The following is a 45,959-nucleotide window of genomic DNA, read 5'->3' as shown; positions in this document are numbered from 1 at the left end:
TCAGCGGAGGATTTTTGCTGCTCACGGACTTGAGTCCGCTGCGCGCAAAAATTCTCCGCTTTCTTGTCGGCATCAAAAAAATCTTATTTTTTCCAACCATTACGACATCAGCCCCGCCTCGCAAGCTCGGCGGTCCAAGGTGGCTTCGGGTGCCGCCGTTGGCGGGTTGCGCCTGGCGCGCACAGCCGTATGGCGGCTCAGTCGTCCGTCAGCACGGTAAACCCCGCAGCGGCAAGCGCAGCCATGCTGATCCGGCCGGGGCGGATCAGGCGCAAGGCACGGCCTTGGTCAGGCCCCAAGGGCGCCACCACGGTGGAAGGCAGCGTGCCTTCCGGGGACGGGCCGCCGCGCAGCAGCCGCCCCGCACGGCCATGGAGGGCCAGTCCGCCCAGGGCGGCCAGCAGGCGGGGGTCCAGGTCTTTGGCGCGTTGCGCGGGCTTGCCGCCACTGAGGTTGGCGCTGGTGGCTGTGAGCGCTCCACCGGCCTCCAGAGCCAGGGTGGCCGCCAATGTGTGCGGGGTCACCCGCACGGCCACCTGTCCGTCGGGGTTAACCAGGGACGCGGGCAGGCCGGGACGGGCGGGCAGCAGCACGGTAAGAGGGCCGGGCCAGAATTGCTCAAGCCCTATGGGCATGGCCGTGAGCAGGGCCACGCGGTCCACCTGGGTGGTGTCGGCGGCCAGCAGGGGCAAGGGTTTGTGGACGGGGCGTCCTTTGATCTGGTAGAGCATGTCCACGGCCGCGGCCTGATCGGCCATGCAGCCCAAAGCGAAAAACGTTTCTGTGGGATATATGAGAATGCCGCCGTTGCGCAGGCAGAGGGCCGACGCCGTTACGTCGGAATCTACATAACCGTGTTGGGAAGCCATGTCGGGAAAGCCTTTACGCTGTGTCTTTGTGGGCAGGGTCAAGACAAATTTCTGGAAGGACGCCGCTGCCCATTATACGGCGCGTATTGCCCGTTGGCGACGTCTGGACTGCACTGAGGTGCGCGACGGTTCCGGCGACCTGCCGCCGGAGCAGCGAAATGCTCAGGAGGGGCGCCGTCTGCTGGAGGCCCTAGAACCCCAGGACCTCCCGCTGGTGCTGGACGAGCGGGGGGAACGGCTGACCTCGCCCCAATGGGCGGAACTGTTGCGTCGTATGGATACAGAAGCGCGGGGACGCCCCTGTTTTCTGGTGGGCGGAGCTTGGGGGCTGGACCCCACGGTACGCGATCGAGCCTGCCGCATACTCCGCCTGTCGGATCTGACCCTGCCCCATGAACTGGCCAGGGTGGTTTTGCTGGAGCAACTCTACCGCGCCGAGTGCATCTTACGCAAGGTGCCGTATCACCATTAATTTGACGTGGGTTGTTTTTCGCAGTTCGGCGCGTCGGGACCTTTTCCCTTGTGGAAATTTTTTGCCTTCCCTTTGCCGCAGGGCGGGGCATATTTCGGCCATACCTTCCTGCCGGGGCGTGGGCCCGTATGGTTGCCGGGTCCAGGCCTTTTGCCGGGCGTGGGCCCAGACCTTTGTTACAGGGGGGCTTTCTCCGCTTTTTTGCTCAGTGCCACACGGGCGGCAAAACGGCGCATGGTCAGATGGCACAGGGCCACGGCCAGGGCGTCGGAGGTGTCCAGAGCCCAGGGGCTGTCGGCTTCTTTGACGTTGAGCAGCCGCCGGACCATAAAGGCCACCTGTTCTTTTTCGGCCCGGCCCGTGCCCACCAGGGATTTTTTGACCAATGTGGGTTCGTAGTCGCGGATGGGCAGCCCGTGTGCCGCGCAGGCCGCCACGGCCACGCCTCTGGCCTGGCCCAGCTTCAGGGCGCTGGCCGCGTTTTTGGCCGTAAAAACCTGCTCAATGGCGGCCTCCTGAGGGCGCAGACGGGCAAGAATGCCGTCCAGATCCCGGTAAATTTTAGCCAGCCGGTCGCAAAATTCGCTGCCCACCGCCGCAGTGCGCACCACGCCGCAATCCACCAGTCGCAGAACGCCGGAAACTTCGCTGACCACGCCCCAGCCCGTGCGCTGAGAGCCGGGGTCTATGCCGATGACCGTTACTGGGCCGCTGAGCGTTACGGGCTGCACGCGCGCCTCAGAGCAAAAAGGAGGTGATGACGTAGTCTGCCGCCAGAATGAGTACGCAGGAAATGACTACCGCCGAGGTGGTGGCGTTGCCTACGGCTTCCGGCCCCATGCTGTCGCGCCGCCGGTTGGCATAGTAGCCCTGGCGGCAGCAGATGGTGGCCACCAGCAGGCCGAAGACCACAGACTTGACAAAACCGCCGCTGACGTCTGTAGCCGTGACGGAAAAGGCCATGCGGTAGAAGTAGGTGCCCTCGTTGATGCCCAGCATGAGCACGCCCGTGAGGTAGCCGCCCAAAATGCCGATGACGTCAAATATGGCTGTGAGCAGCGGGAAGGAGATAAGCGAGGCCAGCAGCCGCGGGCTGACCAGATACCCCATGGAATTGATGTCCATGACGTCCAGGGCGTCGATCTGGTCCGTGATGCGCATGACGCCGATTTCCGCCGCCATGGAGGAGCCTGCCCGCCCGGTGAGCATGATGGCCGTGAGCACGGGCCCCAGTTCACGGATGAGGGTCAGAGATACGGCGGAGCCCAGCATGGCCACAGAGCCGAACTGCACCAGGGTGTAGTAGCCCTGTAGCCCCAGCACCATGCCGCAGAAAATGCCGATGAGCAAAATGAGAAACAGAGATTTTGAGCCGATAACGTAGATCTGCTGCAGGGTGCGCGGCAGAATTTTGCTGCCGGAAAAGATCTGGGCAATACCTTCCAGCAGAAACAGAGCCGTGCCGCCAAGAGCCTGCAGACCGTGCAGGCTGGCGCGGCCCAGGGCGCGCAAGGGGGCGGTGGGGGAAAGTGCCGTCATGGTTTACCTCGATCAGCGGCCGGATTTGCGGCTTTTGCCCGCAACGGCCTTTTTGGACTTGAGCAGCGGCGCGCCCAGGTGCATGCGCTGGAGTTCTTCCCGCAGGTTGGCGGCGTCCAGGTCCGTGCCGCGCAGGTTGATCAGCACCAGCCGCAGTTTGCCGCGCGTTTGCAGGCCTGTACGCAGGCCCCGGCCTTCCAAACGCGAGCGCAGTTTGTCCGCATCGCCCGCATTATTGAAGGCTGCCGCCTGGAACACAAAATCGTAAAGAGGCTGCGCCGTCTGCGGGCGGGACTGGCCCTGGGCGGCAGGTGCGCTTTTGGCCGGGACAGCGCCTGTAACGGCGGGGGCCGCCGTGTCCGTCTGCGCGGGGGCCTCCTGGCCGGGCTTGATGCCCCAGGCCGCCAGACCGCCGCCGCTGGGCCTGGCAAAAGGGTAGGCGTTTTTGGCGGGGGGCTGTGGGGCTGCGGGGCCTTTGCTTTTGCCGGCATCCGCCTTGGGGGGCGTCGTCGGGCCGCTGGGGGCCGCCGGCCGAGCAGCAGCCGTATCTTGTTTCGGGCCTGCAGCGGTCGCCTGCTCCGGATCTGGGGCGGCGTCCGGCGTCGCCTTGGAGGCCGTATCCGTTTGGGCCGCATCCCTTAAAGGAGTGTCCGCCAAGGGGCGTGCCGGCGTCTTTTCCGCCGCCGGCGCGGCCGGCGCGCCGCCCAGGCCGGTAAGCTGCTCCACGCGCTGTTCGGGGTTTTGTCCGCGCCCCACCATATAGCCCATAAAGAAGGACCAGCCCACGGCCACCACCAGCACGGCGGCCAGCAGGCCCGCCACGGGCAGGGACAGGCGCAGGGCGAAGCGACGCTCCTTTTCCGGCGCGCCGCCCGCGGAGCGGACCCTGGGTTTACGTACTGGACCGGCCATGCGACTCCTGTAATCAAAGGTTGTGCTGTGGCCCCCCGGTGTGGGGGCCGTTGGCAATCTCGGCGTAATAAGCCCGCCGGGCGATTTTTTTGGCGTGCGGCAGAGGCCGTGCCCTGCGGGCAAGGCTGTGTCGCTTCCGGCATTGGCCGTTCTATGTCGCGACAGCGGCAGACCGCGCGCCCAAGGGGCGTGCCCGTATGGGGGCTACATGCTTTCCGGCGCGCTTACGCCCAACACGTCCAGGCCGTTGCGCAGCACCTGGGCCACGGCGCGCAGCAGGGCCAGGCGGGCCAGGCTGCGGGGGGCATCGTCGGGCAGCAGCACCTGGTGTCTGGCGTAGTAGCTGTGCAGCAGACCGGCCAGTTCCGTAAGGTAGTGGCTCACATGGTGCACGCCCAAGTTGCGGGCCGCCGCCGTGAGCATGTCTTCAAACCCGGCGGCTTTGCGCAGCAGGGCCAGATCTTCGGGCGTGTCCAGCGGGGTCAGGTCCGCAGCCGTCACGGCGTCGGGCAGGCGCACGCCCCGTTCCGCAGCGCGGCGCAGCACGGCGCTGATGCGGGCATGGGCGTACTGCACATAGTACACGGGGTTGTCCAGGCTGCGTTGTTTGACCAGCTCCAGGTCGAAATCCAGAGGGCTGTCGCTCTTGCGCGAAAGGAACATGAAGCGCGCCGCGTCCACGCCTACTTCCTTGAGCACGTCCGCCAGAGTTTCAAAGGTGCCCGCGCGCGTGGACATGCTCACGGGCTTGCCGTCGCGCAGCAGGTTGACCAGCTGGATGAGCACCACGTCAAAATCTTCCTGCGGCCGTCCCATGGCGGTGACGGCGGCGCGCATGCGCGGCACGTAGCCGTGGTGGTCCGCGCCCCAGACGTCAATGCACCACTGATAGCCGCGGGCATACTTGTCGTGATGGTAGGCGATGTCCGAGGCGAAGTAGGTGAGGCTGCCGTCGGACTTGCGCAGCACCCGGTCCTTGTCGTCCCCCAGCTTCTGGGTGGCGAACCAGAAGGCCCCGTCCTTTTCGTAGGTATAGCCCGCCTTGGTTAGGGCGTCAAAAGCCGCGGCCACGGCCCCGCCTTCCACCAGAGTCTTTTCAGAGAACCAGCGCTGGTGCTCCACCCGGAACTCCCGCAAATCGGCCTTGATGCCGTTGAGGATGTCCGTCATGGCTTTTTCATAGCACACGTCCTGACCCTGTGCGTCAGGCAGGTCCACCAGGCCGGGGTCGGCGGCGAGCATCTCACGGGCGATGTCGATGATGTAGTCGCCCTTGTAATACTCTTCCGGCCAGGTGACGGGGCGGCCCGCCAGCTCCTGTGCCCGCAGCCAGACCGAAAGGCCCAGCAGGCGCATCTGGCGGCCAGCGTCGTTGATATAATATTCCGTATCCACATGGTAGCCCGCCCTGCGCAGGAGCCGGGCCAGGCTGTCGCCCACGGCGGCCCCGCGCCCGTGCCCCACGTGCAGCGGCCCCGTGGGATTGGCCGAAACGTACTCCAGCAGCACCTTGCGCCCGCCGCCCGCCGCGCTTTCGCCGTAGGCCGCGCCTTCGGCCTCCACGGCGCGCACCACTCCGTGCCAGTATGCCGGGCTGAAAGTCACGTTGCAGAAACCCGGTCCGGCGGCTTCGGCGGCGGCCACGTCCGGGCAGCGCGCCAGCAGTTTTTCGGCCAGATTCCGGGCCAGATCGCGCGGATTGGCCTTGGCCTCCTTGGCCAGGAGCAAGGCCAGGTTGGTGGAAAGGTCGCCGTGTCTGGCCTCGCGCGGGGGCTCAATGACGGTTTTGGTGGGCCAGGGCAGGCCTTCTTCTTCAACAATGGCCTTGAGGGCCGTGCGCAGGGTTTCTGTGGCGCGCATAAAAATGGGTGTCCTTGTGCTGTGTTTTGACAATGCGGGGCAGGGCCGCCGCGTAATGGGTCAGTTTTCCAGGGCGGCGGCGCTTTCGCCGTCGCTGACCAGGTCGATCTGCAACTGGGCTGGCTCGGCCAGGCCGCTCAGGCAGGGGGCCACCATCTTGCCCAGCAGGGCCTTGGGGCCCAGCTCCAGCCAGCGGCGCGCGCCGTCGGCGTACTGATGACGCACGACGTCGATCCAGAGCACAGGAGAGGTCATCTGCTGCAGCAGGGTTTCCCGCGCGCTTTCGCCGTCCCGCACGGCCTTGCCCGTGACGTTGCTGTACACCGGGAAGCGGGGCTTGCGCCACACGGCCTTGCGCAGCTGTATGGCCAGCTCTTTATTGGCCTCGGCCAGCAGGGGACTGTGAAAGGCCCCGCTGACCTTGAGCTCCAGGCCGCGCCCCTTGTGTTCTTTGGCCTTGCTGCAGGCCAGGGTCACGGCGGCTTTGGCCCCGCTGACCACAAACTGCGCGGGGGTATTGTAGTTGGCGATGCGCAGAGGGCCCGCGGTTTCGGCCAGGCTTTCTTCCACCAGGGCTTCCACCTGCGGCTGTTCCAGCTTGAGGATGGCGGCCATGCCGCCCAGCCCCTGAGGATCGGCCTCGGCCATGAGGCGGCCGCGCAGGGCGGTGATTTCCAGCACGCTTTGGGGGCTGAGCACATCGGCGGCGGCCAGGGCGCTGTATTCGCCCAGGCTGTGCCCCGCGGCCCCGCAGGGGTGCACGCGACCGGCCACGGCGCGCCAGAGGTTCAGCCCCACCACGGTGAGGGCGGGCTGCAGGGCGCGCGTGTCGCTCATGGCGGCTTCGTCGCCTTCCCAGTATATCTCGCGCAGGGGCAGCCCGCTGCAGCGTTCGGCCTGTTTCCAAAGGTCCATGGCCTCGGCGTCGGCGTCGGCCAAGTCGCGTCCCATACCGGGCAGTTGCGCCCCTTGGCCGGGAAAAAGCAGAATGGGCTGGTTCATGCAAAATCCTCCCTGTGTGCGCGGCTGGCGCGCAAGCCCTTTTTTTTACGTTATCGGCGCAGGGCTTGCAAGTCCCGTCCGCCAAGGATATGGGTAAAGACCGGCTGCAGCGCCGGAGCATACAATAAGGACATGCAATCATGCAGCAGGAATCGGTGGACAGGGCAGCCCTGGCCCGTCTGGCGGAGGACGCGGGCGTGGAACTGCCCAAGGCGGCGGTGGAGCCCCTGGCGGTCTATCTGGAATTGCTGACCCGCTGGAATAGGGTTATGAATCTGGTGGGGCCGCACGCCTGGAGGGATATTTTTACCCGTCTGGTGGTGGACAGCCTGCACCTGGGGCCGTTTTTGCGGCGGCTGCCGCTGCCCGCGGCCCCGCTGACCTGGGATCTGGGCGCGGGCGCGGGCCTGCCGGGCTTGCCCCTGCGGCTGGTCTGGCCTGACGGGGGGTATTATATGGTGGAAGTGCGCGAAAAGCGCGCCATATTTCTTTCCAACGCCCTGGCGCGGCTGGATATGTCCGCCACACACGTTTTTCGCGGTACGGTGGAACACTTTTTTCAGGGCCAGTGCTGCCCGGCAGACTGCATTGTCAGCCGGGCCTTTATGCCCTGGCGGGAATTGCTGGACCTGGTGCGCGACCGGCTGCGGCCGCACGGCGTGCTGGTCTGCCTGGCGCTGGAGCCCGTGCCCGACCGGCTGCCCGCGCCCTGGCGCTGCGTGGACCGGCAGTCTTACGCGGCAGCGGGCGACGGTCGCTGGTTCTGGGCGCTCAGCCCGGACAAGCCCGCCTGACCGGCACGGGAACCTGCGATATGGATTCTGCGGCGCAATCGGCACAGCCCCCCGTACCCCCGACGCCTTGCGGCGAACCCCTCGCCGCACGTCCGGATGTCCAACGCCCTGAAGTGGCGGCGGTGCCGCCGCCCACGGCTTCGTTGCCGCGCTTCTGGCTCCGGGGCCTGTTCTGGGGGCTGGTGACCTTGGCTCTGGCCTTTGGGCTGCGCATGCTGGAATGGCCCTGCTGGCAGAACCCCGAATACCGACTGGGTGAAGAGTGGCTGCTGGCCACGCACGACGCCTACCACTGGGTGGCCGGGGCCGAGGGCTTCGGCAGGGCCGTAGGCCACCCCATGGCCGTCATGCTCAAGGCCCTGGCCGACCTGCTGCACACCTATCCGGCGGCCGTGGGCTTCTGGTTCCCTCCGGTGCTGTCCAGTCTGGTGGCGGTTATCGTCTTTGCCTGGGTCTGGGCCCTGGGCAGTCTGGAAGCGGGCGTGGCGGCCGGCGTGCTCACCACCCTTGCGCCGGGCTTTCTGGCCCGCACCATGCTGGGCTACTATGATACAGATCTGGTGACCCTCTTTTTCCCCTTGCTTATGACCCTGGCCCCGGCCAGCTGGGCCATGCGCTATATGCTGCTGCCGCGCATGGTACTGCGCCGCCTGGCTCTGGGGGCCGGCCAGCTGAGCCTGCGGCGGCTGTTCCGGCGCCAGGGGCCTGTGCCGCCCTTGGCCGCCGCCCTCACGCGCGAGGAGCACTTGGGCAACCCCTTGCGCTGGCAGTGGGTGGTTTTGCTGGGCTGCTCCGGCGTGGTTTCGTGGTGGACGCAGGAGTGGCATTCGGTTTTTCCCTACCTGATCCGCTACAACGTGGGCCTGCTGGCCTTCATGAGCCTGGTCATGGCCCCGCGCGGGCGGCGCGCTCTGCTGCTGCTGGGTAGCTTGGCTTACGCCTTGCCTACTTTGGCCGGTCCCGCGGGGCTGGTCTTCAGTCTGCTGCTGCTCACCGCCGGCACGCGGCCGGGCTACCGGCTGCGGCGGCTGTTCTGCCGTCCTTGGGTGCTGGTTCTGCTCTGGTTGGGCGTGATTGGCCTGGCGCTGCAGGGGGACATCCTTACAACCATCGCCAATCAGGCCAACGCCTACCTCAAACACGCGGGCGACGCAAAGAGCACGGGCGAGGGCGCGATGCTGGTCTACCCCTCGGTGGCGCAGTCCATCATCGAGGTGCAGGATCTGAGCCTGAGCGGTCTGCTGCCCTACTTTCACCCTTGGATGGAGGCTGCCGTAGTCGGCCTGCTGGGCTTTGTTCTGGTGGTGGCCCGGCGGCCGGGAGCACTGTTCTTACTGCCCTTGGCGGCCCTGGCCCTGCTGAGCACCAAGCTGGGCGGACGCATGGTTATGTTTGGCGCGCCCGTGGTGGCTGTGGGGCTGACCCTGCCTCTGTTCTGGCTGTGGCAGCGTCTGCTGCGGGCCGGACTGCGCGGCAGCGTGGCCGGTCTTCTGACCTCCGGCGTAGTGCTGGCCCTGCTGGTGGCGCCTTTTGTGGACATGATTCCCGCTATGTCGCAAGGGCCCATGATCAATCGACGGCACGCCGACGCCCTGACCCGCGTCCGCACCATGACGCCGGAAGATTCCATGCTCTGGCTCTGGTGGGACTGGGGCTACGCGGCCCACCACTTTGCCCGGCGGCCCACCATTGCCGACGGCGCGGAGCACGCCGGGCCTTCCCTCTATCTGCCCGCGGCGGTCTTTGCCACGGACAACCCGCGCTTTGCCCGGCAGCTTATCCGCTACACGGCGCAGCACGGCAATGAGCCCGGCAAGGTTTTTGAGGATATGGACGGCCAGGAGGCGCAGGCCCTTATGGACACGCTGCGTTCGCCGGAAACGCCCCTCATTGCGGCTCAGGGTCGGGTCTTTCTGGTGGTCAGCTTTGAGATGCTGCGTCTGGGCTTCTGGATCAGCAATTTTGGCAGCTGGAATTTTGTCACCCGCAGCGGCGAGGGCGGGGCGCTTTCCATCGTGCCCCAGGCTCTGGCTTACAAGCTCGACAGCGGCGAAGTGCGCCTGGAGGGTAGCACCAGCGCCATCTACCCCGCTTCCATCAGTGTGTTTGAGGAAACGGGCGTAAGCCGCCGGGACTATGTGCAGGAGTGGTTCGCCGCGCACCCCAAAGCCACGCGGGAAGAACAGGACGCCTTCCTTGCCGGCCGCCGCAACATCAACTTTCTGTTTAATCGCGTCACCGGCGAAAAATTGGCCATGGACGCGCGCCTCTACAATTCCCTCATGGTCCAGTTGCTTCTGGGCGACGCCCACAATCCGCGCTTTTCTCCCTACTTCAAGCTGGTCTACGACAACGTCTTTGCCCGCATTTACGAAGTGCTGTAGCGTGCGGTAAGAGGTGCGTCCTGCCTTTGGGCAAGTATGCCGTCCGCGCGCACCGAAGAAAATTCCGGAAGCTGCAAAAAAAAGTTACCTCTGGCAACCTGTTTCCGAGCAGATTACCTTTGAAGATATGTCTTTTCAGAGTTTAAAACACGCTCGTTCCGGCGCGTAATCGTGCAAATAAATAGCGGTGCTGTCTTCATCCATAGCTAGCGCTGTTGTCTTGGCCCGTAACTTCTTCGTCGTAACGGGCCAAGCTCTTGCGCCGCAACGGCTGAAGCTACGCTTGCGCCGTCACAGTGATCCAGGGCATTGCAACGCCCTAGGCGCTGGGCCAGCGCACGGGGCGGATGTCCGGTTCCGGCTCGGGAGAGGCGGGCGCGCCCGGGGCCGGAGTGGCCGCGGAAGGCGAGCCCTGGGGCAGGGGGGCATTGAGCACTTCGCTGGTGCGGGCAAAGAGGTTGGTGAGGATGGCGTTGGAAACGACCATGCCCTTGCGGGTCAGGCGCAGGTAGCCGTCGCGCAGGCGGATGAGGCCGTTTTCGTGCAGGGCCCGGACAAGTTTCTGGTGGTCGCGGGTGAAGTCGCGGCCCGTGAGGTCGCGGTAGTCCTTGGTGCGCAGGCCGCGGGCCGTGCGCAGGCGGAGCATGAGCAGCTCCAGCACGCGGGTTTGCGGGCTGAGGATTTCGGCTTCCGCGTCCAGGCTGCCCTGGCGCACGCGGGTGTTCCAGGCGTTTTGCCCCGCGGGGTTGGTCCAGCGGCGGTTCTGGATGGTGGAGGTGGCTGAGGGGCCCATGCCCAGGTAGTCGGCCCCTTCCCAATAGCCCAGATTGTGGCGGCACTGGAAGCCCATGCGGGCGAAATTGGAAATTTCATAGTGCAGGTAGCCGTGCTGTTCCAGCAGGGCCGCGCCTTCCATGAACATGATGTTCTGGTCCCGTTCGGGGGGCAGGTTCAGGCGGCCTTCTTCCACGTCAGCTTCCAGGGCTGTGCCCGGCTCCAGGGTCAGGCCGTAGGCCGAAATATGGTCCGGCGTCATACGGAAGACGTCTTTAAGTGTCTGCAGCCATTGGCGCACGCTCTGGCCCGGCAGCCCCCACATGAGGTCCACGTTGATATTGGTGCAGCCCGCTTCGCGCGCCAGAAACACGGCGTGCAGGCTGTCGGCGGCCTTGTGCGCCCGGCCCAGCATGCGCAGTTGGGCTTCGTCCATGCTCTGCAGGCCGATGGACAGGCGATTGACCCCGGCATCCAGAAACTGGGCCGCCACGTGTCCGCCGCGCAGGGATTCGGGGTTGGCTTCCAGGGTTACTTCGGCCTTGGGGGCCAGTTTGAAATATTTGGACAGACGGTCGAGTACGATGCCGATAATGCGCGGCGGCAGCAGGCTGGGGGTGCCCCCGCCGAAAAAAACGGTTTCTACCGGGCTGCCGCCCAGGCGGTCCCCCCAGAGGGCCAGCTCCATAAGCAGGGTGTCCACATAGTCCCGCACGGCCGGGGAGGCGGTGGCGGCCACGCCGCGCCCCAGAGGGTTGGAGTGAAAGGCGCAGTAACGGCAGCGGGTACGGCAAAAGGGCACATGGATATAGACGAGCATGGCAAGTTCCTGATCATGGGGCGGCAAAAGGCCTTTGCTGAAAATATGCAAGAAGCGTGCTCAGACAAGGGCCTTGTGGCCTGCCCAAAGGTCCGGCGGCGTCGCCCTTGGCAAAAAGGCCGACGCACAGTATATTCGCAGTCCGGCACAGGGCGCAAGCGGGCGTCGGGCCGCGCCGCACGCGAGGCGGCGTCAAAGAGTTGCCAAGGAGAGAACCTCATGGAGATACGTTTTCAGAATCTGGGGCCCGAGCAGTGGAAGGCGGAAGTCCTGCTGGCGCCCGTGTGCGAGGGGGAAGCCGTGCTGGAGCAGTGCCCCCAGATCGACCGGGCCGCGCCCTGGCTGGTCATTGCCCCGGCCCTGCGGGATGTTAAGGGCAAAAAGGGCGAACTGGCCCTGCTGCACGGCCACAAGGATCTGCCCGTGCCCCGCGCGTTGGCCGTGGGCCTGGGCCCGCGCGAAAAACTGGATCTTGGCGGCGTGCGCAAGGCCCTGGCGGCCGCTGTGCAGTTTTGTCGGCGGCAGGGCTATGCCTCGCTGCTGCTGCCGGAATCGGCCCTGGCCGGGCTGCCTGGCGGCCGGGAGCGCCTGGTGGAAGAATGCGTGTGCGCGGCCCAACTGGCCCTGTACCGCTTTACGGCTCTGAAAAAGCCCGACGCGGAAGAACCCGCCGATCCCCAATGGCTGGCCCTGGGCTTTGACGGCGAGGAAGTGCCGGACGGCTTTCAGGCGGCGGCCCGCCGGGGTGAGAATGCGGCTGCGGCCGTGCGTCTGGCCAGGGATTTGGCCACTACGCCTTCCAATCTGCTCTACCCCCAGGCCCTGGCTGAAAAGGCTCAGGAACTGTCGCGGGACGCGGGCTTTGTCTGCAGCGTGCTGGACGAGGAGGCCCTGGAGCGCGAAGGCATGGGCTGCCTGCTGGCCGTGGGCCAGGGGTCGCGCCGTCCGCCGCGTCTGGTGGTGGTGGAGCACGCGCCCAAGGGGCACGAGCAGGACAAGCCCCTTATTCTGGTGGGCAAAGGCATCACTTTTGATTCCGGCGGCATCAGCCTTAAACCTGCCGCTCACATGTACCAGATGAAGAGCGACATGACCGGTGCGGCCACAGTGCTGGCCACGGTCACGGCCCTGGCGCGGGAAGGCGCGCCCCGTCGCGTGATCGGCCTGCTGACCTGCGCGGAGAATATGCCCGACGGCGGAGCCGTGCGCCCCGGCGACGTGGTGCGCGCCGCCAATGGCGATACAGTGGAAATCCAGAACACCGACGCCGAAGGCCGTCTGGCCCTCTGCGACGCTCTGGCCTACGCCCAGAAAACCTGGACCCCGGCGGCCGTGGTGGATATTGCCACCCTCACCGGGGCCTGCGCCGTGGCCCTGGGCACGGGCCTGGCCGGGCTGTTCTGCGACGACGCGGATCTTGCCGAGCGCATCCGCGCGGCGGGCGGGGCGTGTGGCGAAGACTTCTGGCCCCTGCCCCTCTGGCAGCCTTATGCCGAGCAGCTGAAAAGCCAGGTGGCGGACATCTGCCACATCGGCCCGCGCGAGGGCGGGGCTATCAACGCTGCGCTGTTCCTGCGGCATTTTGTGCAGGAGGGCGTACGCTGGGCGCACCTGGACATTGCCGGCGTGGACTGGGCCGCCAAAACTACGCCCCTCTGCCCCGAAGGCCCCACGGCCTTTGGCGCGCGCACCTTGCTGGAACTGGCCAGGGGGGGCGTGCAATGAAGGTCTATCTTATCGGGGCCGGCCCCGGCGACGCGGGCCTGCTGACCCTCAAAGGGCGCGACGCCCTGGCCGGGGCCGACGTGGTGGTCTACGACGCCCTGGCCAACGAGGCTCTGCTGGACCACGTCCGGCCAGACGCGGAAAAAATTTATGTGGGCAAGGTGGCGGGCAACCACGCCCTGCCCCAGGATCAGATCAACGCCCTGCTGGTGGCCAAGGCCCGCGAGGGCAAGGTGGTGGCCCGGCTCAAGGGCGGTGACCCCTATATTTTCGGGCGCGGCGGCGAAGAGGCCGAAGAGCTTGTGGCCGCAGGCGTGCCGTTTGAGGAAGTGCCCGGCATCAGCAGCACGGTGGCGGCTCCGGCCTACGCGGGCATTCCCCTGACGCACCGTGACTTCGCTTCCTCTGTAACCATCATCACAGGGCACGAAAATCCGGACAAGCCCGGATCGGTGCACAACTGGGCCGCCTTGGCGGCCAGCGCCGCCACGCTGGTTTTTGTCATGGGCATGAAGAATCTGCCGGATATTGTGCGCAACCTGCTGGCGGCGGGCATGGACCCAGCCACCCCGGCGGCCTTGGTCTACCGCGGCACCACGCCCGCCCAGCGCAGCCTTGCGGCGCCGCTGGCCGAGCTTCCCCAGGCGGCTGCTGCGGCGGCCTTCACCAACCCTTCGGTCATTGTGGTGGGCAAGGTGGCGGGCCTGCGCGGCACGCTCAACTGGTTTGAAAACCGCCCCCTGTTCGGCCGCCGCATTGTGGTGACCCGTGCGCGGGAACAGGCCAGCGGTCTGGCCCAAAGCCTCACAAGCCTGGGGGCCGAGGTCATCCAGTGCCCCACCATAGAAATCCGCCCGCTGGAGGACTACGCCGCCCTGGACGCAGCGCTGGCCAACCTTGCGGAATATCACTGGATTATCTTCACTTCGGTGAATGGGGTGCGTCACTTCTGGCAACGCTTGGCAGTGGTCGGCAAAGACAGCCGCGCCCTGGGCGGCTGCCGGGTGGCGGCCATTGGCCCGGCTACGGCCGAGGCTCTGCGCGGCCGGGGCATTGCACCGGATTTTGTGCCGCAACGCTATGTGGCCGAAGGCGTGCTGGAGGGGCTGTTGGCCCGCGAAGGCGGCGCAGTGGCGGGCAAGCGCTTTTTGCTGCCCCGTGCGGCCAAGGCCCGCGAGGTGCTGCCCGAAGAGCTGCGTAAGGCCGGGGCCGTGGTGGACGTGCTGCCCGCCTATGTGACCGTGCCCGCCGACCATAACCGGGAGGCCGTGCTGCGTTGCCTGGAAGAAGGCCATCTGGACTGCGTTACCTTTGGTTCTTCCTCCACGGTGGAAAATTTCCTGGCGCTCATTCCGGCGGCCACGCTTAAGGCCCATCCTGAAGTGCAGCTGGCGGCCATCGGCCCGGTCACGGCCCGGACCCTGGCCGCGCACGGTCTCGCCTGCCGCATCCAGCCGGAAGAGTATACCATTCCGGCTCTGGTGGCGGCCCTGCAAACCCATTTTGCGCGGTCCGCCCGCGCCTGAGGACAGCATGCCCCTGAATATCGCTATCCTGGCCTCCGGCAGCGGCACTAACGCCCAGGCCATGTTCGACAAGGCCGCCGCCGGGGTTCTGGACGTGAACATCCGGCGCGTCGTCTGCAACCGGCCCGGCGCAAAAGTCATTGAGCGCGCGGCCAGGGTCGGCGTGCCCTGCCTGACCCTGGACCACACCAGCTTCCCCGACCGCGAGAGCTTTGATCGCAGCATGGCGGCGACCCTGCAGGACGACGGCGTAGATCTGGTGGTGCTGGCGGGCTATATGCGTCTGCTCACCCCTTACTTTCTGGAAGCCTTTGCCGGGCGGGTGCTCAATATTCACCCCGCCCTGCTGCCCAGCTTTCCCGGCGTGCACGGCGGAGCCGACGCCGTGGCTTACGGCGTCAAACTCTCCGGCTGCACGGTCCATTTTGTGGAAGAAAAGGTGGACAGCGGCCCGGTGCTCATCCAGGCCGCCGTGCCCGTGGAGGCCGGTGAAGACGTCGCAACGCTCATGCAGCGCATCCATGTCATGGAGCACCGCATTTACCCCCAAGCCGTGCAATGGCTGGCCCAAGGCCGGGTGCGCGTGCAGGACCGGCGGGTCTTTATCGCCCCCGCTGCCGTCCCCCGCGCCCCCCGTGACGGCGATTGGCTGGTTTGGCCGCCCCTGGAAACGGGCTTCTAGAGCATTTAACACTTGAAATGCTCGCTTACGGCAGGCAAAAGCCTGCCTTCTCGCATTTTGTGGCAAGGATTTTCAAGAAAATCCTTGCAGAGCAGTTAGCTCATTTCATTCGCTAACTGCTCTAAGGGGGAACGCGCCCGGCGGCCATGCCTCTGGACCCCTGGCCCTGGACCTATGCACGCGCGGGTCGCCCACAGCACACCAATTCCACCGGGCCGTGAACCGCAGAACAGCGGCGCGTCCTTTTGAGTAAAAGTACAGTTGCTCAAGAGGACGCGCCGCTTTGCGCTTGGTCTGCTTTCGGTCAGGGGGCGCCCGGCGGAATCTGGCACGGGAGAAAAGTTTTTTGAAGGATGGGGATGTGGGGAAGGGAACTTTTGTTCACAACAGTTCCCCTCCCCACAAAAAAATTCGCGGTCCTGCTGCCTCAGGGCATTGCAATTTTGAAATGCCCTGGCGGTTGCGTAAGCAGCCGCTCGCTGTGGAGGCGCAAGCGCAATTTAGTTGCGCGATGGAGCGCCGGAGCGAGCGTGCCGTAACATTTGAAAATGCATACTCTCAAAGGTTATCTGATCTAGAGCAGTTTTTGCTGGCGCAGAACTTCGAGGAGGCGGTGTTTGGCGTTGTCGCCCATGGGGCAGAGGGGCAGGCGCAGTTCGGCTTCCATCCGTCCCATCAGGGCCAGAGCGGTTTTAGCCGGGATGGGGTTGCTTTCCAGGAACATGGCCTCGTGCAAGGGGAAGAGTTCGTGGTGCAGGCGGGCCGCACCGGCCAGGTCGCCCTGGTTGAAGGCGTTGCACATGGCGGCCATGCGGTCGGGCGCCACGTTGGAAGTGACGGAGATGACGCCCTTGCCGCCCAGGGCCATAAGGGGCAGGGCGGTGAAGTCGTCGCCGGAGAGCACGCAGAAGCCTTCGGGGCAGCTTTCAAGGATGCGGCTGGCCTGGGACATGTCGCCGGTGGCTTCCTTGACGCCCACGATGTTGGAAAAGTCGTGGGCCAGACGGGCCAGGGTGGGGGGCAGCAGATTGCAGCCGGTGCGTCCGGGCACGTTGTAGGGCACCAGAGGCAGATCCACGGCTTTGGCAATGGCCTTGTAGTGCTGGTAAAGGCCTTCCTGGGTGGGTTTGTTATAGTAGGGGGTGATAAGCAGCGCCCCGTCGGCCCCGGCTTTTTTGGCGAAGCGGGCCAGGCGGATGGCTTCGGTGGTGTTGTTGGAGCCAGCCCCGGCCAGCACGGGCACGCGGCCCTTGGCCTGATCAATGCAGATTTCGATGACCCGTTCGTGTTCCTCATGGCTGAGGGTGGCGGATTCGCCGGTAGTGCCGCAGGGCACCAAGCCATGGATGCCCGCATTAATCTGGTGTTCTATGAAGGCCCGGTAGGTGGCTTCGTCCAGGCTGTTGTTGCGGAATGGGGTGACCAGAGCGGTCAAGGCACCGGAAAATAACATGGCTGACTCCTGTCCGCGCTCGCGCCATAGCGGCGTCGCCGACTGTCGACCAACGCGGGGCCGACAGTCGGCGGCAAGGCCGGAACCGTGAGCTTTTTGGCGCAATAGGCGTTATTGGTTGATGAATTCCTTCAATTCCTTCCCGGCGCGGAAGAACGGCAGGCGTTTGGAGGCCACCGTCACGCTTTCGCCCGTTTTGGGATTGCGGCCTGCGTAGCCTTGGTACTCCTTGATTTTAAAGCTGCCGAAGCCGCGGATTTCGATCCTTTCTCCGGCCAGCAGGGATTTTTTCATGGTGTTGAAAAAGGTGTTGACCACCAGCGACGCATCATCGGAAGGGAGGTTGGTTTCATCGGCCAAGGCTTTGATCAGTTCGCTTTTGTTCATCGTGCCTCCGTGGCTTTGCCGGTTAGCCCGCCAGGGCGACAAGGCCGGGCATTTACTGGTAATTTCTTCCTACCGTTTTTATGCCGCAAGGTAAACCTTCTGCGAAAAATTTTTCGCCGGTTTTACTAAAAGAAACGACTGCGCCGCCGGAGTTACGGCGTGTCGTGAATAGTGCGGCAATCGCGGCATTGCGGTGCGCCGAGCGCGGGGCGGGGCGGGTCAGTCTTGAAGCGTGGCGGCCGGCAAAGGCTGCAGCACCTGCCGGGGGGCGAGCCAGTCCAGCATGCTCAGGCGCAGGCGTTGCAGGCGGGCGGCCAGGGCCTGGATATCCTGGGCTGCGGGGCAGCCCGGGGCCATGCGCATAAGGGGCTGTTGGCGGCAGACGGCCTCTGGCACGTTTTTGTCCGCACGTACATGGCCAAGGAGCACGGGCTCCAGGTGCAGAAAGTGGCGGCAGGCGCCGTGCAGCTTGGAAAAGGCGTTTTTGGCTTCAGTGGCGGAAGTTGCCTGATTGACGATGACGAGAAAGTCGCGCACGCCGTAGTGGAGGTTGAGCACCTTGATCAGGGCGTAGCTGTCGGTGAGAGAGGTTGGTTCCGGCGTGATGACGACCAGACGTACGGCGGCCAGGGCCGCAAAGGTCTGCACGGTCTGGGAGATGCCCGCGCCTTGGTCCATGAGCACATAGTCGTAGTTGTGCAGCACGGGTTCCAGGCGGGAAAAGAGCAGGTCGCGGGCGTCGGGCTGCAGGTCGGTGAGTTCCGGCACGCCTGAGGCGGCGGGCAGCACGTCGAAACCCTGGGGCGCGACGGGGCAGAGCACATCGGCGATTTTGCTTTCGCCCAGCAGCGCGGTCTGCAGGTTGCCTTCAGGGGTAATGCCCAGCAGCACATCCAGGTTGGCCAGGCCCAGATCGCAATCCATAAGCAGAATTTTGAAGCCCTGCTCATGCAGGGCGCAGGCCAGATTGAGCGCCACGTTGGTTTTGCCCACGCCGCCTTTGCCGCTGAGAAGGGACACGCTCAGTGTTGTTGTTGCCATATCAGCTCCCAAAAAAGAGAAAGCGTTTTTCATGGGCCTGCACCAGCGAGTCCCGTTCGAGCGGGTCATCCGCCAAGGTGATGCCCTCCGGGGAGGTTTGGGCCGCGTGCAGCGCGGCATCGGCCTGCTGGATCAGGGTTCGGGCGCTCAGTCGGCGACCCTGGGCCGCGTAGGTGACGCCCACGGCGCAGTGGCGCGGGGGGCCGTCTTCGGCGCGGCGCAGTAATGTTGCGGCCCGCCGGGCAAAGTGCTGACGCACTTGTTCCGCCAGCAGGCGGGCGCGCAGACGCCCCACGCCGGGCAAAAGCAGGGCAAAACGCCCCGGCCCGGTGCAGCCCAGGCTGTCGCAGCTTTCCTGGCAGGCGCGCAGGCTTTCGGCCAGGGCCTCGGCCAGAGTTGCGCCTATAAGGCTGCCGTCGCTTGCGGCGTCGGAGCCGCAAACGGCGGCGCAGAGCAGGGAGAGTTCCCCGCCCGTGCGGGCCAGGAGCAGGATTTCGCGGCTGATCTGATGCGCAAAATGTTCTGCAGTGAGCATGAGGGCCAGGGGGCCTTCCGGCTGCTCCGTTATGGGCGGCAGGGCCGCAGCCGTTTCGGCAAGAGGCGCGGATAAAAGCGGGCGGATGCTTTCCGGGTGACGGCGGCAGAATTCTTGCCACAGGTCCGGGTCCACCTCCCGCAGCAGGGCGGCTGTCAATGCGGCCCGCTGGTCGGTGTTGGCCATGTGCGGGGCACTGGGGTCGGCCGAGGGCAGAAGGGGGGGGTCAGCGTTCTTGCTCATGTCGGTACAACAGGTAGTCGTGCTGAAAACGGTCGATCTGGCCGTCAAGAACAGCCTCCACATCGCCCATTTCCGTGCCGGTGCGGTGGTCCTTGACCAGACGGTAGGGCTGAAGTGTGTACGTGCGGATCTGGCTGCCGAAGGCGATGGCGTCCTTGCCGGCGTACTGGGCCTGGCGCTGGGCCTCGCGTTTTTGCAGCTCAAGGTTGTAGAGACGGGCGCGCAGCACGCGCATGGCCGTTTCGCGGTTATGGTGCTGGGATTTTTCGTTCTGGCACTGGGCCGAGATGCCCGTGGGCAGGTGGGTGACCCGCACGGCAGAGCTGGTGGTGTTGACGCTCTGGCCGCCGGGGCCGCTGGAGCGAAAAATGTCCACGCGGATGTCCGCTTCTTTGATATCCAGCTGGATGTCGTCGCCCGCGTCGGGGATTACGTCCACCGAAGCAAAGGATGTATGCCGTCGGCCCGAGGAATCAAAGGGCGAAATGCGGATCAGGCGGTGGATGCCCCGTTCGCTTTTGAGAAAGCCGAAAGCGTGCGGCCCGGCGACGCGCAGAGTAACGCTTTTGATGCCCGCCTCGTCGCCGGGCAAAAAGTCCAGCTCCTCCACCGTATAGTGGCGGCGTGCAGCCCAGCGGGTGTACATGCGCAGGAGCATTTCGGCCCAGTCCTGCGATTCCGTACCGCCCGCTCCGGGATGTATTTCCAGAATGGCGTCCTGGCTGTCTTCCTCGCCGGAAAGCAGCATGACCAGTTCGGTTTCGTCCAGCAGGCGGGCCAGCTCGGCGCGTTGCTGGTCCAAGGATTCCAGGGCTTCCGGGTCTTCGCCTTCCGCTGCCAGGGCCAGCCATTCAATCATGTCGTCGTGGCAGGTTTTGAGCTTGCCAAGGCGTTCCACCTCATCCTCCAGGCGGCGTTTTTCCTGCAGCAGGGGCGTCAGGGCTTCGGGTTTGTCCCACGCGCCGGGCCTGGAAAGGCTTTGTTCGATTTCCTGCAGGCGTTGTTCACTGCCGGCCAGGTCAAAGACGCCCCCAGAGGGCGGTAAAGCGTTGGCTGAGGGGCTGACAGGCGGCGCGAAGATCACTGAGTTGGAGCATGGCGGTGTGGGGGTTGAGGGTGGGGCGCAGAAACGCGCCTGAAAAACGTCCGTGCCCTGTGGCCTGGCAAGGCCTGATCGGGTCAGCGCACGGGGCTGAATATATTGCTATAAAGAAATATTATCAATAATTTTTAGCGTAATTTCATTTTGAAATTGTTCTGGCGACGGCACGAGCAGGCGTATGCCGCGCAGGTGTGGGCGCAACGCATTTGGCTGTCAGGCGCCGGCGTGAGCGTAGCAAAATTTTTGAGAATATTTATTCTCAAAAATGCTATGCTGCAGCGCCGGGCGTACGCCGCCTCGCTGTCCGGGCGTCCCTGCCGGGCCCCCAGAGCCACAGACCCGCCAGCAGCAGCAGACCGCCTGGCAAAAGCCAGGGGGCCAGGCGATGGTAGGGGCTGGGCGCGGTTTGCAGCCCGGCGCGGGCCCAGAGGGCCTGGGCGCGGAACTGCCCGCCGCGCAGGGTCAGGCGGCCGCGCGGATCCACCACGGCGGAAATGCCCGTGTTGGTGCCGCGCAACAGCCAGCGGTTCTGCTCCAGGGCGCGCAGCGCCGTAAGGTAGAGGTGCTGCCGTGCGGCCGGAGTAGCGCCGAACCAGCCGTCATTGCTGATGTCCACCAGAATGTTGGCGCCTTGTGCCGCGCGGTCTTGCGCCAGCCAGGGGAATATGCCTTCATAACAGATGAGCATGCCTAGGGCAAGGTTGCGGTAGTGCAGGGGCGCGGTGGTCGTGCCTTCGGTGTAAACGCCCACGCCCTGCAGCAGGGCTTCCAGAAACTTCCAGTTGAGCCAGGAAGGCAGGTATTCGCCGAAGGGGACCAGGTGTTCCTTGTCGTAGTGGGCGAGGGTTCTGCCGTCGGGCCCCAGGAGAAAGGCGCGGTTGTAAATATCCGGTTCTCTGACGCCGGGTCGGCGTTCCATGCCCGGCGCGCCCAGCAGCAGGGGAGTTTGGCTGCGCGCGGCCAGCTCTCGCACCTTGGGGGCCAGGAGGGGATTGTTCTCAAAAAAGAAGGGCAGGGCCGTTTCTGGCCAGACCACCAGGGGCCGGGCCTCTGGCCGGAGGGCCAGGGCCCCGTAAGTGAGGCCCAGGTAGAGTTCTACAGTCTGGCGCTGCATGGCCGGCAGCCATTTTTGGTTTTGATCTACATTGCCTTCCACAAAGAGCACGTCCAGGCTGTCCGGCCCGCTGGGATCGGCGGTCAGGGGCGTGGCCGTCAGGCGCAGGGCTCCGTAGCTCAGGAGCAGGGCCGTCAAGGCAAAGCCTGCCAAAACGGCATGGCGGCCGCCGCGCGGGGGGGCGGCTTGTGCCGGGGGGCGGCAGGCGGTTGCGGCGCAGAGCAGGGCCGCGCCGACCCAGACCCCGGCCAGTCCGTACGCGCCCAGTACGTCCGCTCCCTGCACCAGCAGGGGCCAGGGGGCCAGAGCGCCAGAAAGGCTCAGCCAGGGGAAGCCCAGCACGCGGGCAAAGACGTCTTCCAGCACAAACCAGCACAGGCCCAGAACCACGGCCCAAAGCCAGGGAGGACGGCGGCGCAGCTCGTGGGCCGCCAGGGCAAAAAGGCTGCCGGCCAGAGCCAGGCAGGCGGCAATGAACAGGGCGCAGGGCACTGCCAGGGCCCAGGGCAGGCCGCCCACGTTGTGGACGGGCAGGGTCAGCCAATAGAGGGCCGCCGTGCCGCCGGCCAGGTGACAGAGCCAGCCCCGGCGCAGGGCTGCGCCCCGGTCGGGGGCGTTGACGCCCAACCAGGCCAGGGCCACGGGCCAGAGCAGAACCAGGGGCGGCAGGGATGCCAGGTCGTTGGGAAAACCCAGCCAAAGGGCGCAGGCCCCCGCCAGGGCCACGGCCCCGGCGGAGAGGGAGAGCGGAGCGCGGGTCATGCGGGCAGGGCCGGGGGCGGGGCAGCTTCGTCTTTGCTTGCGGGTTCCATGCGCAGGCGGAGGATGAGCTTTTTGTCCGCCTCCAGCACGGTGAAGGTCCAGCCGTCCAGGGTAAAACTTTCGCCCGGGGCGGGCACATGCCCGGCTTCCATGCTCAGGTAGCCGCCGACGGTGTCCACCTCGTCCGAGTCCAGGTTTATGCCCATGTCCTCCAGATCTTCAAGCAGGGCGCGGCCCGTAAGCTCATAAGCCCCGTCGCCCAGGGGCCGGATGTCCTCCTGGCGGGGGGCGTCGTGTTCGTCTTCAATGTCGCCCACGATTTCTTCCAGCACGTCTTCGATGGTGATCAGGCCGGAGGTGCCGCCGTACTCGTCCAGTGCGATGGCAATGTGCTGCTTGCGGGCGCGGAATTCCTGCAGCAGGGTACGGATGGATTTGGTTTCCGGTACAAAGAAGGGTTCGCGCATGACTGCGGCCGCGGGCGGGTCTGCCGCCTGCGCGTTTTGGTTGTGCGCGTCCAGCAGGCTGTGGAGCACGTCCTTGGCGTGGACGATACCCACGATGTTGTCGCGGGTTTCATGGTATACGGGTATGCGGGAATGCCCGGAGCGGACGATGATGCGCGCCACATCGGGCAAAGGCATATCGTCCGGCACGCAGTCGATGTCGGTGCGGGGGGTCATGGTGTCCTGCACCTGCAGATCGTTGAAGCGCAGGATGCCGAGGAGCATGGATTCCTCGTCCGGTTCCACCTCGCCTTCGGCTCTGGCTTCGAGAATGGCTTTTTCCAGGGATTCTTCATCATCGTGCCCGAACAGTTTGCTCAGGCGCGACCAGATGGTACTGTGACCTTCCGTGCCGCCGTCCAAAATATGCCTCCTTGTCAGGGGTCAGCGGGAGCGCCCCCATGCTCTCAGAGCAGTTTGCGCTGTACCATATCCAGATACATGACCCACTGGGTGATAGGCAAGACCCCGTGGGTGGGCGAACAGTGGAACCAGCTGATCTCCGTGCCGCCCGGCTCCAGGATGGCCCAATTGGTAAACCGCACGCCCAAAATGAGGGCGGGCTTGTCCATTTTGATCTCGCGGGTGTGGACCACTTCGCAGGCGCACCAGAAGGTGATGACGCGTTCCTCCCGACCGGCCTCGAAAATGACAAGACAGAGTATCCGGGAACCTTTGTCCAGGTCAACCGGTCTGTTCTCCGGATCCGGCATGGGAAAGCGCAGGGCCAGGCCCGTGCCCGAAATGTCTTCAATGCACAGGGGAGCGTCTTTCATGCCGCGCTTGGCGTAGGTGAAGGGTTTGCCGATTTCAGAAGTCTGGGCGGGCAGCGGCTGCGCAAGCCCCAGCTTCCAGAAGGCCAGCACCCGGATGGATCGGCTGGGCGGCTGCACGCGGATGAAGGTGCGCTTCTGCCCCACGTCCAGATCCAGCGGGGCGGTCACCGTCAGCAGAGAACGCGACCGGCCGGGATCCACATTCAGAATAGTGGTGTGAAATTTGTAAAATGTGGAGCCTTCGGGCAGGGTGGCGCGAAAGTATATTTCTGCGGAAAGGCCTGTGAGCCCGTGCGGGGCGTAAGAAAAAACGTCCAGGACGAGCTGCCCGTCGCTGATGCGCTGCAGCAGGCCGGCCAGGCCTTTGTGGGCCTGACCGTCCAGCACGTTGATTTCAAAAATTTCGTTCTGCGTCTGGGCCAGATCCAGCATGCGGCCCACCACGGCCCTGCGTTTGGCCTCCTGTCGCTGGCGGCTGACGTTGCCGCGCAGGCGCAGCAGCAGCAGTATCAAGGCCAGCATAAGCGCCGCAAAAACGAAAATCAGTTCTTTGCCAGTCATAGCAACCACCAGGAGCACGCCGGCGTACCGGCCTCAAAAAGTGCGCGCAAGGGGTCTTGCAAGGACGCGCTGGTTTCGCTTTCCCGTGCACGGCAACCTGGCGGGCACGGGCCTGCGGGCGGGTCAGAGGCCGGGCGTGCCCACGCGGCAGGGGCGTTTTTCCTGGCGCAGCAGGCCCAGCTTGTGCAGGTGCACTTCCAGACAGGCCACCGCGGCCGGGGTTACGCCGGAAATGCGGCCGGCCTGCCCCAGGTTGCGCGGACGCACCCGGCTGAGCTTCTCTACGACTTCATGGGATAGCCCGGCGATTTTGGCATAATCCAGTTCAGACGGCAAGGCCGTCGCCTCCAGTCGGGCCGTGCGCGCCACCAGTTCGCGCTGGCGCGTGAGGTACCCCGCATATTTGATCTCGGTCTGCACGCCGCGGCGGACGTCTTCTCCTGCCTGGCCCAGCGCCGTGGCCAGGGCCACGCCAAGTTCAGGCGCGGCGTGCTGCAAAAGCTCCGCCAGGGCCGCCAGGTCCAGGTCCGGCCGACGCAGGGCCTCCGCCAGGCTGCGTCCGGCGGGCAGCGCGGCCGTCTTATACTGCATATCGGCAGGCAGGCGCGTTTCCTCAAGGTGTCCGCGCAGCCGGGCGGCGGCGTCCTGTTTGCGGCAAAACAGCTCCCAGTGGGCGTCGTCCACCAGGCCCAGTTCGCGGCCCAGGGGCGTGAGGCGGGCGTCGGCGTTGTCTTCGCGCAGGAGCAGGCGGTGCTCCGCGCGGGAGGTAAACATGCGGTAGGGTTCGCGAGTGCCCAGGGTAACCAGGTCGTCCACCAGCACGGCCATATAGGCTGTGTCCCGCCCCGGCGTGAAGGGCGGCAGGCCGCGCAGGCGGCAGGACATGTTCAGTGCTGCCCAGAGGCCCTGGGCTGCCGCTTCTTCATAACCTGAGGTGCCGTTGATCTGCCCCGCCAGCCAGAGGCCGGGCACGGCCTTGGTTTCCAGGGTGGATTGCAGCTGCACGGGGTCGGCGTAGTCGTATTCGATGGCGTAGCCGGGACGCAGCATGACGGCCTTTTCCAGGCCGGGGATGGCGTGGAGCATGGCGATCTGCACGTCCAGGGGCAGGCTGGTGGGGATGCCGTTGGCGTAGACCTCGGCGCTTTCCAGGCCTTCGGGCTCCAGAAAGATCTGGTGCCGTTCGCGCTGGGGAAAGCGGGCCACCTTATCCTCAATGGACGGGCAGTAGCGCGCCCCCGTGCCCTTGATGACGCCCGTGAACATGGGTGAACGGTCAAAACCGCTGCGGATGATCTCGTGCGCGCGGGCGTTGGTCCAGGTGATGTGGCAGGAAACCTGCGGCAACCGGGGGCCGGGGCCGCGGAAGCTGAAGCCGCGGGGCGGATCGTCGCCCTTTTGCTCCTCCAGGCGGGAAAAATCAATGGAGGTGCCCAGCAGGCGCGGCGTGGTGCCTGTTTTAAGGCGCCCCAGGGCAAGCCCCAGGCTGCGCAGGCTTTCTGAAAGGCCCAGGGCAGGCGCGTCGCCCAGGCGGCCGCCCGGCAGATGGGTGAGCCCCATGTGCAGGCGTCCGTCCAGGAAGGTGCCTGTGGTCAGAAGCACCTGGCGGGCGGTAAAGCAAAGCCCCTGGGCCGTGCTCACGCCCGTAACCCCGGCGTCGTCCGTAGTCACGGCCGTGACCTGGTCCTGCCAGAGGCGCAGGCCCGGCGTGTGGTAGAGCGTCTTCTTGAGGACGCGCTGGTAAGCCTCGCGGTCTATTTGAGCGCGGGTGGCGCGCACGGCCGGGCCCTTGCTCATGTTCAGCACGCGGAACTGGATGCCCGCGGCATCGGCCCAGAGGCCCATCATGCCCCCCAGGGCGTCGATTTCGCGCACCATGTGGCCCTTGGCCAGGCCGCCGATGGCCGGGTTGCAGGAAAGATAACCCAGGCGGTCCAGATTGCCGGTGATGAGCAGCACGTTGTGCCCCAGACGGGCCAGGGCCACAGCGGCCTCGCAGCCGGCATGGCCGCCGCCCGTCACAATGCAGTCAAAAAAAGAATCAGACATGGGCGGCGTTCATAAGGATGTGGGCAAACACCTGGGCGTCCTTGAGAGTTGCGGTGATGGAGGAGCGTTCGTTGGGCTGGTGGCAGGTGTTGGCAATGCAGCTCCAGACCACGGCGGGCAGGCCGCGTTCGCGCAGCAGGGCGGCCACGGTGCCGCCGCCGATGCCCACGGGGCGGGCTTCCACTCCATAGATGCGGGCCACGGCCGCGCGCAGGGCCGTGACCACCGGGCTGACCACCGGGGCGGCCGTGGCCGGCTGCCACTGCACCGTCTCCACTTCAATCCGCACCCGGTGGCGCGCGCCTACCTCCGCAGCCGTGGCCTGCAGCCTGGCCAGCACGGCCTCGGGGTCTACCTGGGGCAGCAGGCGGCAGTCCAGATAAAAGACGTCGCTGCCCGGCACAGTATTGATATTGGGCACATTGGGCTCGTGCTTGCTGGGCACGAAGGTGGAAAAAGGCGGTATAAACAACGGGTTGGCGTCGGCAAAGGCCGCACGCAGGCCGTTGTGGGCGGCCAGAACCATATCCGCCCCGGCCAGAAAGGCGTTGCGGCCCTGCTGCGGGGCTGAGGCGTGGCACTGCGCGCCCGTGGTGCGTACCCGCAGCCACAACTGGCCCTTCTCGGCCACTTCTATGGCGTCGCCGACCGGGGAACCGGCATCGGGCACGATATAGAGGTCGTCCGGGCTGAACAGCTCCGGCGCGGCCGTGAGAATGCGGCGCAGGCCGTAAGTGTTGCCTGTTTCTTCATCGGCCATGAAGACCATGCCCAGGTTCAGTTCCGGCGTGAGCCCGTGGGCCGCCAGTTCTTCAGCGAGCAGCAGCATGCTCACAATGGCCTGCTGGTTGTCCTCCACGCCGCGTCCGTAGAGCCAGTCGCCTTCACGGCGTACCTGCCAGGGGTCGCCGCTCCAGGCGGTCAGATCTCCGGGGGGCACTACATCCGTATGGCCGAACAGCCAGAGGGTGCGGCGGCCTTTGCCCGGCATGCGCGCCACCAGGTTGGGGCGCAGCCCCTCAGGCACGCGAGGGTCCGGGGCGTCCAGACGGGTGAGGTCTGTGACGCTGCAGGCCTTGAGCCAATCAGTAATGCAGCGGATTTTTTCCAGCTCGCCAGGACCGCCGTTGTCCGGTCCCAGAGCCTGGCAGGCGGTAAGCACGGACTGCAGCTCCGCCACCCGATTTTCACGGCCGGCCAGGCCGCGCAGCAGCATATCCAGGTTTTTAAGCATGGCGTGCCCCTGTCAACAGACAAAAACATAAAGGGCCGCAGGGCGGCCCAAGCTGCAACCGTGTCGTCCCGAAACAGTATCGGGGACCGGTTTGTGCCCGGAAGCCGCCGCAACGGCCCGCAAAAATCTGGCGGCTGCATAAGCGGATGCCCCTCCTTCCTCACCGCAAACGCAGGGCGCCTGGGCGGCAAAGCATCGGAAAGGGGCGTCTTGCCTGCCTTTGAGAAAGGCATTCCCAAAGGCAAGCTGCTCTAGCGGCCTTTGGCGGCGCGCTTGGAGGCCTTGAGCGGGTTCACTTTGGCGGCGGCGTTAGCCTGCGCCTTGGCGTGCGTGGCAAAGTTGCAACGGCCTACAGCCCATTTGCGGGCAGGCGCGGGATAACTGGAGCAGAACTGCTCACCGTCAAACTCGCGCATCCGCTCACAGCCGTTGCACTGCTCCACCACAGGGGAAAGAACAAAGCCGTTGACCACCACACCCTCGGCGGTCTTGGTGGCGTTTTCCAGAGGGGTCATGACAAAACCTCCATGCGCCGCAGCGCTCTATGGTATCTGATCTGTCGGCGGCGGACCGCCAAAAATTGTCGGCATGCGCCCGTTTCGGACCAGGACCGGTCCGGCAAAAAGGCCCGCCGCCCGCCGCCGTCACACCGGCGGATTCGGGAATGGAGAAATATAGCCGAATGCGCACTGCTGTCAAGGGCCGCTTTCCTGCCCTGGCGGGTCGGCGTTGCCGCCGATCCGCGGGCCCGCAGGCTGTTGCGGCGGCCGCTGCCGGGCGGCCAGGTTGCGGCGGAACGCAAGGAACTTTCAGCCGTCATGTGCGTCAGGGCTTGACCGCGAGCCCAACGCGGACTACGCTGCCTTAAGATTAGAGTTAATCTACTATTGAGGCACTGTCATGGAAGAACTGGATTTTGCGGGATGCGCCTGTGCGGGCGGTACGCTGCAACGTTTTGTGCAGCCCGTGATTATGGGCCTGCTGGCCCATGGCGCACAGCACGGCTACGCGCTGCTGCAGGGGTTGCGGGCATTGCCCTTGTGGGAGGGCGCGGTTCCGGACCAGACCGGCGTATACCGTCTGCTCAAAAGCATGGAGGCCAGAGGGCTGCTGACTGCGGCGGAAGAAGCGGGACTTACTACGGGCCGTCGCCGTTACGCCCTGACGGAACGCGGAAGGGCGTGCCTGGCGCAGTGGGAGACGACCTTGGAAGACTATCGCCGTACCCTGGACGCAACGCTTATGCTGGTCCGCGAGGCCAACCATATGGATCGGGCCTTTACCCAGTTGGTGGAGCGCGTGGCGCGGGAGGCGCTGGCAGGCCGCATCCCCGTTGCGGCGGATCTGGAGGCTTTGCTGGAAGTTCCCGCCGATTCGGCCGAAGCCGCCTTTCTGGGACGCCGGGCACGGGATATGGCCCGCCAGACGGCGAAAAACCATGGTCGCGTCTGGAGCGCCATCGGCGTGGATTGCCGCCCTTGTCCCATGAACTGCGGTTTTTGTTCTTTCGGCGAAAAGTGGGGACTGGTGCGGGCGCCGCAGGAATGGTCCGCCCCGCGCATCGTGGAAACGGCACGCCGTTTTGTGGCCCAGGGAGCCTATTGGGTGACCCTGCGCACCACGGAATTTTATTCGCTGGAAAAGCTGCTCGATTTGGTGCGCCGCCTGCGGCGCGAGGTTCCCGGCAGCTACCGGGTTGTGGTCAATACCGGTGAGCTGGAGGCTGCCGACGCCAGGGCCCTGGCTGCGGCCGGGGTTAACGTGGTTTACCACACCCTGCGTCTGGGCGAAGGGGAAACTACGGGATTCAAGACGGCAACGCGCCTGGACACCCTGGGCACGGTGCGCGGGTCCAGCCTGGACCTGGCCCATCTGGTGGAACCTGTGGGACCGGAACACGGCAACAAGGAGCTTGTGGCTGTGCTGCTTACGGCCCTGCGCTATGAGGCGCGCTTGTGCGGCGTCATGGCGCGGATCAATGTGCCCGGCACCCCTTGCGGGGACAGGGCCGGCACGGGGCCTGACGCGGAGTTGTCCCCACAGCGTCTGGCGCAGATAGCCGCTGTGACGCGGCTGGCCGGCGGCGTGCGGACGCCGGATATCTGCGTGCACCCGCCCACACTGCAGGCGCTGAACTGGGGAGCTAACGTGCTGGTGGTGGAAACCGGGGCAGTGCCCCGCGATGTGGCCGAAAGCGACACGGACTGGCGCGCCTTTGGCGTGGAGGACGCCCTCTCCCTGCTGCTGGAGGCGGGCTACGCTTTGGGCGGAGATTGATGGCGGCGGATGTCCCGGTGCAACACAGCAATGCCTGCGGAGGCGACTATGGTTTTGGGTTACGGAAACGGCAGGGGATGCGGCGGGGCCGCGGCGTTTTTGGGGATGCTGGCGACGTTGGCGGTCCTGCTTTGGGCTGCTGTCGCCCCGGCGCAGGAGGTTTGGCGGGTAGGCACCTGGAAGACGGCGCAGACCATCCAGCCTTTTGTTTATGAGCGGTATGCCCCTGCTCCGGTCCCGCGCGTGGAGGTGCGGCCTTTTACCAACCCGGCGGACCAGAAGGCGGCGCTGCTTTCCGGCAGTCTGGACATGACGGGCACTACCCTGGCCCTGGCTATCCAGGCGGCGTCGCGCGGCGAGCCCGTGCGCCTGGTGGCGGCCCTGGGTAACAAGTGTTCGGCGCTTGTGGTGGCCAAGAACGGCCCCATCCGCAGCCCGGCGCAGCTCAAGGGCAAGCGCATTGCCTATGTGCCCGGCACCATGCACGAGATTCTGTTGCGCGAAGTTCTGCAGCGCCAGGGGCTTAATCCGAACAAGGACGTGCGCCTGATGCGTATCGACTTTTTCGATATGGGCACAGCCCTGGCCAAGGGCGACATTGACGCCTTTCTTTCTGGTGAGCCCTTCCCTACCCAGGCCGTGGCTCAGGGCTACGGGCGCATTCTGGCCTATCCCTATTATGACGACAGCATCGGGACCATCAACAGCGGCATGCTCATGCGCGAGGATTTTATCAGAGAGCATCCGCAGCGGGCCATGCGCATGGTGGCCGCGCACAAGGCCGCCACAGAGGCCTTTATGGCGGACAAAAAACTCTGGCTGGATACGGCCGCCGCGCTTTTTCGCGTGGATCGCGCCCTGCTGGAGGCTTCCGCTCCCAATATGGAACTGGCCTGGGATATGGACGACGCTTTTCTGCGGCGTCTGGCTGCCCTGGGCGCGCGCATGAAGGCCTTGGGCGTCATTGCTGCGGAGCCGGACTACAGCCGGCTGGTGGACCGCCGGTTTGTGGACGCCCTGCGAACGGGCCAACCCCTGGTTCATGAATAGAGCCTGGCGCGACCATCTGCTGCCCTGGTGCCTGCCCTGTCTGCTCCTGCTGGGCTGGTTTGCGGCCACGGAGCACGGGGCGGCCCCGGATTGGCTGTTGCCCCCGCCCCGGCAGGTGGCCCGTACCCTGGCGGTCTATGTGCTCGGCGTGGGCGACGATCCGCAGGCCGGCCGGTTCTGGCCCGACGCGGCGGCCAGTCTGGGCCGGGTGGCCGCCGGATATGCTCTGGCCGCGGTTCCCGGCGCGGTGCTGGGCCTGTGGTCGGGCCGCAGCCCCACCGTGGCCCGGCTGCTGGCCCCGGTCATCAACGGCGTCAAGGCCGTGCCCGGCATCAGTTGGCTGCCCTTGGCCCTGATCTGGCTGGGCGTGGGCTTCAAAACAACGGTGACCCTCATCGCTCTGGCGGGTTTTTTCCCCGTCTACTTCAGCGCGGCGGCCGCGGCGGCGTCCACGCCGCCCAATCTGCTGCATGTGGGCCGTATGCTGGGCTTGGGACGCGCGGCGCTGTTTCTGCGGGTGGTGCTGCCCTGGTCCATGCCGCAGCTTTGCGCAGGGCTGCGGGTGGCCCTGGGCATGAGCTTCGCCTATTTGGTGCTGGGTGAGCTTACCGGCGTGCCGGACGGCCTGGGCGCGCTGATCATGGACGCCCGCATGAACGGGCGGGTGGACATCCTGCTGTGCGGCATCTTGTGCATAGCCGTGCTGGGGGCGGTCTGCGACGCGTTGCTCCTGCAGCTGCTGGGGTGCCTGCCGGGGCTGCGCCGATGAGGCCGTACTTTGCCTGCGTAGGCGTGCGTAAGGCCTTTGCCGGGCGCGTGGTGCTGCCGGGCGTGGATCTGAGCCTGCGGCAGGGGAGCGTCACGGCCCTGGTGGGAGCCAGCGGCTGCGGCAAAAGCACGCTGCTGCATATTCTGGCGGGGTTTCTGCCGCCGGATGCGGGGGAGATTTTTTTGACAGGCGCGCCCTGCGCGAAGCCCGGCCCGGAGCGGGTTATGGCCTTTCAGGACGATGCCCTGTTTCCCTGGCTGAGCGTGGCGGAAAACGTGGCCTTGGGGCTGCGGCAGGCCGGATTTTCGCGGCAGGATTGCCGCCGGCGGGTGGCGACGGTGCTGGAGCAGGTGGGCTTGGGCGCGTGGGGCGCGGCCTTGCCTTCCGTTCTTTCGGGCGGCATGCGGCAGCGCGCGGCCTTGGCCCGTGCCCTGGCCCTGCGGCCCAAGCTGTTGTTTCTGGACGAACCCTTTGCCGCCCTGGACGCCATTACCCGTTTGCGCATGCAGATATTGCTGGCCCGGTTGCAGGCAGACGCGGGTCTGACCGTTATGCTGGTAACCCACGACGTGGGTGAGGCCTGTCTGCTGGCCGATACGGTCCATCTTATGGAGGAAGGCCGGGGGCTTACCCAGTGTTGGGAGATTGCCGCCCCGCGACCCCGCGATCCGGACGCGGTGGAGCAGGCCGCCCTGCGGGCGCGGATTCGTCTGGCGCTGGGTGCGGCGCAGGCGGGCGGCACGTCACAGGGGCTTGGGGGGAAAGCCCCTGGTTGGTGAAGACTCCCTGATTTATGCCAGAAATTGCGTGGCGGGTGTGTAGTTCAGGCCCAGGGCTTCGGCCACGCCGGCAAAGGTGCACTGGCCGTCCACGGTGTTGAGGCCGCGTTGCAGAGCGATATTTTCTTTGCAGGCGGTCTTCCAGCCTTTGTCGGCCAGGGCCACGGCATAGGGCAGGGTGGCGTTGGTCAGGGCGTGGGTGGAGGTGATGGGCACCGCGCCGGGAATATTGGCCACGGCGTAGTGGATGACGCCGTGCTTCTCAAAGGTGGGCTGGTGGTGGGTGGTGGGCTTGCCCGCCGTGGTTTCAAAGGATCCGCCCTGATCAATGGCCACGTCCACCACTACGCTGCCCTTGCGCATGGTTTTGATCATGGCCTCGGTGACCAGTTTGGGCGCCATGGCCCCAGGAATGAGCACGGAGCCGATGACCAGGTCCGCCTCCCGCACGGCATCGGCGATATTGTAGACGTTGGAGGCCAGGGTCTGTACGCGGGCGGAAAAAATGTCGCTCAGGTAACGCAGGCGGTTGAGGTTGCTGTCCAGGACGGTCACATCCGCGCCCAGGCCCATAGCCATTTTGACCGCCTCGGTACCCACGGTGCCGCCGCCCACGATGACCACCCGGGCGCGCTGCACCCCGGCCACGCCGCCCATGAGCATGCCAGCGCCGCCGGCCTGTTTGGTGAGCAGGTAGGCGCCCACCTGTACGGACATGCGCCCGGCCACTTCGGACATGGGGGCCAGCAGGGGCAGGCTGTGGTCTTCGGGCTGCACGGTTTCGTAGGCCAGCCCCACGACTTTGGACTGCAGCAGGGCCTCGGTGAGGGCTTTGTCCGCCGCCAGGTGCAGGTAGGTGAACAGCAACAGGCCGGGCTTGAAGTACCGGTATTCGCACTCCAGCGGCTCCTTGACTTTGACGATCATGTCGGCCTGTTCCCAGACCGCCGCCACGGGCAGGATGCGCCCGCCGGCGGCCGCATAGGCTGCATCGTCAATACGGCTGCCCAGGCCCGCGCCGGCTTCCACCAGTACGGTATGTCCGCGGTCAGTCAGAGTTTTGACGCCCGCGGGCGTAAGCCCCACGCGGTATTCATCCGCCTTGATTTCCTTGGTAACGCCGACAATCATGGTAAGACCCCCTGTARCGGTTGGTGGTGGGCTGGTTTGCCCGGCATGGCGCGGCCCCTGGCGGCGTGGCCTGTCTGCGGGAAGTAAAAGGTTGGCAGCACAATGAAGTTACCCTATTCTATTCTTTAAAAAATATACCATAAGGCGTCGGTGCCCGCAATATTTCAAGAAGAAATTTCGTTAGAGCAGTTTACGAATGAAATGAGTTAATTGCTCTGCAAGGATTTTCTTGAAAATCCTTGCCACGAAATGCGAGAAGGCAGGCTTTTGCCTGCCGTAAGCGAGCATTTCAAGTGTTAAATACTCTAGGGAGGCGTCCCTCGCGCGGTAGGCCCTGAAGCGGCCGACAGTCAGGCACAATGCTTGCATATCTTTGCCCTGCCGGGTGGACGGCACGGCCGCCCTTGGTGCGGGTGGGCGTGTGCCCCTGGCGAGTGTTTGCGGTGTGGAATTTATTGGTGTACCTCTAAAAAACAATAATGACGCGCTGTGCCGTGACTCAGGGGGGCGGATGTCTGCGGTTGAATCCTCCATCATTATCCCGGTGTTTAATCAGTGGAACCTGACGCGCGCCTGCCTCAAGGCCCTGGCGGCCACTATCAAAGACCGGGACGTGGAAGTCATTATAGTGGACAACGGCTCCACGGATGTGACGCCTCAGGCCTGCCCCGTTCTTGGCCGCACGCTGTTTGGGGAGGCCTTTCGCTACCACCGCTCCGCAACCAATTTGAACTTCGGCCCGGCCTCCAACCTGGGGGCCAGGATGGCGGCCGGGGAATTTCTCATTTTTCTCAATAATGATACGGAGCCGCTGCCCGGCTGGTATCAGCCTCTGCTGGACGATTTTGCCGCATGGCCGGACATTGCCGCCACCGGCCCCTTGCTGCTGTATCCGAAAAGTGAACCTTTCGGGTATACGGTGCAGCATCTGGGGGTACGCATTTCTCCTTTTATGAGCGTTGGTCATCTTTACGAGGGCATTCCGGCGGAGAGCCCTTTGGCGCAAAAACGGCGGTTTTTTCAGGTCATCACCGCCGCCTGCATGGTTATGCGGCGGTCGGTATTCATGGAAGTGGGCCTGTTTGACGAGCACTACATCAATGGATTCGAGGACGTGGACCTCTGCGCCCGGCTCAGCCACCAGGGCTATCGCATGACCGTCAACCCCGAAGCCAGGGTCATTCACCACACCAGCCAGACCCCCGGCAGACACAGCCACGAGGAAGAAAATTCCGCCTATCTGATGGAACACGGCCTGCAGCTGCTTGTTCCGGACTGGCACCAACATGTGAAAGATGATGGGCTGCGGCCGCATATTGGGCCGTGGCAGACGTTGCAGATTTTTTTGCCGCCCGATCAGCGCGCGCGTCTGGACAGGGTCGCGGACAAGGCCCCGGCAGCGGTTCTCAAAGATCTGTTGCTGCACAATCCTTTTTGGGAAAAAGGCTGGAGTGCCCTGACCCAAAAGGAGGAGAATGCGTCCATCCGTGCGGCGCTGGAATTTACATGGTTCAAGTTGTACCCTTCGCCGGAAGGGGCCATGCGGCTCTGCGCTTCTGCCCGCGCCGCGCATGACGCTCAGGCTGCCGTAAAGGCGCTGCATCTTGGGATTTCCTTTTGTAAACCCTTTGATCAATATCTTAAAAAAGCAGAAGAAATGCGCGCGTGGTGCGCACACCTCGGCCTGGCCCCTCTGGCTGAGCAGTATGCCGCATGGCTTGCCGGGGCGGAGTCCTTCCGGACGGAACGCTATCTGCCTTGCCTTGCGGCGCTGCGGCGTATGGCGGCTGAGATGGACATCCCCCTCATGCCCCACGAGGACTGGACCTATACCTTGTGGCGGGAGTTGGCGGACCTGCCGGGTCGTGCCGCAGCCGCGCCGCAGTCCGTGGAGGCTGGGGAGCCGCCTGTGCGTTTTTCTGTTCTCATGCCGGTCTACAATCCCAAGGCAGAGCATTTTGTTGCCGCGCTGGAATCTGTTTTGGCCCAGGACTACCCGCACTGGGAGCTGTGCGTCGCGGACGACGCCTCCACCGACCCCCATGTGGCCGCCATTCTGGTCGACTATGCCGCCGGAGACGGCAGAATCCGCTATACCAGGCGGGAGAAAAACGGCCATATCGCCGCCGCCACCAATACGGCACTGGAGATGGCGCGTCATCCCTGGACCGTACTGCTGGATCAGGACGATCTGCTGACCCCGGACGCCCTGCGTCAGGTGGCCGCAGCCATACAGGATTACCCCGACGGCCTGTTGTTTTTTTCTGATGAGGATAAAATCCGCGAGGATGGCTCTCTGTTTTATCCCTATCTTAAAAACGACAAGTGGGATTGGGAACTGCTCTGCGGCCAGAATTTCGTGAGTCATCTCGGCGTGTACCGCACGGACAAGATACGCCAACTGGGTGGTTTCCGTGAGGGGGTCCGCGGTTCACAGGATTATGATCTGCTTTTGCGTTATGTGGCGGGGGCGGACGCCGCGCGCCTCATCCATATTCCCCATGTGCTCTACCACTGGCGCGCCCATGCGGGCAGCACGGCTACGGATGTGGGCGTTAAAAGCGAGGCGGTGGAGAGTGCGCGGCGGGCGCTGCAGGACTATCTGGACGCAGCTGGTTCTGCAGCCGTGGTGGAGGTGTTGGAGGGTTCTCAGTTTTTGCGGGTCAGGCATCCGCTGCCCCACAAGCGGCCCCTGGTAAGTCTGATCTGCCATATGGGAGAGGATCTTGCCCCGTTGCAGGCCCAGCTTGCCGCCTTGCAGGAGAATACCGCCTACGGCAAATATGAAATACTTGTTGTGTGCAGCGAAGCCGTTCCGCAACGCCAGCTTGTCAAGGCGCGGCGGCTGACTGAGGGCCAGAAAAATATCCATTTGGTTCTGCATCCGAAAAATTTTTCCCAGGCGCAATGCCTGCAATGGGGCGCGCAAAAGGCGCAGGGGCAGGTGCTGGGCTTTCTATCCGGCGGCGTGGCGCCGGTGACGCCGGGCTGGCTGGAGGAACTGGTGGCCTRCCTGTGCCGTGCGGGCGTGGGCGCTGTGGGCGGCAAGCTGCTGCGCCGTAATGAAACGAGTCTGCACTGCGGCTACCTCACGGACGCCAGCGGCACATTGGCCCCGGTGTTGTCGGGCATGCCCCGCCATACGCCCGGCTGGTTCAACTGGAATATGATGGCCCGGACCGTAGACGCCCTGGACGGCCTGTGCCTGTTTACCCGTGCGGAAACCTTGGCGGGGGCGGGCGGCTTTGACGCGGCTGTGCCCGATGCGGCTGTGCCGGACTACTGTCTGCGCCTTGATGGGCAGGGATTGCGCACCGTCTGGTGGCCGTTTGCTGCGTTTGTGCTGCTGGATGATAAAAAGGCGCGCCGTTGCGACGACTGGATGGACACTGCCGCCTTTGCGGCACGCTGGAAAGGGCGGCTTACGCCCTTCAGCAGGGATCTTGCGGCCACGCGGCAGGGCTGGGCGTTGCAGACCGACGCCGTGGGATCGGAGGCTGCGGGTGGCATCTTACGGTTAGAGGCTGAAGGTGTTCCGAAGGATTTTTCTCCGGAGGAATACTTGCTTTTGTATCCGGATGTCCGCGCCAGTGGGATGGACCCCCTGATTCATTATCTGCAGTGCGGGCGTCAAGAGGGACGCAAGCCCTGCTGCAGCCATATAGACTACAGCGGCCTTACGCCGGAACGGCTGGCCAGGTTTCGCGCTGCGCCGCCCGGTGATGTGGTGGTCTGCACCTCTGTTGCGGGGAACTACGAGCGCCTCTTGCCCCCGGCTTATTTGAACGACGGCTGGCGCTATGTGTGCTATACAGATACCCCTATGGAATCTTACGGAATATGGGAAATGCGCCCCATTCCTTATGCTAATGCCGATCCCACGCGCCGGTCTCGCTGGGCCAAGCTGCATTTGCCGGAGCTTTTTCCCGATGCGCGTTGGGTATTATGGCAAGATGCAAATTTTGTCATTGTGGGTGACCTTTCACCAGTGCTAAATTTTCATGACGGTTCGTTACCACTGTATTCTATTACACATCCTGTCCGTGACTGCATTTATGATGAGGCCTCAGCCTGTATTATGGCTAAAAAAGATACCACTGAAGTTCTCAAAAAACAGGTTGAGGCGTACAGGATGCAGGGTATGCCAGAACATTATGGGTTATATGAAAACAATATTTTTTTGATAAATCCAAATAATGATTGCACATGTGAACTATTTTTGCAATGGTGGAAAGAATATGAAATGTATAGTAAAAGGGATCAAATTAGTCTTCCATATATTTTATATAAAAATAATATGAAGACTGGTGTTTTGTTTGATAAGGATTTCTTTTTTAAAAAAAATAGTATTATTTGCTTTCTGACACATATCGAAACAAATTTATGTGCTGTATAGGTGTCTGTAGTAATACTGTGTGGCCACGAGATTTTTTCACGAAAAGGCGTTTAAGAAGACTATTTTTTCTAGGCTTGTTAAGGTTATGTCTTTTACTCCAAACTTTGCAGAAAAACATATCGGCAGGCTTAGTAATATTATGGATACGAACCTATAAGTGTGACTTTGAGTGATTGTGAATTTGTTTATAGTGAGGGTTTTAAAAGAATGCAGCTCAACTGTCGTGCGGTCTCCCTTGCTTTAACTTATATAAAAATTATCAGGGCGATATATGCAAGATGAATCGATAAACGCGGCATTGGTTAAGGAATTGTTTGCAGTTATTGGGGAGTTAAAAAGACAATTTGAAAGAATAGAGAAGAATCAGTCTGTTATAGTGGATTATCTTTCTGATCGTGGGATGGCTAGATATGATTTGTCCTGTGATATCCCCAATATTGAGCGTCTTTTGCAGCTGGGAACAAGGTTTCCACATCCCCATGGCATAGTTATATCCAAGCATGCAAGGCTTGGACCTGGATGCATGATTTGGCAAAATGTCACAATTGGCGCGAAGCAATTGGTTGAGGACGGCGGTCAAAATATGTATCCAAACATAGGCAGCAATGTTAAGATATATGCTGGAGCATGCATTATTGGTGATGTAAAAGTTGGTGACTTTTCAATAATTGATTGTAATGCCGTTGTACTGAACGATATTCCGCCGTATACAGTTGTTGCTGGGGTTCCAGCAAAAAAAATTGGCATTAATGAATCTGTCCTCAGAAAGGGGATTGAAAGCAATAAAAGATTCGAAGAGAAAATTTATAAGAAATTTCAAAAGAGCACCTTGGTTAAATCGCTTTCCCCTAGTAGCGTCTGTATTGATTGTGGTGCAAATAAGGGGGATGTTACAGAAATATTTGCAAATACTGGTGCTTCCGTCATTGCTTTTGAGCCGCATCCGATCTGTTATAGAGCGTTGAAAAAGAGGTTCTCGCATAACGAAAATGTCAAAATATTTAATAAAGGCGTTTTTATAAAAAATGATAGGATGAAACTTTTTATCTCAAATGTTGAAGAATATGATCCGTTAGCGATTTCGCAGAGTAGCTCATTGTATCGAACAAAAACAAATATTGATTCTGCGAAGTATCATGATGTTGAAGTGATAGATATTACGGATTTTATATTCTCGATTGATAAAAAAATTTCAATTTTAAAATTGGATGTTGAGGGCGCTGAGTATTGTATACTCGAAAAGATAATAATTAGCGGTGCGCTTAATAAAATTGAAACAGTCCTAGTTGAGACTCATGAGGACAGAATCCCAGAAATTTGCGAAGAGGCAATCCGAGTAAGGAAACTCATAAAAGATATGAATATAACTTCGATACACCTTGATTGGGTTTAAAAATAAAACGTTTTGCCCCTACCCCCGCTTCAGTTCTTCCACCAGCTTGGCCATGTCCTGCGCCTGGGTGCGCAGCAAGGCCATTTCGCGGGCGGCCACTTCCATGGAATCCGCCGTGGACTTGGCAATAAAGTTCACGTCCTCCAGGGATTTGTTGATGGCCGCACTGGCGGCGGACTGCTCCTCGCTGGCCGAGGCGATGGCCCGCACTTCGTCGGCGGTCTGATCCACCATGCCCACGATTTTGGTCAGCGCTTCACCAGACTTATCGGCAAAGCCCGTGGCCGCGTCAATGGTTTTCACGGTGGCGTCCACCAAGGACACGCTGGTTTCCGCGCTCTGCTGGATGGCCGTAACCGCCTGGGCCACGTCCGCAGTGGAGGCCATGGTCTTTTCCGCCAGTTTGCGCACTTCGTCAGCCACCACGGCAAAGCCGCGTCCGGCGTCGCCGGCCCTGGCCGCTTCAATGGCCGCATTGAGGGCCAGCAGATTGGTCTGGTCCGCTATATCCGCAATGACATTCATAATCCTGGTGATGGCCTGGGTGTGCTCGGCCAGTTGGGCCATGCCTTCACGCAGCTTCAGGGACTGGCGCTGCACTTCCTCAATGCCGGCAACGGCCTGGGCCACCACCTGGGCCCCAGCCTCGGCTTCCTGCCGGGCCGTGTTGGAAATATCCGCCGCGCCCCCGGCGTTTTGGGCCACGTCCAGCACGCTGGCGTTCATTTGTCCCATGCCCGTGGCGGTTTCCGCCAGGCGCTTGAGGGCCTGGCTCAAGGCCGTGTGCGTGTTGTCCACTTGGTCGGCAATATCTTCGGCGGCGGCATTGAGTTTGTTCACCACGCCGCCCATGCGTTCAGCCGCGCTGACAATGCCTTCACGCCGGGCTTTTTCGGCCTCTTTTTGCGCCTTGTGGGCTTCTTCCACAGCTTGCCGGGCCTCTTCGCTCATGCTGCGGGCTTCTTGGGTTTTGGCGTGCGCCTCCTTCACCAGTTTGCGCAGGTTGGTTTCCATCTGGCGCAGGGCGTCGGCCAGTTGCCCCATATCGTCGTTGCTGCGCACGCCCAGCCGGGCCGAGGCGTCACCGCCGGCCACGGCCAGGGCATAGCGCGTGATTTTGGTCACGGGCGCGCTGATGCGCAGCCCCACAAGCACAGCCAGAACCAGCAGCACGGTCAGCAGCCCCAGCGCGGTAAGCACGGCGGCGCGGATGCCGGCGTGCTCCAGTTTTGCCAGATCTTCAATGGGGTTGCCCACAAACCACATGCCCAGAATTTTGCCGTCCGCGGTCCGCACGGGCCAATAGGCCGATTGATAGCGCACGCCTGAAATAACGTTGCGCACCACGCTCACTTCGCCGCGCTCCAGCACGGCTTGCACCACGGCCGGAGCGTCCAGTTTGGTGCCGATAATCCTTTTATTGTCGCGCAGGATGGTGGTCATGACCCGCGTGTCGCCCTTGAAGATGGTCACGTCCACCCCGGCAAGGCGCTTGAGGTCATCCAGAAAAGCCGGAGTGGTGAGCTGCACGCCCACAGAAACCGTGCCCACCACGACCCCCTCGCGTCGTATGGGGCAGGAGGCGCGGAGCATGAAGGGGTTGATGGGGCCGGTAACCACAGCTGCTGCCGCTTCGCCGCGCATGGCCTTGGCCACGGTGCCCTGCTTGGCGATATTGTCGCCGAATTTGGCGGCGTGCCCGCGGGCAATGACTGTGCCCTGGGCGTCGGTCACGGACATGAAGTCCGAGCCCGCGGCGCGCATGAGCTCCTGCGCCAGGGCATACACGGCCGCGTGGTCCTTGGCGGCCACGGCGGCGGCAAAATCCGGATTGCGCGCAATAAGGTCGCCGCTGTGCAGGAAGCGCCCCGACGTAGCGGTGATGGCGGCGTCCACCACCTGCTGGCTGCGGGCCATGCCGTCCACCAGTTCGGCGTCAAAAGGTTTTTTCATATGATAAATGGCAACGACCAACACTACGGCGCAGCAGACGATCAAGGCAATAAACAATGAACCTACATACTTGTGCGTAAGCGTAAGGCGCATGACAAGTTCTCCTCCACGTCATGGTGTCGTATGCCACATAAGGGCCGTCAGGCTGCGCGGACGGCATCGCCAGCGTCGGGTATAACCCGGCGTTGCGCATGGTTCCCTGTCCAGAGGCGCATAGCCTCAGGCCTGACGCAACCGGCGGTGCGGGAATAGCCGCGCATACGTGCTTGCCTGACCGCCCCCCTGCCAAGGAGCCGTCAGACGCTTTTAGTAGCCTTTTAACCTATATCGACCAGAGATATAAAAAGTTAAGGGGACGTATAGCGAACGTTATAACTGCTGTCAAAAGCCAAAAGCGGATTTGGCGTCAGTTCGCAATAAAAGATTTATTTCACATTTGTGGCCAGAGCCTTGCAATTTTGCAATGTCCTGGCGATTGCGTAAGCAAGACGCTCGCCGTGGAGGCGCAAGCACAGCTGTAGCCATTGCGAAGCAGGGGTTGCCCCGTTACGGCGAAAAAATTACGGGCTAAGACAGCAGCGCTAGTTACGGATACAGACAGCAACGCTATGTAGTTGCACGGGTAAGCGCTGAAATGAGCGTGCCTAACCATTGAGAATACATATTCTCAACATGAATCTGTGTTATGGGCGCAAACGCAGAAACCGCTTGCAGACGGACAAAAAACTGGAGTGGAAGGAAGCATTGCCGTGCGCGGAAATGCCGGGATCAGCCCAGCTTGGCGCGGACCTGACGGCAGAGTCCCATGAGGGCGTCGTATTCGTGCCGCCGCAGCCCGGCCCGACTGAACAGCCGACGCCAGGGCAGCAGGAAGTAGTCCGGATTGTCCCCGTGCAGATAGTCCAGGCGCAGAAGCATATCCTTGAGTGCAGCCATGAGGCGCTCCTGTTCGGCGGCTGTGGCCGCCCGGCCGCCGGGCACGGGGTCTGGAGGCCGGCTTTGCGGGGACGCGAGAGCGGCATCCGGCGCGGCAGCCGTGGCGTCTTCGCTTGCGGGAGAGGGGGCGGCGCCCCCCGCGTGGCGCAGGGCCCGCACGGCGTTGGCGCATTCGTAGGTCAGCAGCAGTACAGCCTGGGCCAGATTGAGGGAGCGGGCCGCCGGATCGGTGGGGATGGTGACCAGTTGCTGGCAGTGGGAGATTTCTGCATTGTTCAGGCCGCGGTCTTCGGGGCCGAAGACCAAGGCAACGCGCTCGCCGCGCGCCAGGGACGCCGCAACCAGTCTGCCGGCCTGCGGCGGCGAAAGCAGGGCCCTGCGCCAGCCGCCCACCCGGGCGGTAGTGCCCAGCACCAGTGCGCAGGGGGCCACCGCCTCTTGCACAGAGGGGTGAACGCTCAGGCTGTCCAGCAGGGGGATGCCTTTAGGTGTGGCCAGGGGGATGGCCTTCTCTTTGTCCCAGCGTTCGGGATCCACCAGGCGCAGGGAGGAACAACCCATGTTGACGCAGGCCCGCGCCGCCATGCCGATGTTCTCGGGAAAGCGGGTCTTGACCAGGACTACGTCCAGACCTTGCAGCAGCATCATGCGCCTCAGCACAAAAAGTGAAAGGCCGCCAGCACCTGGGTGGCGCCTTCAGCCGGTTCCAGCAGCAGGGCAGGGGGCTGGGGCCAGATGTGATTGGCCGCCAGAGCCAGCATGGCCCCGCCGGCCCCGCACTTGCAAACAGTGCCCAGAAAACGGCCCATCATGGCCCCGAAGGCCGCGTCCAGGGCCTCGCCCAAGGGGCGGCCGCGGACGAGTTCCATAAGAAAGCAGCCCGTCCAGGCCCCGGCCAGCGCGCCGATAAGCGCCCCCAGGCCGAAAAACAGGGGCGCCAGCAAAATAGCCCCGGCGATGGCCCCGATCATGCCCGCAAAGGTACCCGAAGAGCTGGAGCCGTAGCGCCGGGCCTTAACGATCTGCAGGCCCATTTCAAGAGCCTCTCCGGCCAGGGCAATGCCCACCATGAGCACCCAGAACCAGACGTCCATGGACTGGGCCGCAGGGTGGATCAGCTTCCACAGGGCTACCAGCCCCAGCAGCAGCCAGTTGGCCGGCAGGCCAAAGATGTTGAGCAGCAGTACAAAGCCGAGCAGCGTGACAAACGCGCCCGCCAGGACTGATGCCAAAGGAAAAGGCAAGAAATCCATAAACCACCTGTGGGGCCGGTTGCGCCACGGAAACGGGCGTTATTTTTGCTCGCGCAGATCCTTGAGGCGCACGGCCTTGCCCTCGCTGCGCGGCAGGCTGTTGCTTTCCACCAGCTCCACCTTGGGCGTCACCAGTATTTCGTCGCGCAGGCGCGCGGTAATGGCCTTTTGCAGGTTGTGGAGCACGCGCATATCCTCCACAAAATATTCGTCCCGGATCTCTACCTGCACCCGCATGACGTCGCCGATGCCGTCGTTTTCCAGAATAATAAGGTAGCTCTGCCCCACCTCCGGGAAGGTCATGATGACTTGCTCCACCTGCAAGGGGTAGATGTTCACCCCCTTGATGATGAACATGTCGTCCGCCCGGCCCAGAATGCGGTCAATGCGGCGGTGCTTGCGGCCACAGGCGCAGAAGCCCGGCAAAAAGCGGGTCAGGTCGCGGGTACGGTAGCGCAGAATGGGCATGCCCTGACGGCACAGACAGGTCATGACCAGCTCGCCCACCTCGCCATCGGGCAGGGCTGCGCCCGTCTCCGGGTCCACAATTTCGGGGATGTAGGCGTCCTCCCAGATGTGCAGGCCATTTTGTTCCAGGCACTCGAAGCCCACGCCCGGGCCGTTCATTTCTGACAGGCCATAGGAGTTGTAAACTTTCATATCGAAAAGATTTTCGATGCGGCGGCGGTATTCCTCGGTATAGGGCTCTGCGCCCACCATGGCGATGCGCAGGGGGAATTGGCGCGGGTCTTCCCCCATTTCACGCAGATGTTCACCCAGGATCAGGGCGTAGGAGGGCAGGATGTGGGCCACCGTGGTGTTAAAATCCTTGGCCAGCTTAATCTGACGGCGGGAGTTGCCCGCCCCGGCCGGGATGGTCATGCAGCCCAGGCGCTCGGCCCCGAAGTGGATGCCCAGTCCGCCCGTGAACAGGCCGTAGCCGGACATATTCTGGAATACGTCGTCCCGACGCACGCCCACCATGTACATACAGCGGGCCATGAGGTCCGCCCAGGCGTTGATGTCGTTCTGCGTGTGGCAGATGGCCACGGGTGAACCTGTGGTGCCGCTGGAGCAGTGCATGCGCACCACCTCGGATTGCGGCACGCAGAGCAGCCCCGTGGGGTACTGGGAGCGCAGGTCGTTCTTGGTGGTAAAGGGTATGCGCCGCAGATCGTCCAGGGTGCGCAGCGATTCGGGGCCCACGCCAGCTTCGTCCAGCCGCTGGCGGTAAAAAGCACACTTGCGGGTCTGCGCTACCGTGTTGCGCAGGCGCAACAGCTGGGTTTCTTCAATGTGTTCGCGGCTCCACAGTTCCGCTTCATCAAAAACGTCCATACTTTCCCCCTGAAGTGGCGCGTTTTACTTCGCCTGCCGGTGCGCCCAGCCCCAAAGCAGTCCGAAACAGCCCGCCAGCATCATGTCGCCGTGCGGAGCCAGAAATGTGCCGCAGCCCTCCAGCAGGGCGCGTTTGGGGCCTGTAATAAAGGTGGGCGCGTAGCCGCCGGCCTCTTCACAAGCGGGCCCGAAGGCCGTGCCGTGCCCGCCGCTGGCCTGCACCGCTTCGGCAGGCAGCCAGTGCTTGCGAAACTGCTCCAGGTCTTCCAGAAGCTGCTCCCGCGTGCGCATGCCCGTATGGTGCTCGTAGATGCCGCGTACCTTGCCCTGATAGAGCAGGGCCGCCACGGTGTGGCCGTTGCCCACGTTGACAATGGTCAGACCCTGGCGGAAGCTGCGTTCCAGCACGGCCGGGTCGCACAAGGCCCCCAGCAAGGCGCTGGTGCCCGTGTCGGCCACGGGGCCGCCGGTCTTCTCGTGCAGGGCCTGCATGCGGGTCAGCGAAGGCGGCGGCGCAGCATGGATCCAGCTGGTCGGGTCTGCGGAGGCGGTCAGAAGGTCGCTCCAGCCGCGCATGCGGCCCTGCCGGTTGTTGTAGACGTGAAAACCGTGATCCTGTGCGGCGGCCAGCACCAGATGCGGTTGCGGCAAGCCCGCTAAGCGCAGTATGCCGGCCCAGAAGTCCGGAGCGTAGTCGGTCAGGAATACGGGAACGCAGTTTTCCGGGCAGTTGGCGCTGATGGTCACGCCCAAGGCGCGCACCACATCTTCGCTGTCGTGGATGCCGCGGGTGGCCGGAGCCGTGGAAAAGACCGCCAGGCCGGCGGCCAGGTGCTCCTTGATGGCCTGGGTGAATCCCCCGCCCATGTTGCCGCCGTAAAGCCAGATGTTGCGCCGCAGAAGCGTGAGCTCGCGGATGCGCTGGGCCGTCAGACGGGCCGGCGCGGGCAGCACAAAACGCGGCCAGTTCTCGCCTTCCAGGCCGGGCCGGGCCAGCAGGGCATCTTGTGTGCCGCTGCCGATGTCCACGCAGAGCACCGGGCCCGCGTTACGCAGAAATTTTTGTACGGTTTCGTCCATGCCTCACTCCATCGGGCTTGAAAGAGTAGCCGCAACGGCTTTGGAGCGCAAGCCCGCCAAGATGGAAAAAACACTTGCCATTACCAGCACTATGCGATAGAAGCCTTGTCTGCGCCGAGGTGGTGGAACTGGTAGACACGCTATCTTGAGGGGGTAGTGAGAATTCTCGTGCGGGTTCGAGTCCCGCCCTCGGCACCATAAAGACTTCCAAAGAAGTTCAAAAAAGTCCGCAAGGCCAATAGCCAAGCGGACTTTCTGCTTTTTTAGCTTCCGTTCAAGTTGGGTCTACACCAAAGACGGCTCTACACCAAAGACGGGGGCAAGCCCCTTCAACGGGCAGTTTTTCCGACAGGTTTCTGAACAATTCCCCATCCATTTCAGCAGCACAATACGCGCACCCGCAGGCGGTAATTTTCGAAGTTGCGGAAGCCATACGCTCGCCGTTGAATCAACTTCATTTTTCGATGGAAACCTTCTGTAAT

General features: G+C 63.5%; 37 protein-coding genes and 1 tRNA gene. 13 read left to right on the top strand and 25 right to left on the bottom strand.

Going from position 1 to position 45,959, the window contains the following annotated elements:
* Window positions 1-197 precede the first annotated feature (197 nt).
* Window positions 198-869 carry an L-threonylcarbamoyladenylate synthase gene (locus tag EB812_RS10905; RefSeq protein ID WP_118229533.1) on the bottom strand — a complete coding sequence of 224 codons (672 nt, stop codon included), beginning with the start codon at window positions 867-869 and terminating at the stop codon, window positions 198-200.
* Between EB812_RS10905 and EB812_RS10900 the strand changes: the two genes are divergently transcribed.
* Window positions 868-1,341 carry a 23S rRNA (pseudouridine(1915)-N(3))-methyltransferase RlmH gene (locus EB812_RS10900; RefSeq protein WP_118229534.1) on the top strand — a complete coding sequence of 158 codons (474 nt, stop codon included), beginning with the start codon at window positions 868-870 and terminating at the stop codon, window positions 1,339-1,341. The genes EB812_RS10905 and EB812_RS10900 overlap by 2 nt on opposite strands.
* Window positions 1,342-1,517: 176 nt before the next feature.
* On the opposite strand, the gene ruvC is transcribed toward EB812_RS10900, so the two are convergent.
* From ruvC to EB812_RS10875, 5 genes are all read right to left on the bottom strand, one after another.
* The gene (gene ruvC / locus EB812_RS10895) at window positions 1,518-2,072 is read right to left on the bottom strand and encodes a crossover junction endodeoxyribonuclease RuvC (protein ID WP_130958293.1); all 555 of its coding nucleotides are present in this window, start codon (window positions 2,070-2,072) and stop codon (window positions 1,518-1,520) included.
* 7 nt (window positions 2,073-2,079) lie between these two features.
* The gene (locus EB812_RS10890; RefSeq protein WP_118229536.1) at window positions 2,080-2,880 is read right to left on the bottom strand and encodes an MlaE family ABC transporter permease; all 801 of its coding nucleotides are present in this window, start codon (window positions 2,878-2,880) and stop codon (window positions 2,080-2,082) included.
* 12 nt (window positions 2,881-2,892) lie between these two features.
* Complete coding sequence (locus tag EB812_RS10885; RefSeq protein ID WP_130958292.1) at window positions 2,893-3,792, bottom strand: SPOR domain-containing protein; 900 nt, start codon at window positions 3,790-3,792, stop codon at window positions 2,893-2,895.
* 204 nt (window positions 3,793-3,996) lie between these two features.
* Window positions 3,997-5,652, bottom strand: coding sequence for an arginine--tRNA ligase (argS, locus tag EB812_RS10880; RefSeq protein ID WP_130958291.1), 1,656 nt, complete (start codon window positions 5,650-5,652; stop codon window positions 3,997-3,999).
* A gap of 60 nt (window positions 5,653-5,712) precedes the next feature.
* On the bottom strand, window positions 5,713-6,654 hold the full coding sequence (locus EB812_RS10875; protein ID WP_118229539.1) for an ACP S-malonyltransferase: 942 nt from the start codon (window positions 6,652-6,654) through the stop codon (window positions 5,713-5,715).
* Window positions 6,655-6,791: 137 nt separating this feature from the next.
* Between EB812_RS10875 and EB812_RS10870 the strand changes: the two genes are divergently transcribed.
* The gene (locus EB812_RS10870; protein WP_380059440.1) at window positions 6,792-7,448 is read left to right on the top strand and encodes a 16S rRNA (guanine(527)-N(7))-methyltransferase RsmG; all 657 of its coding nucleotides are present in this window, start codon (window positions 6,792-6,794) and stop codon (window positions 7,446-7,448) included.
* 20 nt (window positions 7,449-7,468) lie between these two features.
* Window positions 7,469-9,832, top strand: a complete 2,364-nt coding sequence (locus EB812_RS10865) for an STT3 domain-containing protein (RefSeq protein WP_118229541.1) — start codon at window positions 7,469-7,471, stop codon at window positions 9,830-9,832.
* Window positions 9,833-10,151: 319 nt separating this feature from the next.
* Here EB812_RS10865 and hemW read toward each other — a convergent pair whose 3' ends face one another.
* Window positions 10,152-11,426 carry a radical SAM family heme chaperone HemW gene (gene hemW / locus EB812_RS10860; protein WP_118229542.1) on the bottom strand — a complete coding sequence of 425 codons (1,275 nt, stop codon included), beginning with the start codon at window positions 11,424-11,426 and terminating at the stop codon, window positions 10,152-10,154.
* Between the two features lie 219 nt (window positions 11,427-11,645).
* Here hemW and EB812_RS10855 point away from each other — a divergent pair, with 219 nt between their 5' ends.
* From EB812_RS10855 to purN, 3 genes are read left to right on the top strand one after another with little or no spacing between them, the layout of a single operon-like run.
* Entirely contained in the window at window positions 11,646-13,151 is a 1,506-nt protein-coding gene (locus tag EB812_RS10855) for a leucyl aminopeptidase (protein WP_118229543.1), read from the top strand.
* Window positions 13,148-14,677 (top strand): uroporphyrinogen-III C-methyltransferase, encoded by a 1,530-nt coding sequence (cobA, locus tag EB812_RS10850; protein WP_118229544.1) that lies wholly within the window; start codon window positions 13,148-13,150, stop codon window positions 14,675-14,677. The genes EB812_RS10855 and cobA overlap by 4 nt, the downstream gene beginning before the upstream one ends.
* Before the next feature lie 7 nt (window positions 14,678-14,684).
* Window positions 14,685-15,359, top strand: a complete 675-nt coding sequence (gene purN, locus EB812_RS10845) for a phosphoribosylglycinamide formyltransferase (protein ID WP_118229545.1) — start codon at window positions 14,685-14,687, stop codon at window positions 15,357-15,359.
* Window positions 15,360-15,933: 574 nt separating this feature from the next.
* Here purN and dapA read toward each other — a convergent pair.
* The 11 genes from dapA to EB812_RS10790 form a co-directional block, all read right to left on the bottom strand.
* A complete protein-coding gene (gene dapA / locus EB812_RS10840; protein ID WP_118229546.1) occupies window positions 15,934-16,812 on the bottom strand; it encodes a 4-hydroxy-tetrahydrodipicolinate synthase in 879 nt (292 codons plus the stop codon).
* 111 nt (window positions 16,813-16,923) lie between these two features.
* Window positions 16,924-17,241 (bottom strand): HU family DNA-binding protein, encoded by a 318-nt coding sequence (locus tag EB812_RS10835; RefSeq protein WP_270229347.1) that lies wholly within the window; start codon window positions 17,239-17,241, stop codon window positions 16,924-16,926.
* Between the two features lie 177 nt (window positions 17,242-17,418).
* Entirely contained in the window at window positions 17,419-18,240 is an 822-nt protein-coding gene (locus EB812_RS10830; RefSeq protein WP_130958290.1) for a MinD/ParA family protein, read from the bottom strand.
* A gap of 1 nt (window position 18,241) precedes the next feature.
* Window positions 18,242-19,018 carry a GGDEF domain-containing protein gene (locus EB812_RS10825; protein WP_165450939.1) on the bottom strand — a complete coding sequence of 259 codons (777 nt, stop codon included), beginning with the start codon at window positions 19,016-19,018 and terminating at the stop codon, window positions 18,242-18,244.
* Window positions 19,002-20,115 (bottom strand): peptide chain release factor 2 gene (prfB, locus tag EB812_RS10820; RefSeq protein WP_118229551.1). Its coding sequence is split into 2 segments (ribosomal slippage): window positions 19,002-20,039 and window positions 20,041-20,115, totalling 1,113 coding nucleotides; the frame shifts between segments, so codons are not numbered across the junction. Before prfB ends, EB812_RS10825 begins: the two co-directional genes overlap by 17 nt.
* A gap of 273 nt (window positions 20,116-20,388) precedes the next feature.
* Window positions 20,389-21,996: an apolipoprotein N-acyltransferase gene (lnt, locus tag EB812_RS10815; protein WP_118229552.1), complete on the bottom strand. Its 1,608-nt coding sequence runs from the start codon at window positions 21,994-21,996 to the stop codon at window positions 20,389-20,391.
* On the bottom strand, window positions 21,993-22,865 hold the full coding sequence (locus EB812_RS10810; protein ID WP_118229553.1) for a hemolysin family protein: 873 nt from the start codon (window positions 22,863-22,865) through the stop codon (window positions 21,993-21,995). The genes lnt and EB812_RS10810 overlap by 4 nt, the downstream gene beginning before the upstream one ends.
* Window positions 22,866-22,909: 44 nt before the next feature.
* Window positions 22,910-23,839 (bottom strand): PilZ domain-containing protein, encoded by a 930-nt coding sequence (locus EB812_RS10805; RefSeq protein WP_118229554.1) that lies wholly within the window; start codon window positions 23,837-23,839, stop codon window positions 22,910-22,912.
* 123 nt (window positions 23,840-23,962) lie between these two features.
* The gene (mnmG, locus tag EB812_RS10800; RefSeq protein WP_118229555.1) at window positions 23,963-25,888 is read right to left on the bottom strand and encodes a tRNA uridine-5-carboxymethylaminomethyl(34) synthesis enzyme MnmG; all 1,926 of its coding nucleotides are present in this window, start codon (window positions 25,886-25,888) and stop codon (window positions 23,963-23,965) included.
* The gene (locus EB812_RS10795; RefSeq protein ID WP_118229556.1) at window positions 25,881-27,122 is read right to left on the bottom strand and encodes a M20 family metallo-hydrolase; all 1,242 of its coding nucleotides are present in this window, start codon (window positions 27,120-27,122) and stop codon (window positions 25,881-25,883) included. Before EB812_RS10795 ends, mnmG begins: the two co-directional genes overlap by 8 nt.
* A gap of 251 nt (window positions 27,123-27,373) precedes the next feature.
* Window positions 27,374-27,637: a PxxKW family cysteine-rich protein gene (locus tag EB812_RS10790; RefSeq protein ID WP_118229557.1), complete on the bottom strand. Its 264-nt coding sequence runs from the start codon at window positions 27,635-27,637 to the stop codon at window positions 27,374-27,376.
* A 385-nt stretch (window positions 27,638-28,022) separates the two neighbouring features.
* Between EB812_RS10790 and EB812_RS10785 the strand changes: the two genes are divergently transcribed.
* From EB812_RS10785 to EB812_RS10770, 4 genes are all read left to right on the top strand, one after another.
* Entirely contained in the window at window positions 28,023-29,399 is a 1,377-nt protein-coding gene (locus tag EB812_RS10785) for a PadR family transcriptional regulator (protein ID WP_118229558.1), read from the top strand.
* 105 nt (window positions 29,400-29,504) lie between these two features.
* The gene (locus tag EB812_RS10780) at window positions 29,505-30,449 is read left to right on the top strand and encodes an ABC transporter substrate-binding protein (RefSeq protein WP_118229579.1); all 945 of its coding nucleotides are present in this window, start codon (window positions 29,505-29,507) and stop codon (window positions 30,447-30,449) included.
* Window positions 30,442-31,218: an ABC transporter permease gene (locus EB812_RS10775; RefSeq protein ID WP_118229559.1), complete on the top strand. Its 777-nt coding sequence runs from the start codon at window positions 30,442-30,444 to the stop codon at window positions 31,216-31,218. The genes EB812_RS10780 and EB812_RS10775 overlap by 8 nt, the downstream gene beginning before the upstream one ends.
* Window positions 31,215-31,997 (top strand): ABC transporter ATP-binding protein, encoded by a 783-nt coding sequence (locus EB812_RS10770; RefSeq protein WP_130958288.1) that lies wholly within the window; start codon window positions 31,215-31,217, stop codon window positions 31,995-31,997. Before EB812_RS10775 ends, EB812_RS10770 begins: the two co-directional genes overlap by 4 nt.
* A 12-nt stretch (window positions 31,998-32,009) precedes the next feature.
* On the opposite strand, the gene ald is transcribed toward EB812_RS10770, so the two are convergent.
* Entirely contained in the window at window positions 32,010-33,128 is a 1,119-nt protein-coding gene (gene ald / locus EB812_RS10765) for an alanine dehydrogenase (RefSeq protein WP_118229561.1), read from the bottom strand.
* Window positions 33,129-33,639: 511 nt separating this feature from the next.
* Here ald and EB812_RS10760 point away from each other — a divergent pair.
* Both EB812_RS10760 and EB812_RS10755 read left to right on the top strand, forming a co-directional pair.
* On the top strand, window positions 33,640-37,524 hold the full coding sequence (locus EB812_RS10760) for a glycosyltransferase (protein WP_130958287.1): 3,885 nt from the start codon (window positions 33,640-33,642) through the stop codon (window positions 37,522-37,524).
* Window positions 37,525-37,795: 271 nt separating this feature from the next.
* Entirely contained in the window at window positions 37,796-38,917 is a 1,122-nt protein-coding gene (locus EB812_RS10755; RefSeq protein WP_130958286.1) for an FkbM family methyltransferase, read from the top strand.
* Window positions 38,918-38,935: 18 nt separating this feature from the next.
* Here the strand turns inward: EB812_RS10755 and EB812_RS10750 are convergent, their stop codons facing one another.
* From EB812_RS10750 to EB812_RS10730, 5 genes are all read right to left on the bottom strand, one after another.
* Entirely contained in the window at window positions 38,936-40,963 is a 2,028-nt protein-coding gene (locus EB812_RS10750; RefSeq protein WP_118229567.1) for a methyl-accepting chemotaxis protein, read from the bottom strand.
* Between the two features lie 675 nt (window positions 40,964-41,638).
* Window positions 41,639-42,451, bottom strand: a complete 813-nt coding sequence (locus EB812_RS10745; protein WP_118229568.1) for an RNA methyltransferase — start codon at window positions 42,449-42,451, stop codon at window positions 41,639-41,641.
* A gap of 8 nt (window positions 42,452-42,459) precedes the next feature.
* Complete coding sequence (locus EB812_RS10740) at window positions 42,460-43,059, bottom strand: DUF456 domain-containing protein (protein WP_118229569.1); 600 nt, start codon at window positions 43,057-43,059, stop codon at window positions 42,460-42,462.
* Between the two features lie 39 nt (window positions 43,060-43,098).
* Window positions 43,099-44,397, bottom strand: a complete 1,299-nt coding sequence (locus EB812_RS10735; protein ID WP_118229570.1) for a phenylacetate--CoA ligase family protein — start codon at window positions 44,395-44,397, stop codon at window positions 43,099-43,101.
* Window positions 44,398-44,421: 24 nt separating this feature from the next.
* Window positions 44,422-45,477: a DUF1786 domain-containing protein gene (locus EB812_RS10730; RefSeq protein WP_130958285.1), complete on the bottom strand. Its 1,056-nt coding sequence runs from the start codon at window positions 45,475-45,477 to the stop codon at window positions 44,422-44,424.
* A 113-nt stretch (window positions 45,478-45,590) separates the two neighbouring features.
* Here EB812_RS10730 and EB812_RS10725 point away from each other — a divergent pair.
* Window positions 45,591-45,675 (top strand) — tRNA-Leu (locus EB812_RS10725).
* Window positions 45,676-45,854: 179 nt separating this feature from the next.
* Here the strand turns inward: EB812_RS10725 and EB812_RS10720 are convergent.
* Window positions 45,855-45,959, bottom strand: a 105-nt coding sequence (locus EB812_RS10720; protein ID WP_130958284.1) for a transposase, incomplete at its 5' end; no start/stop codon positions are given.

This window comes from Desulfovibrio legallii (assembly GCF_004309735.1).
GTDB lineage: Bacteria > Desulfobacterota > Desulfovibrionia > Desulfovibrionales > Desulfovibrionaceae > Desulfovibrio > Desulfovibrio legallii.
This window is presented reverse-complemented; position numbering and strand designations above follow the sequence as displayed.

Bases quoted from the DNA above. Each gene is read 5' to 3' on its own strand.
- EB812_RS10780 (WP_118229579.1), top strand. From the start codon at position 29,505: ATGCTGGCGACGTTGGCGGTCCTGCTTTGGGCTGCTGTCGCCCCGGCG.
- ald (WP_118229561.1), bottom strand. From the start codon at position 33,128: ATGATTGTCGGCGTTACCAAGGAAATCAAGGCGGATGAATACCGCGTG.
- EB812_RS10900 (WP_118229534.1), top strand. From the start codon at position 868: ATGTCGGGAAAGCCTTTACGCTGTGTCTTTGTGGGCAGGGTCAAGACA.
- EB812_RS10795 (WP_118229556.1), bottom strand. From the start codon at position 27,122: ATGCTTAAAAACCTGGATATGCTGCTGCGCGGCCTGGCCGGCCGTGAA.
- EB812_RS10855 (WP_118229543.1), top strand. From the start codon at position 11,646: ATGGAGATACGTTTTCAGAATCTGGGGCCCGAGCAGTGGAAGGCGGAA.
- EB812_RS10735 (WP_118229570.1), bottom strand. From the start codon at position 44,397: ATGGACGTTTTTGATGAAGCGGAACTGTGGAGCCGCGAACACATTGAA.
- EB812_RS10790 (WP_118229557.1), bottom strand. From the start codon at position 27,637: ATGACCCCTCTGGAAAACGCCACCAAGACCGCCGAGGGTGTGGTGGTC.
- cobA (WP_118229544.1), top strand. From the start codon at position 13,148: ATGAAGGTCTATCTTATCGGGGCCGGCCCCGGCGACGCGGGCCTGCTG.
- argS (WP_130958291.1), bottom strand. From the start codon at position 5,652: ATGCGCGCCACAGAAACCCTGCGCACGGCCCTCAAGGCCATTGTTGAA.
- purN (WP_118229545.1), top strand. From the start codon at position 14,685: ATGCCCCTGAATATCGCTATCCTGGCCTCCGGCAGCGGCACTAACGCC.
- EB812_RS10785 (WP_118229558.1), top strand. From the start codon at position 28,023: ATGGAAGAACTGGATTTTGCGGGATGCGCCTGTGCGGGCGGTACGCTG.
- EB812_RS10825 (WP_165450939.1), bottom strand. From the start codon at position 19,018: ATGAGCAAGAACGCTGACCCCCCCCTTCTGCCCTCGGCCGACCCCAGT.
- EB812_RS10865 (WP_118229541.1), top strand. From the start codon at position 7,469: ATGGATTCTGCGGCGCAATCGGCACAGCCCCCCGTACCCCCGACGCCT.
- EB812_RS10890 (WP_118229536.1), bottom strand. From the start codon at position 2,880: ATGACGGCACTTTCCCCCACCGCCCCCTTGCGCGCCCTGGGCCGCGCC.
- dapA (WP_118229546.1), bottom strand. From the start codon at position 16,812: ATGTTATTTTCCGGTGCCTTGACCGCTCTGGTCACCCCATTCCGCAAC.
- EB812_RS10730 (WP_130958285.1), bottom strand. From the start codon at position 45,477: ATGGACGAAACCGTACAAAAATTTCTGCGTAACGCGGGCCCGGTGCTC.
- EB812_RS10905 (WP_118229533.1), bottom strand. From the start codon at position 869: ATGGCTTCCCAACACGGTTATGTAGATTCCGACGTAACGGCGTCGGCC.
- EB812_RS10745 (WP_118229568.1), bottom strand. From the start codon at position 42,451: ATGCTGCTGCAAGGTCTGGACGTAGTCCTGGTCAAGACCCGCTTTCCC.
- EB812_RS10770 (WP_130958288.1), top strand. From the start codon at position 31,215: ATGAGGCCGTACTTTGCCTGCGTAGGCGTGCGTAAGGCCTTTGCCGGG.
- EB812_RS10885 (WP_130958292.1), bottom strand. From the start codon at position 3,792: ATGGCCGGTCCAGTACGTAAACCCAGGGTCCGCTCCGCGGGCGGCGCG.
- EB812_RS10755 (WP_130958286.1), top strand. From the start codon at position 37,796: ATGCAAGATGAATCGATAAACGCGGCATTGGTTAAGGAATTGTTTGCA.
- EB812_RS10875 (WP_118229539.1), bottom strand. From the start codon at position 6,654: ATGAACCAGCCCATTCTGCTTTTTCCCGGCCAAGGGGCGCAACTGCCC.
- EB812_RS10740 (WP_118229569.1), bottom strand. From the start codon at position 43,059: ATGGATTTCTTGCCTTTTCCTTTGGCATCAGTCCTGGCGGGCGCGTTT.
- mnmG (WP_118229555.1), bottom strand. From the start codon at position 25,888: ATGTCTGATTCTTTTTTTGACTGCATTGTGACGGGCGGCGGCCATGCC.
- EB812_RS10830 (WP_130958290.1), bottom strand. From the start codon at position 18,240: ATGGCAACAACAACACTGAGCGTGTCCCTTCTCAGCGGCAAAGGCGGC.
- EB812_RS10805 (WP_118229554.1), bottom strand. From the start codon at position 23,839: ATGACTGGCAAAGAACTGATTTTCGTTTTTGCGGCGCTTATGCTGGCC.
- EB812_RS10750 (WP_118229567.1), bottom strand. From the start codon at position 40,963: ATGCGCCTTACGCTTACGCACAAGTATGTAGGTTCATTGTTTATTGCC.
- EB812_RS10775 (WP_118229559.1), top strand. From the start codon at position 30,442: ATGAATAGAGCCTGGCGCGACCATCTGCTGCCCTGGTGCCTGCCCTGT.
- hemW (WP_118229542.1), bottom strand. From the start codon at position 11,426: ATGCTCGTCTATATCCATGTGCCCTTTTGCCGTACCCGCTGCCGTTAC.
- lnt (WP_118229552.1), bottom strand. From the start codon at position 21,996: ATGACCCGCGCTCCGCTCTCCCTCTCCGCCGGGGCCGTGGCCCTGGCG.